This is a genomic window from Paenibacillus sp. 276b (assembly GCF_900107875.1).
GTDB classification, from domain to species: domain Bacteria; phylum Bacillota; class Bacilli; order Paenibacillales; family Paenibacillaceae; genus Paenibacillus; species Paenibacillus marchantiae.
Genome location: NZ_FNRR01000001.1, coordinates 115,344 through 173,014 on the forward strand (window position 1 = coordinate 115,344; position 57,671 = coordinate 173,014).

Consider the following 57,671-nt stretch of genomic DNA (forward strand, 5'->3'; position numbering starts at 1 on the left):
ACTGAAATTTACTGTCCCTACTGGAAACGGTGAACCAACGAATCCGTCGAATCCAGGTGGTCCATCCAATCCAAGTGGACCATCGACTCCAGTCGTCCAGCCTTCAGACACTTCTGTGCCTGCGCCGGCTCCTGAATCCGGAACTACAGACAAGACAACAGAAACGGAGGGTGGTCAGGATATTCCGTATAAAAAGTATATTCAAGGTTATCCGGGCGGGTTGTTCAAGCCGGATAACAAACTCACCCGTGCAGAAATGGCAACCATACTCGCAATGGTATCTGAGAAAGAAGGCACAGGATCTGCTATTGCATTCAGTGACGTTAAATCTGAATATTGGGGAGCCGACGCCATTGCTAAGGTAAGCAAGATAGGGCTGATGAGTGGTTATAAGGATGGAACGTTTAAGCCAAATCAGTCATTGACTCGTGCGGAGATGGCCACTCTCGTAGCCCTTCTCGGTCCGGATTCCGAGAATTCAGGCGATGGATTTTCTGATATCAGCAGCCACTGGGCCAAGGAAGCCATTTTGAAAGCGCAAAGCGCAGGCATTCTGAAAGGCTATAAAGATGGAACTTTTCGCCCGAATGCTTTATTGACAAGAGCGGAAGCCGTTGTAGCAATCAACAGAGCTTTGGGCAGAGCACCGCTCACGAACGTTTCGCAGCCACAGTGGAAGGATGTTCCTTCCACACACTGGGCCTTTGGCGATGTTGAAGCAGCATCCGTCGATCAGGTTGTAAAAGCCCGATCAGAGGTGGAAGAACCAAAGAAGAAATGATGTAAACTAGGATTGGGGGGCCATCTCGGCCCCTTTTTTCTGAATGATAAGGAGTTATCATCTCAAACCAAAGAACTTCGGAAATGTTAAAAAAAGCAATGATAATCGTCTTTTTATCGTTGCCTTTTATTCATTCCCGAATGAAACACGATTGAAGAATGAGATAAAACAATTGACTAACCCGGAAAATATTATTATCTTTGATAACGCTACCAATACCTCAAGGAGGGGGAGGAGGGTTACCCATTAAATATTCCAATGTTTTTCGTAAATTTTTAATTTCCTACGTGATCATTTTGGTTATACCCAGCATTGGCGGTTATATGTCTTATCTAACTTCCATCTCCGTAACACAGTCCATTTCCATTGAGAATAGTGTTACCCAACTCCAGAAAAGCCAGGAAATATTGGAGGGCCGCATGGCGGAAGTAGAGGGCTTCACCCGACAGCTTGCAGTTAATCAGGAACTGAACGTTCTGATGAATGAAAGGGACAACGAAACCAACGTATATGGAATATGGAGAACGATGGAGAATGTGTTGACCTTTGGACAGACCAATGATTTTCTGCAAAATTATTATATTTATCTTGCGAATTACAATCTAATTTTGACCCCGGGCTCTTCTTACAGACCGAATCACTATTATACTGATTTTCGTTATAACGATCTTTCGTTGGAAGAATGGATGAAGGACGTGTTGCGGAAGACCCACCGGAGTGAGATTAAACCGCTTAGTTCCTATGTTAGTAGGGGGAAGCAGACTTCGGTAATCACATATATGCAGTCATTGCCTCTGGACAGCTTCAATGATTCTTCACCGGCTGTCGCCGTTGTAATCATTGACGAGAAAATGATTCTTAGTCTGTTGTCCAGCCTGAATGACCGATACGGTGGCTGGGTTCATATCAGCGATGCGGAGGGCAATACCATTGCGCTGCAAGGGAGCTCTGAGCCCGAGATGGTGAAAATGGCCTCGGACTCTCATTTTGACCCAAGCAGAGTCAGCCAGTTCTATGGGGATGATCTCGTGATCACTACAAGATCTGATAAGAACGGATGGGTATACCAGGCGGGTATTCCCCGTCATGTCCTGATGGAGAATGCAAACAGGATCAAGGGGATGACGATGCTGATTACGGGCGGCACACTGCTCATCGGACTGATTGTTGGACTTGTGCTGGCTTATCGCAACAGCGTTCCAATCAATCGACTGTTAAGTGTAATGAAAGAGCAGTTTGGGAAGGATGAATCGGCTCCCAAAAATGAATTTGACTTTTTGAGTGGAAATATCGCTGCTATGCTCACCAAGAACAAGCTGCTTGAATCCGAATTAAATCGCCAGCTCCCACTGGTCAGGGATGCCTTCCTGAAGCGGCTGATCTCCGGCGAATTCAAATCGCGGGATGAGATTCTTTCCGCTGCCGAACAGGCAGATATTAATTTGTATCAAGGCACGGGATATGCTGGAATTGTCCAGATTAAGGGTTATGCCAGTATGGACAGCGTCGAGATCCTGAATGAACTGAATGCCTCCCGATTACTGTTGAAGCAGGCTTTGGCTGAACTGGACGTGGATGTCCTGATGACCGATATGGGTTCGGATAAAGTGGTCATCCTGTTCTTTTCCAAGGAAACCGACTCCGAATTGGATCGTGAAAAGGAAGATATCACGCATATCATGGAGAATCTGGCACAGTATGTGTTCAATGAATACAGGATCACCATCCAGTCAGGATTCGGAAATCTCTTCACATCGTTGACAGAGGTCAGCCTTTCCTTTGATCAGGCCAATCAGGCGCTGGAGTATGCAGTCTACATGAATAAAAAAGGCATGATGTGGAACAACGAAGCCCAAACCGAAAATACAACGTATTATTACCCGCTGGATTCGGAGCAGCGACTGATTGGCACGATCCGTGCAGGGGAACTTGAAGAGGCCAAACGGATTGTCGATGCAATTATTGTGCAGAACATGGAGCAGCGGGAGTTGTCCATGGAAATGAAGCATCAACTTGTTGGAGAAATGAAGGGGACTTTTCTCAAGTTGCTGGATCAAAAGGCGTTTACGGAATATGCCTCCATCGAGAATGTGAAACGGCGGGTCATTGATATTGGTTCCTCGGAGCCGCTCGAAACGATCAAAGCTGAGTTTTATGAGATCATGGAAGAGCTCTGCTCCGTTATTGCAAACAAGAAGAAGGATGCTCATATTCAAATCATCAAACAGATTAAGGAATATACTGCGAAAATGTATTCAGATACAGAACTGACTCTGTATCGGGTGGCAGAGCATGTGGAGCGGCCTGAGAAATACATCTCTCAATTGTTCAAAGAGTTTACGGGGGTTAATTTCTCCGATCACCTGATCAAAGTCCGAATGGATCAGGCTGTGATTTTGTTGAAAGAGAGCAATTATACTGTTGACGAGATTGCGTCACGGGTAGGTTACAATAGTTCTCACTCCTTTAGGAGGGCCTTCAAACGATTGAATGGCGTTTCGCCCAGTGTGTATAGACAATCGGTTGACGATTAAATGAAAGGAAGACCCATAGACTGTGTTGTCCGTGTTCCGGACAATGCGGTCTTTTTTTGCGAATACGCCTCCGTAATGGAAAAATGGCTGTCGTACTGCGGATGTGTGCCCCCAAAAGCAGGATAACTGTACGTGTAACGGCGCAGGTGTACCTGTTTATAGGACATCAAAATCGACTATGATCAGAATCAAGAAAGCGCTATCATAATTTACGCATCGCAGACAGCTAGTAAGGGGGGATTGTTCTGGAGAAGGAAATCGTATTAAATCACAAGACATCAACACAGCCGAAGGCACCTGGTTTTCTGACCAATGCCCGCAAAAGAATGATGAAGCACTGGCAGTTACACCTACTGGTGATTCCGCCCTTGCTATTTTTTCTCATCTTCAAGTATTATCCGATGATCAATGCGGTTCTTGCCTTTAAGGACTATAACGTCATCAAGGGGATATGGGGAAGTGATTGGGTTGGTTTTCAAAACTTTCGTCTGTTCTTTGAGAACCCATTATTTTGGACCCTGGTGAAGAACACCATTTTACTTAGCGGTTATTTAGTGTTGGCCGGATTTCCAATTCCGATTGTGCTCGCACTCATGATTAATGAGGTACGAGGAGCCAAGTTCAAGAAATTCGTCCAACTCGTATCCTTTGCACCCTATTTCATCTCAACAGTCGTGATGGTGTCCATGATTATGCTGTTCCTGGCACCACGGCTTGGATTTGTGAACATCGCCATGAACTTCTTTGGGCTGGATTCCGTGAATTTTCTGGGTGAGCCGGGTATGTTCCGTTCGATCTATGTCTGGTCCGACATTTGGCAGACTGCGGGCTACAGTGCGGTTATTTATTTGGCAGCACTAGCCGGAATCGATCCCACATTGTACGAAGCGGCCAAAGTCGATGGAGCCTCGCGTTTTCAAAAAATCCGTCACGTGGATCTGCCCGGGCTGGTGCCAACCATTGTCATTATTTTGATCCTGAATGTCGGAAATGTCATGGCGATTGGCTTTGAGAAAGTCTACCTGTTACAGAATCCGCTCAATCTGGCTAATTCTGAAATCATTGCAACTTATGTCTACCGAGTCGGCCTGTTGAATGCCAACTATAGCTTCGCAACTGCGGTGGGGCTGTTCAACTCACTGATCAATCTGGTCTTACTGGTTACGGTGAATGGTTTGGCGAAGAGAGTTACTAAGAATAGCATTTGGTAGGAAAGGAGTTCACCTATGGCTGCAAACGTTCAAACCAAGATTAAAGAGTCCGCTGTGGACAAAACGTTTCTGATTACAATTTACATTTTGCTCAGTATCGTGGCGTTGGTGGTCATTTACCCACTGATATTTATCGTCAGCAGCTCAATCAGCAGCCCGGCAGCAGTAACTTCCGGTCGAGTATGGCTCTGGCCCGTAGATATTTCCTTCAACGGTTACAAGGCATTATTTAATACACCTGAGATTCTCATCGGCTATGGTAACTCCATTTTCTATACGGTCGCAGGTACCCTGATCAGTGTAGCGTTAACCATCATGATTGCTTATCCGTTGTCACGCAAAACCTTTTTCGGCAGGAACACCCTGATGATGATCATTACCTTTACCATGATTTTCAGTGGTGGGCTGATTCCGACTTATATGGTTGTGAAGCAGCTTCATCTGATTGATACTCGCTGGGCGTTACTGATCCCAAATGCAATCTGGGTATGGCAGGTCATTATTGCTCGCTCGTTCTTTCAATCTTCTATTCCGGGGGAGCTTCTGGAAGCCAGTGAAATTGACGGCTGTAGTGATATGCGATTTATCTGGAGTGTTGTACTCCCGTTATCGAAGCCGATCATCGCCGTGCTGGTTCTCATGTATGCTGTGGGGCAGTGGAATGCGTACTTTGATGCCCTGATCTACCTCAAATCGGCAGACCTGTTCCCGCTGCAACTCATCTTGCGAAGTATCATCATTCAAAATAATGGTTCGGGTGCCATGGACGTCGCGAAAATGGTGGAAAGACAGCAGCTTACCGAACTGTTAAAATATTCGTTAATTGTGGTCGCCACTTTGCCTGTACTTGTCATCTATCCATTTGTACAGCGTCATTTTGTACAGGGGATGCTGGTCGGTTCTGTTAAAGGTTGATCCTTAGATTCGGTGTATGGAGCAAGAAGATATAGACAGTTCATACGCAAGGTACCATCGTCTCAACTGGTAAACTACAAAAAGGGAGTGATCAGATTTGAAGAAAAGTATGGTAACGTTATTGATGCTGGTAGTGGCATTCACAGTTGTCATGAGCGGGTGTTCCAATGGTAGCTCATCTACTGCACAACAGGGGAGCTCGGAAGAGGGCGGCAAGGTGAATATTAGCGTGTTCGCGGTTCAGGACTCTAGCATTGATATTCCGACCAATAAATTCACTGCATTTGTGGAAGACAAATTCAATATCAAATTCAATTGGGAGATCAACCCATCGGATGGAGCCAAGGAAAAGCGGCAAATCTCGCTGGCAAGCGGCGACTACCCTGATGCCTATCTGCTGACCCACTATATAGACCAATTCTCTCAGGCAGATCTGCTGAAGTATGGCAAGCAGGGTGTGCTCGTTCCTTTGAACGATCTCATTGATCAATACGCTCCCAACATCAAAGCAGCTATGGAGAAGAACCCTAATTTGAAAACGCTTAATACAGCGCCTGATGGTAATATCTATGGACTTGTTGCGTATACGGAATGTTTCCACTGCTCCTATCCGAGCAAGATGTGGATTAATACTGATTGGCTGAAAAAGCTGAATCTGGAAATGCCAAAGACGACCGAAGAATTCAAAAACGTGCTGCAAGCTTTCAAGACGCAGGACCCGAACGGAAACGGCAAAGCAGATGAGGTACCTCTGAGTGGTTCCATAGAGGAGTTCGGCGTACGAATTATTCCGTTCCTGATGAATGCATTTGTCTATGATGATGACCGAAACTACCTGCAAATGGAAAATGGAAAAGTTCAATCTGCGGCAATTACACCTGAATGGAAAGAAGGATTGACTTACATTAAGTCCCTCTTTGATGCAGGTCTGATTGACCCTGGCGCATTCACACAAAACGCAGAAGCGTTCAAGAAAATCGGTGAAAATGCTGACGCTGAAATTTTGGGTGCTGGTGCAGCTATGCATCCCGCAATTTTCGTGAACATTGACGAAGGCAATACTCGCTCGGCGCACTATAACCCGCTGGCGCCGATTTCTGGACCACAGGGTGTGTCCTATGCGACGCATGATGCGGGCGGTGTATCTCCAGGAGCGAAATTTGTAATCACAAACAAGGCAAGTGAAGAAGCGCAAATTGCCCTGATCAAAATGGTTGACTACATGTTCACACCAGAAGGTCAAACGAACGGTGCAAGCGGTATGAAGGGGATTGACTGGACTGACCCGGTGGAAGGTGATGTGGCACTGGGTAAAGACGTTAAACCTGTAGTGAAACAAATCCCTATGGCTGAGGGTGAGGCACCACGTAATGCGGGCTGGAGTGGTATGGCTCACTTCTATATGCCAAAAGAATATCGTGATACCTTCGTTCAAGGCACAGATATTTATGCATCCAATGGTTATGAGCGCAGATTATATGACGCATCGCTGTTGTACGAAGGGCATGAGCCGAAAGAGCTGTTCCCGATCTGGTCCGTCTGGATTGATCCAAACGAAATTGACGAAGCCAGTTTGCTGCAAACCAACATCAGAAACTACATTGAGCAAAATGAATTGCAATTCATCACAGGCAACAAGGACTTGAATAAGGACTGGGATGCTTATGTGAAAGGTTTACAGAACCTGAAGCTCGATCGTTATCTAGAAATTTTGCAAAAAGCATATGATACAAGCAAGTAATTAAGAGGGATATCGGAATCAGGTGCCTATGATGTACCGGCACCTGATTTTCCTTGTATTTAGGCAGAGGCGAAGTATGATGATGGAGTATATGTGATGATAGAGAAGAAGTAATGGATGTGTTACATACCAAGAAGGGTGGGATCATCATTTCTGTGACAGAACAAGAAGATATCACGAATTTCACGACGATAAGTTTGACGGATTATGGCGCTGTGCCTGACTCTGAGTTGGACACCCAGCAAGCCATGGCTCGTGCCATTCAGGCGGCGGCCGAAATTTCTGGTCCGGTGGTGCTGGACTGTGCGAGAGGCAGATATCATTTCTACCCGGAGGAGGCGATTCGGGCGCCTTATTATATCTCCAATACGACGAGTGAAGAAGAGAATCCAGACGTAACCAAGACCATTGCCATTTTGCTGAAAGGGATGAACGATGTAACACTGGAGGGCAACGGCTCCCTGTTTATTTTCCACGGCAAACAGACCCTGTTTTTGCTGGACAAATGCACCAATGTAGAGATTCGCAACCTGCGTACAGACTATCACCAGCCGACGGTGACGGAGATGACGATTATCGCAAGCGGAAAGCATTATTTCAATGCGCGGGTTCACCCCGATTCCCGTTATCAGATTCGGGACAACAAGCTAACTTGGCTCGGTGAAGGCTGGAATTTTGCGGAAGGTCCCATGCAAACCTATGATCCATTACGGAATACAACCTGGCGAATCGACAATTGGCTGGAATTGGCCCAATCTGTGGAAGAGCTTGAGCCCATGACCATCCGTTTGCATTTTGATTTTCAACCTGATGTAGTCCCTGGTCATGTTCTACAAAACCGCGATGGCATTCGTGATCAAGTTGGAGCTTTTATGACCGAATGCTCGGATATAACGTGGAGAGACGTGAGTCTGCATTTTCTGCACGGACTCGGGGTCGTCGGACAGTTCAGCACAAATCTGACCTTCTCAAGGATGAACCTGGCTCCCCGTACCGAAACGGAACGTACGGTTGCCGGCTTTGCGGATTTTCTGCACATCTCCAGCTGCAGAGGCAAGGTTGCCGTAAGGGACAGCTATTTTTCCGGTTCGCATGATGATCCTGTCAATGTCCACGGTACCTATTTACGAATTGTAGATCAGCCAGCAGTGGATTGCGTGAAGGTTCAATTTATGCATCCCCAGACGTATGGGTTTCCAGCATTTTATCCTGGTGATGAAATCGAATTTGTCCGTTCCGGTTCGTTGACGACCTACGCCTCCAACAATGTGGTTGCGGTTGAGCGTTTAAGTGCTCGTGAGCTTTTACTGACTCTTGCTCATCCGGTACCGGACGGTATTGGCAGCCATGATGTCATTGAGAATGTAACCTGGACACCTGAAGTGGAAATTACAAATAATCATTTTGCCCGAGTACCAACACGAGGCATCCTCGTAACAACTCGTCGGAAAGTGCTGATTACCGGGAATACGTTTGAACGCATGTCCATGAATGCCATTTTGATTGCGGTGGATGCCGAGTCCTGGTATGAGTCCGGAAGGGTAGAGGATGTGACGATCTCAGATAATCATTTTATTGAATGTGGCGGCAGTGAGCATCCCGTGATATTCATATCCCCGGAGAATGTGGTGGTTGATGAGAGCGCTCCCGTTCACCGACAGGTCGTTATCCTGAATAACCATTTCGAAACTTGTAGTGATGTCCCGATTCTAAGCGCCAAGTCCACTTGTGGGTTGGTTTTCAAGTCGAATAAAATATGTTCCTCCAGCGAGACAGGAAAGTTATCCTGCGTTGAAGAAGCAGTCTATACAATCGCCTGCAGCGAGATTGACATTGCGGATAATACGTTCACTAATGTTCCTGAAGGAATTGACTAACAATTGAGAAATCATGAGGGAGAGTGCACATGAAACTTCAATATGACAAACCTGCACATGTATGGACGGAAGGGCTTCCCATTGGTAATGGCCGTCTGGGCGGTATGATCTTTGGTGGAGTGGAGCAGGAGAAAATCAGCTTAAATGAGGATACTTTATGGTCCGGTTATCCGAAGAACGGCAACAATCCTGGCGCAAAGGACGCTCTGCCAAAGGTCCGCAAGCTGTTACAGGAGGAACGTTATACAGAAGCGGACACGCTGACCAGAGAAATGATGGGACCTTACACTCAATCGTACCTGCCTTTCGGGAATTTACTCCTACGTTTTGAGCACGGGAACATCTACCATTCCTATAAGCGGACGCTGGATGTAGAACATGCAGTGCACAGCCTTGAATATCAGATTGGCCATGTTATATATACCCGTGTAATGTTTGCGTCGCATCCTGATCAGGTACTTGTACTGCGGCTGGCTGCGAGTGTGGAAGGTGCGTTGAATGTACATGCGTCACTGGATAGCCCGCTTCGGCATGTGACTAGTGTGAGGGAAGGCCGCTTTGTTATGGAAGGAACGGCCCCTGAACATGTCGATCCCAGCTATGTTGCAAGCGATGAGCCGATCCGATACGGTGATCCCGGAAATAACAAGGGCATGGTCTTTGAAGGCCAGCTAGCGGTGAAGACAGAGGATGGACAGGTAACGGTAGATGGCAGTGGAATTCATGTATTGGGTGCGACAACGGCAACCTTTTATTTCAGTGCGGCTACAAGTTTTAATGGTATGGATGCCATTCCGGGAGTCGATGGAAAAGATGCTTCCTTCACTGCAAGTTCATTTCTGAATGAGGCGGTAGCCAAGCCGTATGACAGCCTGCTTGACTCCCATATTGCGGATTACCGTTTACTGTTCGATCGTGTGAAGCTTCAGCTGGGGAATTCACCTGCTCCGGAGCAGATGTCCACTGAACAGCGGATTACGACCTATGGGGCGGGGGATCCGGGGCTTGTGGAGCTTCTCTTTCATTACGGGCGCTACTTGTTGATCGCAAGCTCCCGTCCGGGAACGCAGGCTGCTAATCTTCAGGGCATATGGAATGCAGTAACTCGTCCTCCCTGGAGCAGCAATTATACGCTGAATATTAATACTGAAATGAACTATTGGCCGGCTGAAATATGCAATCTGGCTGAATGCCATGAGCCCTTGCTGGACTTGATCAGCAATTTGGCGAAGAAGGGCGCTGAGACCGCACAGGTCAACTATGGCACCCGAGGCTGGACCACGCATCATAACACGGATATCTGGGGACAGACGGCTCCGGTGGGCAATTATGGTGACGGTGATCCAAGCTGGGCCTTCTGGCCGATGGGAGGTATTTGGCTGACCCAGCATTTATGGGAGCATTATGCCTTCAGCGGAGATGAGACGTATTTGCGGAATTCCGCGTATCCAGTGATGAAGGAAGCTGCGCTGTTCGCACTGGACTGGCTCATTGACGATGGTAGCGGTCACCTTGTGACTTCACCTTCGACTTCGCCGGAGCATAAATTCCGTACAACGGAAGGTGTAGCAGCGGTCAGTCCGGGTTCAACCATGGATATCTCATTGATCTGGGAGTTGTTTACCAACTGTATTGAAGCTTCGGAGATCCTTGGAGCGGACCCGGATTTCAGAAAAGAACTGGTGAGCATCCGTGAGCGTCTGCTGCCGCTGCAAGTCGGGAAATATGGCCAATTGCAGGAGTGGTCGAAGGACTATGAGGATGAGGACATTTACCACCGACATACCTCGCATCTGGTAGGCGTGTATCCGGGTCGACAGCTTTCGGACGAAGAGACACCAGAGTTGTTTGTCGCCGCCAGAACCTCCCTTGAGCGGCGGGGAGACGAAAGCACGGGCTGGAGCCTGGGATGGCGTGTTGCGCTTTGGAGTCGTTTCAGGGAGGGAAATCGTTCCCTGCATCTGCTCTCCAACATGCTGCGCCTGGTCAGAGATGGAGCGTCAGAGCAATACAACCATGGCGGTGTATATCCGAATCTTCTGGGCGCACATCCTCCGTTTCAGATCGACGGCAACTTCGCCGCCTCTGCCGGGATTGCCGAAATGCTGCTGCAATCCCACCGTCCTTATATAGAGCTGCTTCCTGCACTGCCGGATGCTTGGCAGCAGGGCAACGTTTCCGGCCTGCGTGCCCGAGGTGGCTTTGAGGTCAGCATCCGATGGGACAACGGACAACTTGCAGAAGCGCACATCACTTCGCACCTGGGTCGGGAGTGTGCGCTTAGAGGTGATGGCCCAATTGTGGTAACGCTTGACGGCAGCGTGGTTGAGACGGAGGACACCGATTTAAATATCATAGGTTTCCCTACATCTGCAGGACGTACTTACAAGATTAAGTTGAGTTAAATCGCGTTATGGATCGGAAGATCGTTGCATGGAAAATGCTCTATTCGGTCTTTATAATGAGGGCAGACTTGGGCAGGAGAGACATAATCAGCTCCGCTCAGGGCACAGCATGCAACAATAAGGAGGCATATGATGCTAACTAGCGATACAGCCGTACAAGTGCAGCAACAGAATGTTAATCTTGTAAGCGTTACAAATGGCCACGTGAGCCTGGAGATCAATCTTGAAAATGGTGAAGTGTCCTTCATCGGCAAGCATTCTTCCCATGTGAAGGGCATTCGTAGTGCTTTTCGCTGGCAGGGCCGGGAATACAGCACGGATCATTATCAGAACCATGAGCTGACGGCACAGGAAGATATTGTTCGAGAAGGATTTGGAAAAGGCATCCGCTTGGTCGTTCTGCATAAAGCCTCGTTGCTGCCGCAACTGGAGCAGCATTTCTATATGTATGAATCCTCACCGTATGTACTGGTGCAGACCGCTATAGTCGGTGATGAAGAGCTTAAGGCGAATCGCATGGCTGTCATCCAATCCAAAACCATATCACTCGGCGGAGAATCCGGCCAGAATGAACCAAGCATTCTGCGTGTTCCGTTTGACAACGATAAATGGGTCAGATATACGGTGGTTAAGCCGCCGCTTGATATGGAGAGTTATGAGGCGACAGCCTTGTTCGCGCCCGACAGCCGCCGGGGAATTGTGATGGGTTCCCTTACGCATAAGGTATGGAAAACAGGGATTCGTATGCAAAGCGAAAAAAGCGGACAAATTGAGGGACTTGATCTGTACGGCGGTGCGGTGGGTGAACTGACTCGCGATTCCCAGCCTCATGGTTATGTGAAGGGAAAAAGAGTTGAATCTCCATTGGTATTCGTCGGGTTCTATGAAGACTACCGTGAAGGTCTTGAAGCCTACGGTCAGGCTAATAGCTGGATTGAGGCTCAATTACCTTGGGAGGGCGGTGTCCCCATCGGATGGAACAGCTGGTCTGCGGCTATGAGTGATCTGGACTATGATCTATATACAGCGACCAGCGATTTTCTGAAAAATGAAGTGCAGCCGCTTGGATTCGAGAATGAGGATACGTTATATATCAACTTTGATGCTTTCTGGGACAATTTTACGCCGGAAGAGATGAAGAGCGCACTGGACCGAGTACGGCAAAACGGACATAGAGCGGGAACGTACTGGACCCCATTTGCCTTCTGGGGAGGGCCTGATCAGTTCGGTCAAGCGGTCGAAGGAACGAACGGCAAATACACCTATGCAGATATCCTGCTGCGTGACAGTGAGGGCGAAATTCTGCCAGATGTAGACGGTGGTCTGGCAATAGACCCGACACATCCTGGCAACCTGCAAAGAATCGACTGGTTCACGGATAAATTCATCGCGGAAGGTTTCGAATATATCAAACTGGATTTCTTGGCACATGGCTCGTTGGAGGGACAGCACCACAATTCGGATATTACAACAGGGATCGCGGCTTATCACTATGGCATGTCTTATTTGCAGCATAAGCTCTCGCCAGAAGTAATCGGACGGCCATTTTTCATAAACTTGTCCATCGCTCCATTATTTCCATATGCATTTGCCCACAGCCGCCGTATTTCCTGTGATGTCTTCGGTACACTTGCGGATACGGAATATATGCTGAACTCGCTGACACACGGTTGGTGGATGAGCAATACGCTCTATCGCTACAATGATCCGGATCATTCGGTGTTATACAAGAGCTTCAACCAGGAAGCTACCGGCTGGCATGAAGGACGTAGCCGCCTGACTGCTTCAGTCATTGCCGGTACGGTGCTTCTACTCGGGGATGACTTCCGCAAAGAGGATGCTGCCGAACGAGCAAAAGAATGGCTTGGTAACAAGGAGATTTTGAACGTTGCTCGTATGGGCAAAACCTTCCGACCAGTTGAAGGTGATTTTGGGAAGCTGTCTTCTGACGTGTTTGTCCTTGAATCGTCGGAAGAGAAAAGTTTCTATCTCGCCGTCTTCAACTTTGATGCTGCACAGGCCGCGGTGAAATCCATCTCGCTGGAGCGGGCCGGACTAAACACCAATGCCGTTTACAGTTTGCAAGATCTGTGGGAAGGCTCACAAGGGGAAACGTCTGGAGAGCTTACGGTCTCACTGGAACCGGCGGAATCCAAAATCTTCAGATTGACCGTGAAGGGAAACTGACCTGGGAGAAATGATAACCCAGAGAAGTAAACGGTTTTAGAATATAAAAACAAAGTCAAACGCGCGCTTTTGTATCTCACAGATCGCGCGTTTGTCTGTTTTGGGTCATGAGTCTATCTGTATAGATAATCATTATTGGACTGGAGGACATGATATGAACGATTTTACTTTGTGGTATTCAACCCCTGCAGCGGATTGGTCTCAAGGCCTGCCGCTGGGCAATGGAAGAATAGGGGCGGTTGTTATGGCGTCTTCGCATCGAGAAGTATGGAGTATGAGCGAGGTCACCTACTGGTCGGGTCGAATTGATCCGGAGCACCCTTCCGAAGGAGGCAAGGCTGCACTTCAAGAGATGCGAGATCATTTTTTCTCTGGGGATTATGATGGAGGAGACCGTCTTGCCAAGCAGCATTTACAGCCAAAGAAACGTAATTTCGGCACCCATCTTGGATTATGTGATATTGTTATTGATTTTGGGAAGAAGAATTCGGGTTCTGATGAAGCTGGAAGCTTCCAACGCGAGCTGGATCTGACTCATGCGCTGGCCGGGGCGTTCTGGAAGGATGACAACATCACGATTCTTCGTGAAGTTTTCGCTTCTCACGCCGATGATATAGTGGCCTCAAGAATTTGGAGCAATGTTCAGGGTTGCGTATCCTTTACACTTGGCTTGCAGGCAGGCACGGACTCATTCAAGGTAGTAGCCTTAGATGACAACACGCTTGAATTCCAAGGGCAGGCAACGGAAAATGTACATAGTGATGGGACTTGCGGCGTATGGGCCAAGGGTTTGGTCAAGTTGGTTGTATCCGGGGGTACCATCGTAAGTAGAGATGGTCGATTGAACGTGACCGGAGCGGATGAGGCATGGATTTATTTTAGTGTAAGCACGGATTATCGCCGTACAGATCAGGATTGGAAAACAGAGAACGAGTATACGCTGATGAAGGCTTTAAACAAGGGGTATGCCTTGCTTAGGGAGGATCATCTCCGCGATTACGGCAAGCAATATGACAAGGTTGATATTCAGTTGGGGCTCAAGGGGAAATCCGGTCTGGCTACAGATCAACGTATTCGTTTGTTGGAACAGGGTAATGGGGATGAAGATCCGCAGCTGTACGCATTGTTTTTTCAATATGGACGGTATCTGACCATTGCGGGGTCTCGCGAGAACTCTCCGCTGCCACTCCATCTCCAAGGAATCTGGAATGATGGTGAAGCGTGCCGAATGGGCTGGAGCTGTGATTATCACCTTGATATGAATACCCAGATGAATTATTACCCCACAGAGATTACGAATCTAGGAGAGAGCCATCTTCCGTTATTTAGGTATGTTGAGGATCTGGCACAGGCGGGCAGGGAAACGGCTCGTAATGTATATGGATGCGATGGGTGGGTCGCTCATGTCTTCTCCAATGTATGGGGCTTTACGTTGCCTGGATGGGAGACCTCATGGGGGCTGAACGTTACAGGCGGATTATGGCTGGCTACACACCTGATTGAGCATTATGAGTACAGTCAGGATCGTGTTTTCCTAGAGAATGTGGCCTATCCTGTACTTAAGGAATCCGCGGCTTTCTATCTGGACTACATGTGTGAGCATCCTCGGAACGGTTGGCTGGTGACGGGTCCTTCCAATTCGCCGGAAAATCATTTCTATTCTGATAATTCGAGAGAGGGGGCACAGCAGCTGTCCATGGGAACGACAATGGACCAGATGCTGGTGCGCAGGCTCTTCGAATTTTGTCTTAATTCAGTTGAACTTTTGAACAAAGACGAGGAACTTGGACGCAAGCTGGAAGAAGCAATCAGCAAGCTACCACCTCTACAGATCGGGAAGAAAGGTCAGTTACAGGAGTGGCTGGAGGATTATGAGGAGGTGCAGCCGGAGCATCGGCATTTGTCTCATATGTATGCGCTGTATCCGGACAATCAGATTACACCTGACCATACACCGGAACTCAGTACTGCAGCACGAGTAACGCTGGAGAACCGCATGGTCCAGGAAGAGCTGGAGGATGTTGAATTTACAGCTGCTTTGTTTGGACTGGGTTTTGCGAGATTGCACGATGGGGAGACGGCATATAAACACCTCTCACATTTGATCGGCGGCCTGTGCTTCGATAATCTGTTCACCTATTCCAAATCCGGAATTGCTGGAGCAGAGAGCAATATTTTCGTCGTTGATGGAAATTTCGGCGGTACAGCTGTCGTAGCGGAGATGCTGCTGCAAAGTTATGCGGGCGAGATCCACCTTCTCCCAGCGCTTCCACAGGCATGGAGCACCGGCTCGATAACTGGGCTGAGAGCAAAAGGAAATGCCGAGGTTGACATCGTCTGGGAGAATGGAAAGCTGACCTCTACGAACATTCACACTTTCTCGCCGGGAACGTTCACCATTTGTTGGGGCAACCATAGAACGATCCTTCATGCCGAAGCAGGCGAAAGTTACTATTTCAATAGCGAGCTGGAGTTGGTAAAATAACACGATCTATACTTGAAAATAACTTTCATTTATATGGACCATGGTCCAACGGGGGGAAAAACATATAATAGAGACAGAAAGAGACAAAGGGAGGGGACGTTGATGTACAGTATTTTTTTGGTAGACGATGAAGAACTGGGACTTGAGATGATGAGGGATTACATTCGTTGGGAAGAGATGGGTATCTATATCATGGGAACGGCGAGTAACGGCAGGGAGGCCTTGGAGAAGATTGAGGCCACCCAGCCTGATATCGTTCTTACCGATGTTCAGATGCCGATAATGAACGGTATTGATCTGGCGAGAAAGATACATGAGAGCTACGACTCGATCCAGGTGATGTTTCTGACCGGGCACGATGAATTTCAATATGTAAAATCGGCTATCAACGTAGGGGCCGTGGGATATATGCTAAAACCTTTGGATTTAAACGAAATTGAAAGCGTTATCAGTAAAGTTAAACAGCGTTGTGAAGAAGTTGCAATGAAGAACCGTTCCATGGAGGCAGCCAAAGCCAATATCCTGAAGGAGTTATCTTACGAAAAAAATGAGGATCGTGCTCTTGATCTCGCTTTTAGTTTCAGCCGTCTAACCCGACAACCGGAGACCACCCGATATGCAATGGCCTTGTTCAGTATCGATCCCAAGGAGGCTGAAGAGGAACAGCAAAGTCTGGAGGAATGTACAGGACGGCTGGTGTCTTTTCTCGACCATTTCTTCAAGGCGAAGAACCTGAAAGCGATCTTTGTGGATTACAAGGAAGGAGAGACGGGTGTATTTATGGAAGCGGCCCAGCAGCCGGGACATTATGCGTGGGAAGACTTGGCTGAGGCTATTCGTAGTGCCCTCGATTTTACGGTGACGGCAGCTGTAGGAGGACAAGAGACAGAGTTATCCCATATTCACTGTCTGTACGAACAGACACGCATCGTTTTGAATGAGCGTTTCTATGAAGGTACAGGCACCATTATTCATGCGGAGTCGCTTTCAAACCAGTTTTATACGGAGCATATGCCCCCTTTTGAACAAAAGGAATGGTTTGAGGCCATTAACCGACTGGATTTTGAATGGGCGGCACAGAAGCTGCACGGGTATATTGAGGGATTGGCAACACTGCGAGTTAAGAAGAAATTCATCTGCGACTGGTCGATAGATCTCGTTAATGAGCTGCTGGAGCAGCTTCATAAACCTGTTCCGAAGCGGGCTGAGCTGTATCATTCCATCTATAATGCACTGACTCTGCATGAGATCGAGGATCTGATTCTCGGTACTGCGGAAGATGCCGTGAGTATGCTGGGTGAGCGGTTTATGGACAAAAATGCAAAATTGATTCACAAGGTCCGTACTCTCATCGATCAGAATTACAATCAGCCGATTACCATCAACAGCCTGTCTGATCAGGTCTATTTGTCACCAAACTATTTGAGATCCATTTTTAAGGACAAAACAGGGATGACAATTCACGATTATCTGACACGCATCAGACTGGATAAAGCCAGGGAACTGCTGGCAGATGGCTCGCTCAAGATTCACGATATCGCGCAGAACGTGGGCTATGAAAGTTCATCTTATTTTATATCTCTTTTCCTGAAGACAGAGGGCGTAACACCCAACGAATACAGGAAAAGTATATGAAGATACAGGCTGTCTGGTAACGATCACGATCCTCCCGTTTTCCTTGAACATGATTTGGATAGGCTCCCTCTTACTAACCCATGATATGGCGAATGAAAGAGGCTTTCCTGTATGAATAGTAACATTGTGGTATGGAACATCCCCCTCCTCCTTTTTACAATTAGGCATATAGGAAAGGAAGGAGGAGAGAGGGGATTTAACAGCTCTTTATGAAAGCGATTACAGATGATGGCTGTGAACCGCCGCAGGATAGGCATATGGAGACCTAACTCAATCATAAGAAAATGGAGGCATGTTATGTTGGGACGGATTATGAAAAAAGGATTTGTGTTCTTTATCATTTTTTGCTTGGTAGTTGGCGGGGGCCAGTTCGTCCGAACAGCTCACGCCGATGATATGAATACCTATGAAGCCGAGGCCGAGGGAAATATTTTGCTTGGTAACGCGAAAATCTCTGATAGCCCGACGGCTTCAGGCGGCAAAAAGGTCGGAGGCATGTACCAAGGCAGTTCCTTGCAATTTAACAATGTTACTGTAAGTGAGACAGGAAATTATAAGATTTCCGTTGACTACATTTCAGGTGATTCGCGGCCGTTCAATATTAGTGCGAATGGCGGGGAGAAGCAATTTGAAGAACCGCCCAAGACAGTCGACTGGGATACGGTGGGAACGTATGATGTGACTCTTCCGTTGAACGCGGGTACCAACACAATCCTGATTGATGACAACAACTGGTATTCTCCCGACATCGACAAGATTGTGATCCGCGGTTTGGACAGTGACCACCCGGGAGAAGGTGGCGGAGACGACTGGAAGAAAAATCTGCATGGTGCAATCATTGAGGCAGAAGCAGCCGACAATATTTTGAAAGGCAATGCCAAGGTGGTGGACAGCAGTATCAGTTCAGGCGGAAAAAAAGTAACGGATCTGAACAAAAACAGTTCACTGCAATTTACGAATGTTACTGTACCGGCAGATGGTACATATTTGATCCGAATATCTTATATTTCTGGTGACCAGCGACCTGTCTATATGCAGGTGAACAATGAGACGGATGAGATGATTGATCTGCCCAAAACGGCAAGCTGGAATACGGTAGGCACGTATGATGCAGAAGCTTCCCTCGATAAGGGAGTTAATACCATTACGTTCTCGGATCATGATGGGTACTCCCCCGATTTTGACCGAATCGAAGTAATCCCGTATACGCTTAGCTATGAAGCCGAAGATTCGGGCAATACACTGACTGGTGAAGCGCGTGTAACAGAGAGTCCGAATGCTTCCGGAGGCAAAAAGGTCGGCTACCTGAATGGCGGGAGCTCCTTGACGTTCAATAAAATTATAGCCCCAATGACAGGTGATTACCGCGTTAAGGTAGATTATTTTTCCGGTGATCCGCGGAGTTTCTATGTCCATGCGAATGATGGGGAAGAGCAGTTCCACGACCTGCCTAAAACCCCGGATTGGGATACGGTAGGTACGTATGATCTTACCCTCCCATTAACTGAGGGCGAGAATACGATTACCTTTTCAGATAACAATGGCTATTCTCCCGATCTGGACCGGATTATCGTAGAGCCTGCGATAGAGACAGAACCCGAAAATCCAGGTGAAGGAGATGACGATCTGGGAACACCGGGTGACTCGCAACAATACGGGGATATCACGGTGACTGATTACACGTATGGCCTTCTGGTATCTAACGGACAATACGAAGTGTCTTATAATACCCAGACTGGATTCGTCGGCTATAGCTGGGCAGAAGGGCAGAAGATGCGGGGGATTTTCAGCAGCATTAAACTTGGTGACGGCCTTGTGGAAACCAAAGGTTATGAGAGTCATAAGAGCGGTGGAACACCTGTGGAGATTCAGGATGGATTCGGCAAAGGCATTGAGTTGAACTTTGTTCATACGTCAATTGGCAATCCAACCCTGAAGCAGGTCTATCGGTTTTATGAAGATAAATCGTATTTCCTCAACCGTCTGGATGCCTTCAGTGCTACAGAGATCCAAAGTAATTACATGTCACCAATTACCGTAAAAAATTCGGGTGGTGTGGATATCGGCGTAAGCTCGGATAATCGTGTGCTTACAGTACCTTTTGACAATGACGCCTGGATTCGCTATAAATCTCAAACGATGAACCGGGCGGATACCAGTTACGAAATGACAACGGTATTCAATAACTCAACACGTAACGGTCTTGTGATTGGTTCAGTAACCCATGACACCTGGAAGACCGGTATTGACTGGAAAGGCTCAGCTAATCGTCTGAATGAATTTGCTGTGTATGGTGGTGCAGCGAGTGACGTTACTCGCGACACCCAACCACATGGCAGCCTGACCGGTACTGAGCTGTCCTCACCATTGATTATGGTAGGTGGTTTCAGTGATTACCGCACAGGACTTGAAGAATACGGAAAAGCCAATGCGATTATTACACCTCCGCTGGCGTTGAATCCGGAGCTGCCACAAGGTGTTCCAGTAGGTTGGAATAGCTGGGGAGCTTATGATAGCGGGCTTTCGTATCAGAACGTAGTGGATGTGTCCAATTATTTCAAGAATAACCTTAAGAAATTCAACAATAACGGAAATGTATTCATTAATATGGATTCCTACTGGGATAATCTAAGTGATGCAGAGCTTGCCCAAGCCGTATCTGTAATTAAGGACAATGGTCAGCATGCAGGCATCTATTGGGGACCATTTGTGTATTGGGGCAACGATATGAGCCAAAAAGTAGATGGTACCAACGGGCAATATACGTATGGTGATATTGTGCTCAAGGATGCTCAGGGGAAACCTCTGCCTACGCTGGATGGAGCATATGCACTGGATGTGACACATCCGGGGAGTCAAATGCGTATGAATTATTTTCTGGATAAGTTTAAATCACTTGGATTAACATTCATCAAACTGGATTTCCTGACCCATGGATCACTGGAAGGCCAACACTATGACACTACCGTGACGACAGGAATCCAGGCATACAATGAAGGGATGCGTTATGTCGAAGAGCGATTGGATGGGAAAATGTTTATTAGTGCGTCCATTGCACCGATTTTTCCAAGTCAATACGCGCATAGCAGACGGATCTCTTGTGACACCTATGGCAAAATCAATGAGACGGAGTACATGCTCAATTCATTGACATATGGTTTCTGGCAAAATGGAACGATCTATTCTTATACAGACCCAGATCATTTGGCATTAAGCAGTGCTTCAAGCCTGGAGGAAGCCCGTAGTCGGGTAAATTCCGGTGTGATTGCCGGCACGGTGATGATGGATTCCGATGATGTGAACGATCCCAAGGCACAGGAATACATGACAGCATTGTACAATAACACGGATGTTCTTCAGGTGGCGCTGAAAGGAAAAGCATTCAAGCCGCTTGAAGGGAATACGAATGCAAATGCTGCGGATACGTTTGTTCTGAAAGACGGCAATAATTATTACCTTGCCGTATTTAATTACAGCGCCAATAGTTCAGCGAACAAAACGATTAATTTGGGTCGTGCCGGATTGAATGAATCCAAATCCTACACGTTACAAGATTTGTGGACAGGTGAATCTTCGTCAGCCACGGGTTCATGGTCCATCTCGCTTGGACCGGCTGAATCGAAGTTGGTTAAATTGACCGAAAAACCAGTCAACCCGGAAAATCCAGGCAACCCAGGCAACCCAAGCAACCCAGGGAATCCTGGCAACAATGGAAATAACAACAATACTAGTGGAAACTCCGGCAATAGCACTGTTCAGGAGAAGGATACAGCAAAACTGGTCATCACAGCCGATATGCTGAAAGTGGACAGTGGGGCAGGGAAAGCCGTTGTGGACATCAAGGCTGGTACTCAGGAGCTACAATTGTCATCTGCTGTTTTACACCAGCTCGGCGACCGTGCACTGGAAGTGAAATCAGGCAAATTAACCCTGCAAGTACCTGCGAGTTTGTTCCAGCAGCTGTTGAGCAAGCTACCAGCGGGGCAACAGGAAGATAGTACCATTTCCTTGAAAATGGTTCCGCTTGGCAGCAAGGCCAAGGAGGTCATTGCTGCAGTGGAATCATCTTCCCGGGCAACGGTTTCCCTTAAGGGAGAAATCTATGAATTCAGCCTTTCGGTAACAACTAAATCTGGTACAACCGAAACACTCTCTGCGTTCGATCATCCGGTTACGCTGAGTCTGGAAGCGGCTGAAGGCTTCGACCCTTCACAGGGGGGGATTTATTATATTAACGAAAATGGGAAATTGGAATTTCTCAAATCGGATTACGTGAATGGCGTATTAACGACTAAAGTGAGACACTTCAGCAACTATGCCGTTCTGGAACTGGATCGGACGTTTGCTGATGTTCCGGCCAATCATTGGGCCAGCTCTGTAATCAAGGAGTTAGCAGTGAAGGGGTATGTTGAAGGCACAAACGAAGATCGATTTGAGCCAGGTCGGGCAGTCACTCGCGCTGAATTCACCGCCATGCTCGTTCATTCTCTGGGACTGACCGTAGCAGGGGAATTACAATTTACAGATGTAGCGACAGATGCCTGGTACGCGGAACCCATCGCGATTGCGACCCAAGCTGGTATTGTCAACGGCCGAAGCGCAACCAGTTTCCAGCCGGACGCACGGATTACCCGAGAGGAAATCACGGTGATGCTGATGAAAGCATACGAACTGAATGATGGGAAAGTGCCTGTTGGTTCTACAGACATCTTGTTTACAGATATGGCTCAGGTTTCTTCATGGGCAACTGCTTCGGTAAAGGATGCAGCCCAACTAGGACTAGTTCAAGGCCAAAGACAGGGGCAGTTTGTGCCTAAAAGGATAGCTTCCCGTGCAGAGGCGGCTCAGGTCATCTATAACCTGATTTTGAAGTAAGATTTAAGGCTGCGAATTGCATCGCAGCCTTATTTTCATAATTTGAAATGAGAGATGATTTCCCCTATGGATTGTAAGAATGCGATATGGCTAATTTAACTCCTGCTTCCTACAATAATAGGTATGTTCACAACACACAGCACGAGGGAAACAGGAACTCGAAAGGATGATAAACTTGACGATTCAATATAATGAACAACTACGTATATTTGCAATACAGACGCAAAATTCGTCCTACATTTTCGGAATTAATGAGAGGGAACACCTCCAGCATCTGTATTGGGGTAACCCTGTGGACATCGAGGACAGCGCTCCGTTGCTCCATCTACAATCCCATAGCTCTTTTGACGCGGAAGTGGAAGGAGAGGTGGAGGAGTACAGCTTCTGGGGAGGAGCATCTTATACAGAGCCATCTCTGAAGCTGCGTATGTCTGATGGTGTCCGCGATCTTCAGGTAAAGTATGACCGTCACGAAATCATTGAACAAGATGGCAGACAGACGTTGATTATCACGTTGAAGGATCAGGTCTATACACTTGAAACGCAGCTGATATATCGGGTCATCCCGGAATTGGACCTGGTGGAGCGTTACGCCAATATCGTAAATACGGGACAGGAGGATATCGTGCTGGAAAGTATGCATTCCGCAGCCTGGACATTGCCATATCTCCAGGATTACCGCCTGACGCATGTTACAGGGAAATGGTCGGGTGAATTCCAACTGCGCAATACCGTTTTGACAGAGGGAAAAAAGATACTTGAATCGCGGAGAGGTTTCACGGACGGTCATGCCAACCCATGGTTTGCGATTGATGATGGTCTTTCGACAGAAAGCGGCGGCGGGGTATGGTTTGGTGCTCTGGCCTGGAGCGGCAACTGGAAGATTGTTGCGGAGAAGACCCCATTCACGCATGTGCGGGTAACAGGTGGCATCAATGATTTTGACAATGAATGGTTGCTGGGTGCGGGCGAAACGTTTGAGACGCCTGTCTTTGTCGGCGGATTCAGCCCAGAAGGCTTTGGCGGAATGAGCCACCGCTTGCATCAATATCAATACAATTACATACTGCCTCGCAGTGAAATCGGGAAAGTGCTGTACAACTCCTGGGAAGCTACCTACTTCGATGTTAACGCACAGGACCAAATGGCGCTTGCCGAGCGGGCAGCCAAGATGGGCGTGGAGCTGTTCGTCGTGGATGACGGCTGGTTTGGACAGCGGCATTCCGACCGAGCGGGGTTGGGCGACTGGAACGTGAATATGGAGAAGTTCCCGAACGGACTTGTTGAGCTGATTGACCGGGTTCACGGACTTGGGATGGAGTTCGGCATATGGGTAGAGCCGGAGTCGGTCAACCCAGATAGTGATCTCTATAGAGCACATCCAGACTGGGTATATCATTTTGAGACCCGGGGACGTACGGAGCTTCGCAATCAGCTGCTGCTGAATATTTCCAAGCCGGAGGTTAAGCAATACATTATCGATTTTATGACCGAACTGCTTGGCAACCATGAGATTAAGTTCATTAAATGGGACATGAACCGGACCATCACAGAACCTGGCATGAAGGGGCACCCTATTAACCGCCAGAAAGAAGTATGGGTAAGGCATGTTCAGAGTCTCTATGATATCTGGGCACAGCTGAGAGCCAAGTTCCCGGATGTGGAGTTTGAGACTTGCGCAGGAGGTGGCTCGCGAATTGATTTGGGTATCTTCCGTTATGCCGACCAGTCCTGGCCGAGTGACAATACGGATGCGTTCGACCGTCTGAGCATTCAGGAAGGCTTCTCCTATACGTACGCACCACGTATGATGACCTGTTGGGTAACTGAGTCACCTACAGGAATGAACGGTCGAAACGTCTCCCTGAAGTATCGTTTCCACAGCGCAATGATGGGCACGCTTGGTATTGGCTCCAATCTGAACGAGTGGAGTGATGAATGGATTGAGCAGTCCGGGGAATTCATCGGTCAGTACAAAGGCATTCGCCATCTCGTGCAATTCGGCAGACAATTCCGTCTGACTGAGCTTCGCCATAAGGGGGTTACGGCTGTCCAGTACAGCGATGCTGCCGCAAGTGAACATGTGCTGTTCGCTTTTCTTCACTCGCAGAAGCTGGGTGAACCGTTGCCTAGACTGCGTTTGGCAGGTCTTCAGGCTGACAAGACCTATCTCATTGAAGGACTGGGATTATCGGTCAGTGGCCGTGCGCTGATGAACATTGGGGTGGAATTGCCTCTACGTGGCGATTTCGACAGCCTGGTGTATCGTATCCGTGAGCAGGTATAAAAGGATGCTGTAGAATGGTTTAATAGGAGTGCTTTGCAAGCCACTAGTGGCTGCACTGCACTCCTTTTTTATTGGATCTCTTTTTGTGGCAGACGGATTTGGACCGTGGTTCCCATGCCTAGTTTGCTATACACTTTTACACCGTAATATTCACCAAATTTCAGCTTAATTCTCCGATCCACATTTGAAATGCCATAGCCGCGTCCTTCTTTCTCTTCAAACAAAGACTGAAGCGTCTCACGCCGCATGCCCATTCCATCGTCTATAACAGATAAGATGATACTATTGTTCTCGATGACGCCCTTGATATGGATATTTAGGGGCCGATCCTGGTTCCAAAGTGCATGAATCACTGCATTCTCCACAAAAGGCTGTAACGCAAGCTTTACGGTCGAGTAGGGCAAGATCGATTGATCTATCGTGTAGGTGATATTCAGCTTGCCTTTAAATCGAATAAGCTGAATGGCATTATAGCTCTGCGTCAATTTCAATTCCTCATTGATGGTCAGGATGCTCTTTCCTTTATTCAGGGATATCCGATAAAACTTGGCTAGATGAAGGACCATATCCTGGATCTGCGGATCCTGATGCTTTACGGCCAGAGAGGAGATCGAGCCGAGTGTGTTATACAGAAAGTGAGGATTGATCTGAGCTTGAAGCAGGTCAAGCTCGGCTTCCTTACTCTGTAGCTCCTTCTGGTAGACCTCCGTAACCAGACTTTTCAGCCGGGTTGTCATCTGTTCGAATGCAAAGTGAAGCTGTCCTATCTCATCATTGCCCATTTGTTCCTCATGGGTAGGATTGAAATCCCCCCGTTCAATGCGCCGAATCATGCGAATTAACGTCCTGATACGTTTGCTGAACAGCGATGCAGTAATATAAATGAGCAACAGCGCCACGCCGATGAAGCCCAGTGAAATTTTGATAATAAGCTGAGAGAGAGATTTGGCATCTTTGATAATACTGTCGTAAGGGAAGATGGACACCGTTTTCCAGCCATTTTTAAGCGTGTTATAGACCGCTAGAGCCTTCACGTCTTGATAAGTTGTATCAAATCTGCCTGAAGGCGTCTCGTCAAAATTTTGATGAAGCAATTCGGGCAAGCTTGTATTGATTAACTGTTTGTCCGCTGAAGAAAGAATAATGCCCTTGTCATTTATAATAAAGATATCTTTGCCGCCTGCTTCTTTTTCCATGAGAGAGTAGATGACAGACTCGGAAATTTGAAAGACCAGCATTCCGTAGGGATACTGATTACTGTTGTTGTTCAGCAGCCGGGCAAGCGTAAACATGGCGGGACTATTCTCTGTCTGCGGCGATGAGAGATGAATAATGTTCCCATAGGATTGTTTCAATTTGTGGAACAGTTCCGTGTTCTGAACTTCGGGTGTAATCGGCCGGATATAATAATTGTCTTTGGGCAGAGATGGATTGTCTGAATAAATGAATGCGCTATCAAAATCGGGGTAGGCAGCCATCACGGTGTCGATTCGATTGCCAATATAATTATAGACATCCAAATAAGACGGATCATCCTGATACTCGTTCGTAAGGTAATTGGCAAGGCGGTTATCCAAATAAATGGAGGCGGAAATATGTTCGTAGCTATCCAGTTTATTCTCCAGATTTTTAGTGATCTGAGCTGTGGAGTTCGTCATGTTGATGTAGATCTGCTCGGTAAGTTTCGTTTTGGTAAGTTCATAGGAAAAATAAACCAATAACATCATTGGAATGATGGTGACGAGTACAAATACCATAAATAGTTTGGAACGAAAGCTCAGGTTAACAAAAGGCATGTATATGTATTTTCGATAGAATTGGCGCATTTGGAAGCCCTCTCTTGACTGATTATTCGTTGCACAATTCATCATAGCAGAGTGAATATGGAAAACCAATCCTCTCTTTTTACAAAAACATCTTTAAAAAGCGGTATCTTTCGGAGAATTCGACTATGGCAAGCGATCTGCGTCAAATTTATGATAAATAGGAGAGAAGTTGAATCAAGATATGGCCGGCCATGCTGCTGTATAGAAAAAGGGAGGGTACTTAATGCATAAGGTAAGCGCTATCAAAACAGTCAGGAGCAATAATCTGATAAGCAGACTAAAAGAGCAAAAATGGTTATTCGTGCTTATGCTTCCTGCCTTCATTGCGACATTGCTATTTTCCTATGGTCCGATGTTCGGACTGTATATGGCGTTTACGAATTATCAGCCGGGTGGGGGATCTTTTTTATACCAGTTCTTCCATGCCGAATTTGTAGGTTTCCAGTGGTTTGAGTATTTCTTTACAACAGGGGATTTCTATCGGGTTATGCGTAATACGCTTGCGACAAGCTTGCTGACGCTGTTCTTCGGATTTCCTGCGCCAATCATTCTCGCGCTTGTACTTAATGAAGCGAGACAGGGATTTTTCAAACGTTTTGTACAGACGGTTTCTTATCTGCCGCATTTTATCTCATGGGTTATTGCAGCCAACATTGTAATTACGCTGCTTGCTTCGGATGGAATGCTTAACAATATTCTGGTTCTGCTGGGCATTGTCAAAGAACCAGTCGCATTTTTGCAGAACGGGCCTCTATTCTGGTGGATTATCGCATTGTCGAACATGTGGAAAGAGATGGGGTTCAGCGCCATTATGTATCTCGCCGCAATCGCATCCATTAATCCGGAGCTCTACGAAGCGGCCAGGGTGGACGGAGCCAGCCGATTTAAGCAAATGTGGCATATAACGCTGCCATCCATGCGCCCTACTATTGTCATATTGGCTATTCTCGCGGTTGGAGGCATTTTGAATGCAGGATTTGAACAGCAATACCTGCTGCAAAATAATACCGTGCTTGAATACTCCGAAGTAATTGATATTTATGCTTACAAATACGGACTACAGAACAGCATGTTCTCTTACGGTGCTGCCGTGGGGATGTTCAAATCCGTTGTTGCCTTTATTCTTGTCCTCATCGTGAACCGGATTTCCAGAAAAGTGAACGACCAGGCGTTGTTCTAACTACAAAAGACAGAGGGGAGCGCTTGTGATGATTCTGAACAGATTCGGGGATCGTATTTTCAAAATTATTGTGTATTTCATTCTTATTCTCGTATTACTGGTTACATTTCTTCCGTTTTGGAATATACTCGTTCTTTCATTGAACAGCGCGGAGGATACGGTACGGGGCGGCGTTTACTTGTGGCCCAGGGACTTGACCTTGGACAGCTATCAGCAGATTTTGAAAGATAGTGAGATTTTAAACGGGCTGTGGGTAACCGTCAAACGGACGCTGATTGGCGCACCGCTATCGGTTCTCGTCATTACGATGCTTGCGTATCCGCTAAGTCGGCGGAATCTGGTTGGTCGCAAAGGCTGGAACCTGTACTTTATCTTTACCATGTATTTCAGTGGTGGACTCATTCCTTTCTACATGGTGCTTAAGGCACTGAACATGATCGATACATTTTCGGTGTTCATTTTGCCAAGTTTGATGAATGTCTTCTATATGATTATTGTCCGTACCTTTATGGAGCAGCTGCCCCATGAGATTGAAGAATCGGCCAGGGTAGATGGGGCTAACGATCTGACGATTTTCTTCCGGATTGTGATGCCGCTGACAACACCTGTACTTGCCACAATAGGACTTTTTCAAGCGATTGGGCATTGGAATGCCTGGTTTGATTCCTATGCGTTCACCTACAGCTCGGACCTGAAGACCCTGCAGGCCGTGCTCGTTAAAATCTTGAATCAATTTCAGACTGGCGGCATGATTTCACAATCGCAGATGCTGGCCAACTCTGCTAAACGAAATGCTGTTTCGAGTGATACCATTCGAATGGCTGCTACCATGGTGGCCACCTTACCAATCGTTATGGTGTACCCGTTCCTGCAAAAATACTTTGTTAAAGGCATGACTTTGGGAGCTGTTAAGAGTTAATCTATTCCGTGATCCGGTTGCAGGGAAGGCTTGTCCGGTGGCTTCTCCCTGAAAGGGGGTGGGCAAAGATCGTTTTGGAAATGCTCAATCTAGCACTACAGGAATTTATTCATTGGGAGGAATTAGGGTGTCAATGATAAAGACAAAAAAATGGATGAACATGGGAATTACGGCTGCATTAGTCTTTGGTTTACTTGCGGGCTGCTCCTCCAATGATGGGGAGAATAATACAGCGGGTAAAGATGGGGAACAAGGGCCGATTACGCTGACGTGGTTTGATGGCAATACCAAAGGAGAACCATTTACCGATGCAATTGCCCAGGAAATTACCAAAAAGACGGGCATAGAGATCTCCATCCAACAACCAACAGGTAATCCAACGGAAAAACTAAGCTTGATGCTCGCCAGTGGTGACTATCCGGATGTGGTGGTCATGAGTCGGGGAGACGCTTCACTTGATAAGTACATTTCAAGCGGTGCATTCATTCCACTGGATGAGTTAATTGAAAAGTATGGTTCTGACTTGAAAGAGATGTATGGCGAAACCTTGACCAAAACACGTTATACAGACGGCAAGAACTACTATCTGGCAAACTGGTATGGACTCGACAGTGATCCGGTCTTCGGTATGCTGATGAGACAAAACCTGCTGGAAGAGTTTCTTCCAGACAAAGCAGATGGTTCAAAGCCACTTACAACGGATGAGTTTGAAGCACTCCTGAAAAACTTTAAAGAAAAATACAACACGATTGATGGCAAAGAGTCCATTCCCATGACGATGAACGGTGAGAACATGGGCGCGAATTTGGGAACATTCAAAGGCATGTGGGGCTTAAAAGCCTACTATGACAACAATGGACGTCTGCAATATGATGTTAAAGACCCCAAATATCGCGAGATGCTGTTATATATCAATCGCTTATATAGAGAAGGTCTGATTGAGAAGGAATTTGCGATCAGCAAAACACAGACTTGGATTCAAAAGCTGACGACTGGCGCAGTATTCTCTACACCAGGTGCCTATTGGGACCCAGGTAACGGCAATGGCGCCTTGAAGAAAGATGGCGGGGAAAAAAATCAGTTGTTCGCATACAAGGTTGTTGCTCCAGGTGTAGACCCGGCTCAAACAACATTTGGCCCAAGAAGCTCGCTTGGATGGGATGCCATTGCGATTACCAAAAACAACAAACACCCGGAAGAAACCATAAAGCTGTTTAATTATCTGGCGAGTGATGAAGGACAGCATTTGCTGCTGTGGGGCAAGGAAGGCGAGCAATACACTATGGTGGATGGCAAGCGACAACCGGACCCTGCATTCCTGAAAAGCTTCAAGGATAACTGGGATGATACGGTGAAGAAAAGTGGCGTTCGTAAATGGTTATGGTTTGTCAAAAATGGCCTGGATCCAAATGGACAGCCGTACGACATGGCCGTTAAATTCCAACGCAGTGAAGTGGATGAACTGGCCCTCAAGAGTCTTGGTGATTCCGTATGGGATACAGCACAGTATGATAACCTGAATCCGGATGGGGGAACACCTCAAGCACTGACGGCCCAGAAGGTGAAGGATATTATGGATCAGAGCATTACGAGAGCCATTATTGCTCCAAGTGAAGCTGAAGCCAACTCCGTATTTGACAAGATGCTGGAGGATATGAAGAAGGCTGGCGATGAGAAAGTGGAAGATATCATTAACGAGAAATATGCTCAGCGTATGGAACTGTGGTCTTCCAAGTAATTGAAGAGTAAATTTGGTACTAAGAAGCGTCTCGGGATGGTCAGGGACGCTTCTTATTTATGGTCACATTTTACAAGATACGCTAAAACGTCGCTTTAACAATGGAGATGATATCTCCTGCTACGGTTGAGATCTTGCCAACCTGACCAGAAAACATATATTGTTCACCAGAAGAAACTGTGCACAATGCCCCTTCTGCCCATGGGATATAGAAGGTTAGGGAAGTACCAGCTTCGCTCTCAATCTCGATCCAATCCGTCTCCCCATCCACAAAAGCCGCGCTGACAAGGAAGCCTCCCACAGCACGGAGAGTATGGAACTCTGCTTTTTGTCCATTCGGCCAATTGGGAAAGAAGCGCAGGGTGCCATTATAACTTTGAAGAAGGCATTCATTGATAACGGCAGGCAGGGAGAAATTTTCGAACCAGATGCCCATGCGTGACATGAAATCGAAGTTCTCCGTGTCAGCATAGCGACCACCGCTCATGAGGACCCGATCTGTGCAAGTGCCGTTTGGTAGCAGACAATACTGGATTTGACGCTTGAAGCGTTCCAGATCCAATACGCCAAGCCGGGCTCCGGCAAGATGAAAGAATACCAGTTCATTCCCGCCTTCGTTGCGGTGGTTAAGGTAGGAGTTTACTGCGGTCTGATATTCCTCCTCTGACGAATGAAGCCCGTGATCTTCACCTGGAAATACAGTCGTAATAGGAATCGGGACGTTATACACCACGTCAGGATCTTCCCCCTCCACCGACACAAAGACTGGACCGTTGCGTGATTCGGCTGTGGGATAAGAAGGGAACTGGTTTAAAATCTCCTCTACATTCTCTAGCAGTTCCTGCTCGGATTTTATCCTTTCAAGAACACCGCAGGCCTGGGTGAACGCATTGAACAGAAATCGCGTCAGTGTCAGGTCGATCAGGCAGTCTTTGTTTTTGGCAAAGCCGGGTGAAATCTCATATAGCTCCGGCACCACCGTCGGAAAAATGTGATAATTACCATCTCCCCAGCGTTCACCCTGTGCTTCCGGACGATTCATGTAATCGACCATGAACAGCACGGCTTCCTTCATGGGTTGAAATGCACGATCACGCAGGAACGTCTCGTCCATGGAATATCGATAGTGCCACCATAGACTTTGTACGGTCCAAGGCGTCTCACAGATTTCCCATCCCCAGTGCGGGACAGGGTAGGGCATCATGGACATCTCAACAGGATAGGCTGAGTGGGGGAAATAAGCTCCGCTTAGTCCGTAATAATCACGTGCCCATGCTCGGCTGATGGGAAGTACATGATCAACCATATCCACGTAGGGCAGATGTTTGTCGAGATGATTGCTGGAGAATGCGAGCCAAAATGGCTGCTGTGTGTTGTAATTCATGTGGTAATCCCCATGCCAGTCTGCACCGATGGTACGGTAGCTCCAGTTGGCGAATAGGCCTGGACAGGTAACGCCCTCTCTCACGGCACAATTAAAAAAGTAAAGATTGTGGTACCAGATACGCTCCAGAAATTCATCTTCCAGAGAGACGGAGGAGCGGCTCCAATAATCACGCCACATTACATTCGATTCTTCCTTAGCTTGACTAAAGGAAGACAGTTTTGGCGGGTCGGCCTCAATATTGAGTTCACTGTAAAGGCCTTCCCAGAGCTCTGCACAGGCCAAAAAGCCGAGTTCAGGTTCTCCCAGAGGACAGCCGTTGGATGCGAGCGTCTGATGATGCAAAGCATGTTTCTTCATTGCTGTTAATCCAGACGAGCGAACAGCGAGCCGGAAAGCTCTATCTTTTTCATGTGTGATATAGGGCGTAGCGGGATGCTCAACATGCGGCAAAATTTGCGTAAATGACTGTCTACCCGTAATTTCACTGGTTACGATTGCTGCTTGAGGAAATTCAGGCGGTGTTTCGGGATCAGGAATCAGCTTGATCTCCTCGAATAAGGGAACCAGAGCACCCGTCGCGGCATCGCTTACTTTCATCCAGACCCGGTCGTGCGCTCCTTCCACAAAGAGTTCGAATACAGCAGGTTTGCCATCGATCAGGAAATCAATCGTGCAAAGGCCGTTGGCAATATCCATGGTGTGGCCGATGACTTCGGCCTTTCGCCGATCATACCGCAGCAGTAGTGACCCGCAGGGCATGGGCTTGGGATATGCCTTACTGTAATTTTGGCCAGCCATCTCACAATATTGTTTGTACCACGGATGATCCGTTAATCGCGGTAAATCAGCTGGCAGAGCAGCAAATCTGTCATATACCTCTTGGAAAGTCAAGAGCTCTTCACGGTGTTCTTCGGCGAGACGAATATCCCATACATTGTTGTGCCCAAAATGGAGCATCACAGCGTCTGGACGGGTTGTTACGACAACACCTAGTCCTCCATTGCCCAGTAGTGCGCCTTCAAAAAAATCCGGAGCAGGACCAGTGAAGGAAATGGGATGCTGCTTGGCCCGTTCATAGCCTCTGTTCTTTTTTATCTCGTTTCTTCTCTTCGTTAGACTATCCTTCTTCTGCACAATTCGTCCTCCTCATGAAGTCATGCGATGTACAGTTATTACTGTATCTGAACAGCAGTTAGCTGTATTTAGCAAGACGTCCATGATTTGCACGATCGTCAGATCAATTGGTGCTCTGCTGATATGTACCTCTAGTCCCCAATTGTACCTTTCGATGATGGAGATGAAAGGTTAACATCGAGAAAAACGGAGTCGGAAAGGAAACTTCCAATGAATTTTGCTTCCTTGCATCCCTATGTATATTTGGCGACCCGATACCCTTTTGCGAAGGGACAGTCGAGTTCTCCGCGCATTTGTTATACCAGTTCCATTTACTTGATCAGCGAAGGGTATGGGATATTAAGTATAAATGGTCTGAGCAGCAGGCTCGGTCCTGGTTCGCTGGTCTATATTCCAGCAGGGCAATTACATGAATGGGTGGCTGATTCGGATAACCCTATGGTACATCTGTGTTGTTATTTTGATTGGTACTATGTGGAGCGAAAAGCGGTATTTGATACGGCCTGTCCGATCTGTTATCCGCCGCAGGTGTTGCAACAAGCTTTTGTTGGCCCAGCCTTTCCATATGAACTTAGGGAGATTTCAAAGGTGGAGTCGTTGCGAATCTGGCAGGATCTGTTCCAAGACTTTTATAAAAGTGGTTCATACACCAATGAGCAGACTTTTATGAGGAGCTTGACGATTCAGCGTCATTTTCAAACGTTTATCGATTACTTTCTGAACTGCTGCATGGAGAAGGGGCATTTAATCCCTGATCGCCGGATAGCCCATATTCTTAAAATTTTGGAGAAAGACTTACTTCACGGAGCACCCAAGCCGCTGGATATCTATCACAAAAGTCTCAAAATGAGCCGTGGTCATTTTTTCGAGCTGTTCAGGAAATCTACCGGATACTCCCCCATCCAGTATATGAATCACTTTCGTATTGGACGGGCGAAGTATGATTTGCTTCACACGACATTAAATATCACTCAAATTGCTGAAAAATATCATTTTAGCTCGGTTCATTACTTCTCTCGCCTTTTTCATCAACTGACAGGTCAGGCTCCTCGCCAATATCGCTTACATCATTCCAACACAGCGGCCTTCAGCGCTCCATTGGAATGAACAGGCTTTTTTTGTCTACATATTCCCCCTTCATTGTTCAAATAATGATGGGACAGAACAAAGGAGGGAACGATGGATGAATAAGGCCGGACGAAAAGGGTGGTCCTGCACCTGGAAATTTAAAATGTCAGTGGTACTCACAGGTACGATATTCATGGTTTATGGTTTTGGCTTTTCTGCCAGCAGTGCGGAATCACAAATTCGTTCAGGGCAGCCAGAGCAAATGTTAACGGAGCAAACCATAATACAAGCACCTGGTTCAACTTCAGGTCAGATATCACCAACTCCGGCAGACAAATCGCAGCGTAAACGAATGGCGATCATCATTGATGATGCGGGGAATGACATGAAAGGTACTTCTGAAATTTTGGCGACCCCGGTTAAGTTAACGTTGGCCGTGATGCCATTCTTGCCAACGACGAAGAAAGATGCGATTGCCGCACATGAAAAAGGAATGGATGTGATTGTTCACATGCCAATGGAGCCCAAAAAGGGAAGACCAGAATGGCTTGGGCCAGGTGCGATCACAACCAATCTGACGGATGAGGAAGTGCGTGATCGAGTCGAGAAAGCCATAGATGAAGTTCCTTATGCCGTCGGCATGAACAACCATATGGGTTCCAAAATTACGTCTGATAAACGGATCATGTCCATTGTATTGGATGTATGTCAAGAGCGCGGGCTATTTTTTGTGGATAGTCGTACCAATTTTCGATCTGTGGTGGGGGAATTGGCCATCACCAAAAATATGCCACCCGTCGGCAACGATATTTTTCTAGATGACCACAATTCCAAACAACAAATACGCAAGCAAATGGATTTGGCGGCCCAACGTGCTCTCGACAAAGATGTGTGTGTAGTGATCGGTCACGTTGGTCATACCGGATTAAATACCTCTGCTGTTGTCCATGAATCCGTATCTCGGCTCAAAGGTCAGATTGAGTTCGTCGGTATTAGCGATCTGGTCCGAGATGTGTGGCATTGGCAAGCTGAGCCTAAACTGCCGACAGATAATAAATAATGCCATTAGCAATGGACTGTGCAATCCGTTTCTGTTCGCCCGGGTCGCTGATCATTGCGCGATCGTGTGCATTGCTCAGAAATCCGGTTTCAACAATTACAGCGGGTTGCTTCACATGATTTAACAGGTAAAAGGGCTTGCCCCATACCACATCGCGCTCCGTCTTGTACAATTGATTTAGCTGATTCTGAATGGAACTTGCGAGCATGTAGCTTCTTCCTTCGTTCTGATGTAAAACAACTGGGCCACGAGCAGCTGATCTTGGACTCCAGTTGGCATGGATACTGACGACGATGTCGGTGCTGACCTCTTCGCTAAGGCTTTTGCGTTGAGCCAAATCTCTGCGATGGCGTGAGCGACTGTTTAACCAGCGATTCTCGTCACTCAGCGCATAGTCTCCAAGTCGGTTGATGATGACTGCATAACCCTTGCTGCGAAGCAGAAGATACACTTTTTGGCTAATGGCTAGGTTGATGTCTTTTTCCAGTACGCCATGGTCTGTTGTTCCACCGTCAATGCCGCCATGACCAACGTCTAGAAGGATGACAGGTGCTGCAAACGCATGATGAGTGGAGTGATAGGCATCCCCATCGGTTACCGGCAGCATGGATGGGCTTATGGGTGATTGTTGTGAATGCAATGTAGGCAGATCGGTTAAGGCAAATTTTGCCGCGCTGGCATGGGAGGTCAGAGGGATGGAACTGATGCTGATTAGCAATGCCATCGATGCGGCCAGCAGCTTATACATGAGAATACACGCTCCTTCTTGAAATAGGCATCTTATGCCATAAGTGAGTGAATGGATACCTTTGGCATTAGACTGTGCATTCTTCTGTTTTTCATACTCTTACAGCAAAAAAAATGTTTATTGGTGATCGCTTCTGCACACAATAGAGATAACATAAGCCCCGGCTTTGCCGGAGCTAAGGAGGTAGAGGTTATGGCCAAAAGTGATGAGCTGGTGAAATACATTACAGAGCGAGTCGTTTATTATATCGACACTCCGAAGGATGAGCGTAAAGGACGAACCAAAGCCAAAGAGCCATGGACTATGAAGTGGTTTGGAATGATTCCTTTTGCTGTATCTCTATGGGTTGGAAAAAAGGAAAAAGCAATGAATTCGCAGGGGAAAATGCAGAAACGAAGCTCTTCAGGTAAAGGGTGAATCAAGAACCAACATAGGTAGTAGCTTCTTCCAAAGAAAAAGACGCATTCCTATGAAGAACCAGAGGAAGGCGTCTTATTTGTTGTATAGATCGGTCAAGGTTTCACAGCATAGAAATGCCCGTCCCGCAGCAAAGTCTGAAGAGGTACAAATCGTCTTACCGAAGTATTCCCGCCAATAGCTACATATTGTTTTTGAACGGTTCCACGGTCGTCACGCCAGATTTGATAACCACTGACAGGCAAAGCCCCGCCATACAAGACATTTTTCTCATCTGCAGAGAAAATGATCTTTTTATGCTCTTTCCATTGCTGATTCAATGTCTTTACGCCATTGATCGAAAGTGCTTTTGAAGTGATCCATAACAGATTGTCCGCGGGATCAAAGAGAGGTTGCAGATCCATGGAGTCAACGGACAACGACAACGAGGAGACTTGTGGCGAATCCTCGGGGGTCATCACGACAGCTTGTACAGATATTGACCTTATGAACTTCATTCGACTCGTAGCCTGCCGTGAGTCCGTATCCAGTGCATCCAAAATACCCGTTGGTAAGGTGTCGCCGTTGGTTGCGTCAATATAGATTGCATCATCGTTAGGTCTCTCCACTTTCCAATAAGCGAGCAGGGGAGGCGCATAACGTAATTGAAGCCCTCCTCCGTCATTAATCATCTTCTTCAAGTCCAGTTGCTGTCGATCCAGAGCTTGATCCAACAAAGAAATGTTGTACGGTCGTTGTTCTCCCTGACCGTACTCGGTAAGTTGAAATTGTCCTTGGTCATTAGCGGAAATGATCATATAACCAACGGGTGACTCTCCAACATTAGCGTATACCAACCAGCTGCGTGTGCCTGGACCGAGGGGATAAAAGTCCAATTGAGCATGATTCCAATGGTTCCCCTCATGTTCAGTACTTAGAATGATGGCTTGCTCGCGAGCAAATTGTTGTACTGCATCAGGAGCCAGTGTGTCGGAATGAAGTTCCGCCGTACTTGTGGCCAATGTAGTGGGTAGTACGGACCTAGTTGCATTTTGGATTCCAGCACCTTCAGCTTGCAGTAAGGGGAGCAGGGTGATTATACATAGAAAACACATTACAATGTCGGTTATACGGCGAATCACGTTCCATCCCTTGTGGAAGGGTCGTTTCATGCTAACACCTACTTTTCTGGGGTACATATCCTGACAAAACGGACTCCATTTTCGCTACGTGATCGTTTCTAATTCCATTTTAGAGGACAGGTTATGCAAAGGTTGCTGCAACCTGTCGGGCTGCCACTCATGAATAAACACTACTTTTGCCGTCATTTGCGGGAAAAGTAGTGTCTTCGTCGTCTATCTCAAATGAAACATGCCGCTGCTAATTGCGGTCACCTTCACTTTGGGCTCATATTGCCAGATCATTTCGGTACGCCGTGTTTCATATTGCAGCTTCATAGCTTCCCGGTCCATGACCGCTTGGCGGGCTTTCTCCTGTTCCGGGTCCGTTTCTGGTTCTGCCTGAACAGCAGCTTCAGCAGCGAGTTCGACATCTGCTCCAATCATCACGCTAGTTGGTTCGACGGGCTGTAGATGTGCTTTCTGGATACGAGTAGGGCCGGAGCGAGAAGTCTGAATTTGGGTAGATGGCCCGGTCCCTGCATGTTCCTGATCCGTTGAACTGCCGTCTGTGCTGGAGGCAGAGATTGTATCAACGTCGACCTCAGGGGTGTCCTCTCTAAGAACTGCTTCATAGTACGTATCCACAACAGCAAGTTCCAGATCAAGCCGTTCTTTGGCTTTCTCTGCCCAGCTATAGTCGAGTTCCAGCAAGCGATTTGTCAAATGCGATTCCAGAGCTGCCCCGGCATCGGCTAGCGATACTTTGGCGGTCTGTACGTGCATATTCTCAGCCAGCCTTGGGCTAAGGTCACGCCTGTTCAGCTTCGAGCCGAACTTCTCGACAATTTCCCCTGTTCTGAGGGAGATGCCGATAAAATGAAGTTCCTCTTTTTTCAGATCACAAGCGAATTCCACTTTAAAACACACACCAAGCCATGGCTCATATACTGCTGGCGCGGTAGCTCGCAATTGCCTTTTTGCAGCCTGTTCGAACAGGTTCACGAATGCGCCGCCTTCACGCGCTGCATTGAAGATCTGTTGCAACCTGCGACTGCCATATACAACATCTTCTTTCAAAATCCGTCCGGGTCCCAGCTGAGGCAGAGAAGGGACAATACCGAAGTACCGACCTAGAATGGTATCTTTGGGAGCCTCGGGGGTACCGGTACCTGGTGAGGTTGGAGGAGCTAACTGTGCAGCTTTTGCTTCTTCAGCTTCCAACGCTTGCTGATGGGCATCCGGATCAAAGACGAATGTAAAGGACATCGTCTCCGCAGGTGCACCGGTTCGCTCCACAAATCCCCAATAATACGGACGGTTGGTTAATGCCTTGTCGGCTTCAGGTGAAAGTTTTACCGTAACATGGGCAGGAGAACGCTCCATAATCTGACAATCAAGTGTTTCCAGGTAAGTGAGCACATACGCTTGCACTTCATGGGGTGACATGGTCATGATCAGAGGCCTCCTTTACGAATATCAAGCCCGGATACGGCTGGTGCCTCATCTGCGACTTCGCGCTGAATGGAGTTCAACGATTGTCCAAGCGAGTCCATTTTACGGCGGATATCCTCTTCGTTTTGTGATTCAAGCATGATTTTGTACAAACTCTTTTCGATCGATTCCTTCTTCTCCAGCCGCTCCAGAATGACATCCAATCCACCAATAACCATCTCGAACATATTGATCTTCTCATGAAGCAGATTCAGAATATGCTCCTCGATTGTGCCTGTCGTCGAAAGGTTGTAGATGTTCACATCATGCTGTTGTCCCAATCGGTGTACGCGACCGATCCGCTGCTCGACACGCATAGGATTCCAGGGCAGGTCGAAGTTGATCATGTGATGGCAAAATTGCAGGTTGATACCCTCACCGCCCGCCTCGGTTGCAATCATTGCCTGTACGCGGCCACGGAAGAGGTCCATCATCCAGTCTTTTTTACCACGGTTCATGCCGCCCCGGTAGGGAACAGCGGTTAGGCCGTTGTTGCGAAAATAATTGAGCAAATACTCCTGCGTGGCACGGTATTCGGTGAAAATAATAACCTTCTCATTCATGTCACGAACGAGTTCCATTGTTTTTTCCGCTTTGGTATTTTCCTTGATCGCTTTAATATGGGCAACGAGTTCCCAAATCTTATCCCGCAGTGGGGAGTCCAGTGGAAGCTTCTTCGACAGATTGACCAACGTCACAAACACGGCATCCCGACTGCTGCATACTTCGCGTTGCAACGTCACTAGCGAAAGCATGCTGCTCAGATTGCCGCCGGCTTCCTGGTACTGATCCTTCACAAAGGAAGTCACCCCATCGTAAAGGGCTTGTTCTTCAGGCGAAAGCTGTAAATTCACATTGGACACGTTTCGTTTGGTAAATTGAACAGGTCCTTCACCGCGACGGTTACGGATCATGACTTTGGACAACTCATCCTTAAGCTGCTCCTGATTTTTCGGAATGCGTTTGTCGACGACAAAGTTGGCTGCAAAATCACCCTGACGGCCAAGCTGTCCCGGCTTGAGCAGATTAATGAGGTTGAACAGCTCGCTCATGTCATTCTGTACGGGTGTAGCCGTAAGCAGCAGGCAGTACTTTTTCCGCAATTTCAGCATGAATTGATAGTTCGTTGTTTTTTTATTTTTGAGCTTATGAGCCTCGTCGATAATAATCATGTCGTAATCTGTATTCAGCAGCATATCTTTATGCGGGTCACGCTTTGCTGTATCCATAGAGGCAACCACGATTTCATTTTGCCAGGAATAGGCTTTTTTCTGTGCAATCGCTGGGATGCCAAATTTGGAATTCAGCTCCCGGACCCATTGTAGTACAAGGGACGCAGGCACGAGAATGAGCACTTTGGATACAAGTCCACGGACCATATATTCTTTCAAAATCAGACCAGCTTCAATCGTTTTGCCAAGTCCAACTTCATCGGCGAGAATGGCACGGCCTGACATTTCAAACAGTACTCTGCGTGCAGTGTCCATCTGGTGTGGAAGAGGGGTGAGTCCCTGTAAATGCTTCAGACATTGGATTTCATCAAAGTTGGGAATCAGATTCGTCTCTTCGGCTTGAATGCCAAGTTGAAAGAGTCTGTAATCGCCCCAAGGGCCGCCTTTATCGAGTCTGGACTCCAGTTGGGTGATCCAGCTGCGATCGAATTCAAGCGGAACGGGTAGTTCTGCTGCAGGTTGATTAAGTTGATGCGGGTTTTTCCGGTTCATGGTGCTTCCTCCCCTGCCATTCGTGATGACGGTTTATTCGTAGGTAATAGTATGGACGAATGAGAGGCAGTTCATAACCAACCTTGGAATAAGGGGTGATTTCAATCAGAAAGTTTGGAAGGGTTGTAAAATGATAGGTATTCACGTATGTTGATGAATAGTCACTTTACTTAAGTAGAGTGACTATTATATCTCAAACTATATCCTGAATATGAAGGAGGAGAATCTGTTGATGCTTTCATTGATTTTTGATATGGATGGTACGTTATTTCAGACAGATCGAATATTGGAAAGTTCTCTGCATGACACTTTTAATCATCTGAGATCAAAGGGATTGTGGGAGCAGAATACGCCAATAGAAAAGTACCGTGAGATTATGGGAGTTCCTCTGCCCGTCGTCTGGGAGAATTTATTGCCCGGATACTCGGACCAGATTAGACAACAAGCAAATGAATGGTTTCATGAAAAGTTAATTGCCAATATCGAGGCAGGCCATGGAGCACTATATCCGTACGTAGAAGAGTTCTTTCAATACTGCAAAGAGAAGAGTATACCGATATACATAGCGAGTAATGGACAAATCGAATACTTGAATGCCATCGTAACCTATTATCATTTGGATGAGTGGGTAACGGAAACCTTCAGCATACAGCAGATTTCATCACAAAATAAGTCTGATCTCGTACGCTCCATCGTGGAGAAATATAAGATCATTCATGGCATGGTTATCGGGGATCGCTTGTCTGACATTAAGGCGGCGAAGGATAATGATTTAATTTCCATTGGATGTAATTTTGACTTTGCTCAAGCCGATGAACTAGCTCAGGCGGATCGGGTTATTGATAGCTTCGAGGAGTTGAAGACTTTAATCGGTGTACTGTAAAATGGATGCGACAAAAAAGCGGCCCATGTGGCCGCTTTATTAATTAATTATTTAAAGAGATTAACTCCAATATTTCTTGATAATTTCATCGCGTCCGGAATAAATCCGGGATTCTTTATAATATTTCGGATCTTTGCGATGGAAATTTTGATGATATTCTTCTGCCGGATAAAATACGGAGGCTTCCTCAATGGCAGTAACGACAGGTTTATCGAATCGGCCTGTTTTGGCAAGTTCCTCTCGTGATTTCAGGGCCAATTGGCGTTGCTCTTCATTGTGATACAGGATGGCAGCCCGATATTGGCTTTTGCGATCATTACCCTGACCCGTGGCATCTGTGGGATCGATCTGCGGCCAGTACAGCTCAAGCAATTTCTCATATGGGAAAATGGCTGGATCAAACGAGATTTGCACAACTTCCAAATGCCCCGTTTCCCCGGTCAATACTTGCTCATATGTAGGGTTTTCTACGGTTCCACCCATGTATCCAGATATAATCCCGTGAATGCCGGGCTGCTCTTCAAAGGGACTTACCATACACCAGAAACATCCCCCGGCAAACGTTGCTTTTTCAATCACTGCTATTCCCCATTTCTCAGTTGTGTTTAATCAAGATTACTATGAATGCTAATTATAACGCAATCCATTTGATAGTTCACCCAGCCTCTTCTTTTCAAAAAGTGATTTGTGATAAGGAAGTAATTCTTTCTCATCCTTTACTTATATTGTATAATAATGGATGAGAAAACGGCCTGTTACAGCTTTGGGGCCAATTGAAAACGAAGAGGTGATCAGATGCGGAAACCGATAGATGAACCTATGTTTTATTCCTATCCAGGCATGGTGGCGGTAGTGACATCCCGTCATAAGGGCATGCAGAATGTGATGGCCTCAGGCTGGCATACCTATATTGGGTCGTCTCCCGGAATTTACGGGATATCGCTGAGGAAGGAAACGTACTCTTATGAATTGATTGAGCAGAGTGGAGTATTCGGGGTACACTTCCTTCCGGGTCATCATTCGGAGTGGATTCAGGCTGCGGGAACCTTCAGTGGAAGAGACACAGACAAATTCTCGAAATTCGGGATTACATACGAAGAAGGAATTAAAGTGAATGTACCCATTCTGACTGAATCTTATTTTGCTTACGAGTGCAAGGTAATCGATATCACAACATATGGGGATCATGAATGGATTGCAGGTGAAGTATTACAGCGGTATCAAGACCCGGAATACTTCTTGGAAAATGGAATGGTTAATCTGGACAAATTGCAGATTCCAATGTACGTAGGACGATCCTCTTATCGGATTCTTGATGGGAGTGCGGAGGAGAAGGTTCATCCGTTTTACCTCTAGGGTCCTAGGCACCAAGATGCAATTATGAGCAAAACTTTCAATCCGGCAAGAGATAGGTTTATAATGGTTATTGGCTGCTGAGCAAGTCGGCAGCCTTTTCCTATTGGCATAAGTGTACACTCCAGACCCTCAGAAGGATCTGCTCATATATGAAATAAAAGGTAAGGTAATATTAGCCATTCTATGAAAAATGCTGTATTTAACAATAAAATTAGAGTATGATTTTACAGCTATATATGCTTGGCAGGAAAGGTTACATCGTTTCACTGGATTGTAACTATTACTGTAATTTGTGAATAATCTTTCGGGCGTATAATGCTAAACGGGACATAACGACAAAGATATAAAGAAATCGTAATCATAAAACATCATGGTTAAGTAACACGTCTTCTTTATGTTGTAAATGAATGATGGAAGGTGCAATACGTATGTTAATGACAACCAGAACCACAAGGAGTTCACGAACGCCCCAGACATGGATGATGTCGACTCACATTGTCAAGGAGGGGCTCGCATGTCACAATCGTTGAAAAGCAAGCGGCATATGAACGGACTGGATGGTTTGCGAGCCATCGCTGTGCTTGCAGTAATAGGGTATCATCTGAATTTAGGTTTTATTCCGGGCGGTTTGCTCGGTGTAGGCATTTTCTTTGTTCTATCAGGGTATTTGATTACAGATATTCTTTTGACACAATGGCAGGAGCGTGGCCGGATTTCGCTCGGTGATTTCTGGGTGCGAAGAGTAAGGCGCTTGTTACCTGGCATGATCACGATGACTGCAGTGGTGATGATTTGGCTGCTTTGCACAGATCCATCTCGACTGGCTGCGTTGCGTGGTGACATTGTCTCGGGAGTATTATACATAAGCAATTGGTGGTATATCTTTCATAACGTTTCCTATTTCGAAAGTTTCGGCCCTCCATCACCCTTTGGACATTTCTGGTCGCTGGCTGTGGAAGAACAGTTTTACATTGTTTGGCCCCTTCTACTGGTCGCAGCAATCGTCTTGTTCAAAAGAAAGGGATGGCTGGTCGTCTTTATTGTCGTAGCAGCTGAATTGTCTGCTGGTGCGATGGCCATCATGTATAATCCGGATCTAGACCCGAGCCGTGTTTATTATGGAACAGATACAAGAGCATTCGCCTTATTGGCTGGTGCTGCACTGGCCGTGGTATGGCCGAGTCGCAAACTATCGTCATCCCTTGCCCGCATCAATCGCCTTGTCCTGGACGTGTTAGGTTTAGCTGCGCTGGCTTGGTTAATCTACATGATGCTGAATAGCAGCGAGTACGACCCTTCATTGTATCGAGGAGGAATGGTACTTCAGGCTATAGCGACGACTTTGCTCGTAGCTGTACTGGCTCATCCATCATCCTTCCTGGCAAGGCTTATTGGCGCCAAGCCATTGCGCTGGATCGGGGAACGATCCTATGGTTTATATTTGTGGCACTATCCTGTCATTATTCTGACGAGTCCAACGGTAGACACGGGTGGAGCACATCCTGTGCGAATGGTTTTGCAGGTTGCAGCGACGGTTGCACTGGCCTCCTTGTCACTTAAATATATTGAAAATCCAATTCGTCATAACGGATTTCGTGATTCCTGGTCCCGGTTATGGGGAAGAGGGCGCAATGCAACAGGTATTCGCAACGTATGGTGGAAGCGCGCTGGATTGCTGATGAGTATTCTGTTGATGTGCTTTACGGTGTCACAGATGATGATTACGTCAGCAGCGAATTCTGATTCCCATTCGGTATCGATGTCGGCCACGCTGAATGGAGATCATTCCGTAACGGAGGAAAAGGGGCAGGACGTTCTTCCAGCAACAGTGAGCACCTCCGGGGCCAACAACCAACCTGCGCCACAGAAAAACGATAAACCAGCGGCGAACGCTGGAGATCCACCAGGCAAAGGAGAACAGCAAACGACGAAGCCAGGTAATGCTCCGAAATCTGAGGAACCAACTTCAGGTGAGCAGAAAGGATCAACTCCTGGCGACTCGAACCATGCTGTTGGTAAACCCAAAGGAAGCACCGACAATCCTGGAAATCCAGAAGACAACGGTAATGAACAACCCGAGGATCCTGTCAATACATCAGATTCGTCCAAAGAGCAAGAGGAAACAGCCCCTCCAGCCAAAGATGGCAAGATTCATTATACGGTCATTGGAGATTCAGTTATTTTGGACGCCAAGCCTTATCTTGAACAAACCATTTCGGGCGTGCACGTGGACGGTCATATCGGCCGTCAGATGTGGGAGGCTGCCGATGTACTGGATGGCCTGAAGAGAAATAACCAAATGGGCAGTCAGGTCGTGCTGGAGCTTGGAACAAACGGTTCCTTCAATTCCAAAAGTCTGAATTCCGTTTTGGATTATTTGAAAGATGAAGAACATGTTTATCTGGTTACTGTGCGAGTCCCTCGCCCATGGGAACGAACCGTGAATAAAGCACTGAACGAAGCGGCGTCCGATTATAGCAATGTATCTCTCATTGACTGGCACACTGCAAGTGAAGGACATGACGAATATTTCGAAAAAGATGGCGTACATCTGACGAAGGAAGGTTCGGAAGCTTTTGCAGCACTTGTGAAAGACAGTATGAAATAAATCAGAACTTATCTATTCATTTATTTATAAATTCAAGAATGGTTCCCGAATCCACATACAGAAAGAGCTCTCATGATGAGGGCTCTTTCTGTATGTAGCAAAGATTGCAGGATCAACGGGGAATCCGATATTTTTCACCCCTGCATCCGTGCATCGTCACCTTACAGAATGATAGCGTTACCATTTACAATAAGTGTATTCAAATCGCCAAGGGGGACTATAGAGATGTTGAAAAAATGGCTTTCGGGAATATTGGCAATGACGCTATTTTCCATCGTTCTGGCTGGTTGCGGCGGCGGGGACAGCTCAGAAGGCAGCGACAGCAAGGATAAAGTAACCGTCACTATATGGCACAACTGGACTGGACAGGACGCTAAAGCGGTGGCGATGCGCAAAATCATTGAAGACTTCCGTGGGTCGCATCCGGATATTGAAGTCGTGGATGAAGGTCTGCCGACAGATGGCCTCAAAACAAGGCTCCGGACCGTGGCAGCGGCCAATGAAATGCCGGATCTGTTCGTCATGTGGCCGGATGCGATGACCAAGGAGTTTGTGAAAGGGGATCTGTTGCAGCCGATCAATGCCGAGCTGGACGCGAAGCCGGAATGGAAAGACAACTTTATTCCGAACGCTCTGGATGGATATACGGTGGACGGGGATATCTACTCGGTACCGATGAATCTCGCACCCACTTCCTTTATTTATTACAATGAAGCACTGTTTAAGCAGTACAACGTGAAAGTACCTGAAACGTGGGCTGAGCTGGAGCAGGCCATCGCTACATTTAATGAGAACAAAGTAATACCGATCGCACTGGGGAACAAGGCCAATTGGGTGGCTCAATCCACGATCTTCAGTACACTGGCTGACCGGGTAACCGGCACAGACTGGTTCTTAAAAGCAACAGCGCAGGATGGGGCCAGCTTTACAGACCCACAATTCATCCAGGCGCTGGACAAAATGCAGGAACTCGGTAACAGCAAAGCATTTCAGGATGGTTTCAACAGTATTGACGAAACACAGATGATGCAGCTGTACTTCCAGGGAAAAGCAGCGATGGTGATGAACGGCGGATGGGCATTGGCCAACCTCGTCAACAACGCACCGGAAGACATTTTGAACAATACACACATAACGATTTTACCAGCAGTAGATGGAGGCCAGGGTGAGGACAGGACGACATCGGGAGTTGTGGGGACAGGCTTGGGTGTAAGCAAAAAGTTAAGCGGTGCCCAGAAGGATGCGGCCATGGAGCTATTCTACGCTTTGGCAGGCCCTGACGGTCAGAAAGCAACTCTGGATAGCAGCACACTCGTCAGCTACAAGATTGATCTGGACAAATCAAAAGCCCATCCATTGTTTGTGGAGCTCTATGACTTAATGCAGGAAGTAAAGATTACTCCGGTGTATGATTCCAAACTAGGATCTGCAACCGTCGAGGTTATCAACAATGGATTGCAGGAGCTATTGATGGGTGGTAAAGCCGCAGATATCGCGAATAAAATCCAGGCATCGCAAGCCAGTGCAGTGGGAAATTAAGGTCATAGGTCATTCCGATCCAGATCTGGATGAGCTGAAAGATGCTTTGCGGTAAGATTCAGACCCCTTCCCGGTAGGGGAGGGGTTTTGCATTGATATCAAGGGTTGTAATTACCAAAGGTTTGATGAAAGGAAGTGAGCAAGATGAACGCATTGCGCAGTCGACGTTTTATTATGCTGGGGCTCGCTCCGGCAGTTCTAATTTACGCTTTGTTTGTATTTGTGCCGGTTGTATGGTCAGCGTACTATGGATTCTTCAACTGGTCGGGAATCGGAGAGTCAAAATATATCGGACTGGATAACTATGTGGAAATATGGCATGATTCCGTATTTTGGCGGGCACTGAAAAACAACGTCATTTTTGTTCTAGCTTCAGTATTTGGACAAATTCCGTTAGCGTTGATGCTGGCGGTCATTTTGCACAAAAGCAATCCGTTACAGCGTTTTCTGCGTTCAGCCGTATTTCTGCCGATGGTATTATCCACAGTAGTTATCGGTATGATCTGGCAATATATCTATCACCCGCAGATCGGGATACTGAACTTTCTACTGGATGCATTAGGGCTGGAAAGCTGGAAGCTGCAGTGGCTTTCAGATGAGAAAATCGCCATTTTCTCCTTGGTGCCACCGCTGCTCTGGAGTTTTGTCGGTTTGTACTTGATTATCTTCATCTCGGCGCTGCAGAATATTCCCGGCGAAATTCATGACGCTGCCAAGATTGACGGTGCTTCCGGAATTCGCAAGCTGGTTTCCATTTCTTTGCCCATGATCTGGGGAACGGTTCAGGTAGCGATCATTCTATGTATCTCGGGCAGCCTAAAATCATTCGATCTGGTGTACATCATGACCAAAGGCGGCCCGGCGCATGCGACAGAGCTGCTGGCAACGTATATGTATAATTCAACCTTCAACACGTATCGCTATGGCTTCGGGAGTGCTATCTCGACCACCATTGTGCTAATCTCCCTGCTGCTGATCGGAACAAGCCAGTGGGCGACAAGCCGTAAGAGAAAAGAGAATTAGGAGAGAGGGGGGAATGTAATGAGTGTTACACCGTTATCGATGCCAACACCAGGGAATACTTCAGGCCATCCGGTTCGCCAATTCCGTAGTGGAATTGTTTGGACGCTGTTGACGGTCTATGGTATTTTAACATTGTATCCGTTCTATTGGCTTGTGATCAGTGCATTCAAAACGAATGAAGATTTCTATAGCAGGCCCTTCGGGCTTCCGGAGAAATGGAACGTGGAGAATTTCAGTAATGCTTGGGAAAGCTCAAAGCTGGGAACCGCTTTTGGCAATTCCCTGATTGTGTCCGTAGGTTCGCTTATCATAACGCTGTTTATAGCAGCGCTGGCCTCATTTATACTTGCACGTTTCCAGTTTCGTTGGAAAGGGTTGATCATGACCTTCTTCGTTGTAGGTATGCTGATTCCCATTCATAGCACATTGGTTCCGTTATTTATTTTGATGAAACAGATGTCTCTGCTGAATACGTATTGGGCACTGATATTGCCGTATACCGCATTTGCGTTGCCAACCGCGATATTTGTGCTAACAGCTTATTTGACTAGCATTCCACGTGACATTGAAGAGGCCGCTTTTATTGATGGAACAGGTCTATGGGGGCTGTTCACCCGGATCATGCTTCCCATGTCTGTGCCTGCCTTGTCAACGGTCACTATTCTAAGTTTTCTACACGCATGGAATGACTTTTCATTCGCACTCGTGTTTATTAACAAAACAGGGTTGAAAACGTTACCGCTCGCGATCGCCAACTTTGCCGACGGATATCAGACCGATTACGGCCTGACTCTTGCTGCCATGACCTTGTCCGTAATCCCGACCATCATTCTATACCTGGTATTTCAGGAACAAGTCATGAAAGGCATGACGGCCGGAGCAGTCAAAGGTTAAATGAGAGCGCATCCAGAGGAGGAAAAGGTGTGGGACGCTGGCTAACATCTTCACTGCAGCGGAAGCTGTCTGTCGTGGTTACGGCTTCCATGATTGTGCCGCTGCTGGCACTGGGACTGTTCGCCTTTCTGATCTCTTCCCGCATCACAGAGCAAAAAACAAAGCTTTCCGGCATGGACACACTGAAGCAGGTAGAAGCGAATTTACGCTATATGCTGCAGGATGCCGAGACATTATCGATTTTTTTGATTGGAGAAAGGGACATTCAGCAGTATTTGAGTAGCGATGAGGACGATGTGCAGGAGCGGGTGGATATTCTGGGCAGGATGACCAATTTGGCCGCTTCCAAAAAATATATTGCCAACATTGCCATCTATCCGGAACGTTTCGATGCGGCTCTGTCCACGGCTACATGGTATGAATCATCCAATGTAACTTATCCTCCTGCTCCGCGTGGTGATGCGGTTAAAGCATGGACTGGCGTATATCCGGTTCAGAATTATGCGGGTATCCAAAATGTAATAACATTGGTTCGACCCATTCGCAGCATTCATGATTATCGGCCCATCGGATGGCTGGCGATCAGTCTAGATGAGAAGGCAATCTCGAAAGGATGGGCAGCGCTGGGATTGGGTATGGGCGAAGGTCGACTGGAACTGATCGGTCCCACTGGAGAGATTTTGTCTTCCATGGACAAATCCCGTCTTGGAAAGTCACTGGAGAAGATCGAGCCTGAAGTACATACGCTGATCCAACAAGAGGGAAGCGGAACAGCCACGTATGGCAGCGGCAATGAGAAACGTACTTTGCTCTATTATCCGGAACTGTTGACAGATTGGACGCTGACCGGAACGGTTCCCTACGATCAGTATAAGTCCGAAAACGGTTATATTCTGATCCTCACTGCCGTTGCAGTGACGCTGTCTGCTGCCATCAGTGCAGGACTGGTCTGGTTTACGGTGCGACGAGTCACAAAGCCGCTTCGAGTTCTTACGAAGCATTTGTCCCGAATGGACCCGGATCGACCACTGCCCTTATTCCGATCGGAAAGTGATGATGAAATCGGCAAGCTGGGAGAGAGTTATAATTTGCTCGGTGCCCATATTGAGAGACTGAAGGAAGAGGTTATCCGCGGTGAAGTCCGCAAGAAGGAAGCTGATCTCAGGGCACTTCAGGCACAGATCAATCCTCATTTTCTGTATAACACCCTTTCATCCATTCACTGGATAGCCTTGATGTCTGAGGAAAAGCGGATCGCAGAGATGGTCGAAGGATTGAGTGATTTTTTGCGCATCAGCTTGAATCAGGGTAGGGATTATTGTCCAGTTGGGCAGGAGATTGCCCACATTCGCCATTATGTTCGTGTACAATCCATCCGATTTCCCGACAAGTTCGCCGTGCATTATATTGTGGATCCGGCACTTGAACAGCGAATGATGCTGAAATTGCTGCTCCAACCACTTGTCGAAAATGCCATGATTCACGGAATTCAGCCGAAAGCGGGTACGGGCACAATCACAATCATGATTCGGCAAGAACAGGAACGAATGAATGTGCTGGTTCTGGATGATGGAGTTGGCATGGAGCTGGGCAGACTGGAGCATGTCAGAAGCAATCTTGTGTCATTGGATGAGGAAGAGCAACATGATTCAACCCACTACTGGACGGAGAAAGAGCCAATGAAGCAAACATCCCAAGGGGGTTACGGACTCCGCAATGTGAACGAGAGACTACTGCTTCATTACGGAGCGGAGGCGCAGCTCGAAGTGGACAGCCGGGTCGGAGGTGGAACCCGGATTTCATTTTCCATTCCAATCCTGGAGGAATCACGATGAGATTACTGATTGTTGATGATGAAGTAATTATCCGAACAGGGCTCGCCAGTGTAATCGCTTGGCATGAACTGGGGATTGAGCTGCTTTCGCCAGCAGCCTCGGCAGAAGAGGCGTTAACACGCATGGCCGAGGAGAGGCCGCATATTCTGATGACTGATATTCGGATGACGGGAAGGTCGGGGCTTGAACTGGCTGAGGAAGGGCGGCATATGCTGCCGGAACTCGAGGTCATTATTTTATCGGGATACGATGACTTCTCTTACGCTCAGCAAGCGATTCGTCAAGGTGTCACGGATTATCTGCTTAAGACGAGTAAACCGGAAGATATTATCAAGACGGTGCTTCAGGCCAAACAACGGATTACCGAACGATGGGCTGAGAAATCAAGAGAAGGGCAGCTACTGCGAGAGAACAAACAGCGCCTGTTCGCTGGATGGATCATTGATGGAGACGTTGAATCAAGCCCTTGTCCTGTATTTCTCCAGTCGGGAATGAATGTGCAATCGGAATATTCCTCAGACAAGGAGCAAGTGCAGAGACAGATTCTTATTTTAAAAGCTGAGGGGTGGAATCATTCTTCGGTTACTTTACTGAACTTTGCCGTGCAAAATATGCTGGAGGATGTTCTGTCAGGCGCAATTGCACACATTCAAAAAGACCGGATTATCTGTGTTGTACAGCTGCCGCCGAATGAGCAGGATTTCCAATTTACTTTGGGGATTGCGTTAACCCGGATGGAGCAACTGTTGAAATGTACATTGCGTGCAGCAGTAGGTCGACCCTGTATGGAGGTTCAACTTCTGCATGAGAGCTACCGAACAGCGTCGATTGCATACCGTTACCATGGGTTACTTGAAGACAGGATATGGCAATATGAAGACGTTTTGCACCGCATAGGAGGCAAAGCCGTCCTTCAGCATGAGGAAGAAACTACCCTGGGGACATTGTTAATGGATAACGACTCGATTATGCTGACCACATGGACGCGAGAACTGGTGAATGAACTCCTGTTGGACCCCGAAGTAACGCCAGAGTCTTTTGATGCCTGTCTGCATGCTGCGGTGAATGCCGGACAGCGCTGGTTGATTCGCACGATGCGGGCCATTGGAAGAGACGATCTGGAACGATTCGAACCATGGAGGCCAAACCCGGATGCCGATGCTGGTGAACTTCGTGATCTGCTGTTTCATCATTTATATGGGCTGATGCATACCTATCACAGCCAGATGGGACAAGGGCGGACCACCCATGTACAGAAGGCTATTGCTTATATGGAATCTGGATTGGCACAGGATATTAGCCTGCAATATGTCGCAGGTCAGGTTCATCTGCATCCGGGCCATCTCAGTGAACTGTTTAAGAAGGAAACGGGCGTCACTTTTGGTGATTTTGTAACTGGCATGCGAATTCGACGCGCGATGGACATGCTGGTGGTTTCTCCCGCAAAAGTAAGTGAAGTGGCGGCTATCAGCGGATATGAGGACGTTAAGTATTTTAGCAGGCTGTTCAAAAAACATACAGGCAAGACTCCGAGTGAGTTTCGCGAGGAGGCTGTGTCGTACAAGACTTCCGGACATTAAAGGTTAGCAGGCTAAAGAACGAACGAAGTCATGTTTATATTGCAAACGTTTTCGATATTTTATTACCAAGGAAACTGGGGAGCGAGGCAAGGATGAAGATGATTAATTCAAGTCAGGATTTGTCAGGACAATGGAAAATACAGCATTTCGAGGTTGGGGAGAAGCGGCCCATGGATGTTGCAGCGGCAGCGCTGGATGATCGATTTTGGATCGGAGCGGAGGTGCCAGGGGATGTGCACACCGCTCTGGTGGAACGCAGCATCATTGATCCGCCCTACTATGGGCATAACGATGCCAAGAGTCGATGGATCGAGCAGAAGGAATGGTGGTATCGTACTAGCTTCAACCTGTCGAAGGATGGGGAAGCAGAGGAGTACTTTGAGTTAGTATTCGACGGGTTGGATACGTTCGCCACCGTATATGTGAACGGACATGAAGTGGGGCAAACGGCTAATATGCTCATGTCCCATAATTTCGATGTGACTACACTAGTTCGTAATGGCTGGAACGCCCTAGCGGTCAAGTTCGATCCCCTTTATCTGCATCACAGAGACAAGGAAACGTTTGACTGGTCTTCGTATACGAAGGAACGGCCATGGTTGCGCAAAGCTGCGATGAATTTTGGCTGGGACTGGGGTCCACGGATGGTCACCGTAGGAATTTGGGGAGGGGTACGTCTTGAAAGACGAACGATCGCAAAGCTGGAGAACGTATTTGCACGTACCGAATCAGCCAGCAAGCAGCAAGCAGTTGTCCATGTCACTGCGGATGTGAAGTCCGTATTGTCTTTCCGTAGCAGACAGAAACGTGAAAAAGCGGTGGCCCTGTCTTGTGATATCCGTTTACTGGACGCGAGTGGACATGAAGTGGCACGGTCAGCCGAAGCAGTTGTGGAAAATGGTCTCGCCGATACAATACTAAAATTAGATTCACCACAATTATGGTGGACGCATGATTTGGGTGAACCTTACTTGTACAGGCTGGAAGTTACGCTATTTGCCGATGGGGTGGAAGTAGATCGTTACAACGAGCCTTATGGTGTACGAACCATTGAACTGGCGCTTCATAATGAGCAGGGTGAGGATGCTTTTACGTTTATCCTGAACGGAGTGCGTGTGTACGCGAAGGGAGCCAACTGGATTCCGGCCGACCATCTGATTGGTGCCATCCCGGCCTCCCGGTATCGTGAGCTGATCGAGTTGACCGTGGAAGGGCATATGAATATGTTGCGTGTCTGGGCAGGCGGTATATATGAAAAGGATGTCTTCTATGATGAATGTGATCGGCAAGGCGTACTGGTGTGGCAGGATTTTGCTTTTGCCAACGCCTTATTCCCTGATTTCAATCGGGACTTCATGAACAATGTACGGGATGAGGTTGAAAATAATGTCCTGCGCCTGCGCAATCGTGCCTCGCTTGCACTCTGGTGTGGCAATAACGAAATTGACTGGCTATATGACATGAAGTCCGCCAGTGGAGATATTACCAGCCCCTTCTATGGAGAGCTGATCTACCATGAGCTGATATCGGAAGTGCTGGAGCGGTTGGATTCGTCTCGTCCATACTGGCCTTCTTCACCGTATGGGGACAGTCACGGCAATGATGCCAACGATCCGGCTGTGGGGGATCGTCATAACTGGCAAGTATGGCATGGTTCCGTTTATCCCCGAAAACACGGCGAGCCGCCACTGCTGAATTACAGTATTGAGGGCGTGACTTTCAAAAACTATAAAAAAGATAATGCCCTGTTCAGCAGTGAATTCGGCATGCACGCCTCGGCCAACCGCTACACACTGGAGAAAAACATGCCTGCAGGGCAATTTTACTGGGGCAGCCCCGAAATGGCCTATCGGAATAAGGATACCAATCATCAGAAAGGCATTCTTCTAATGGAAGGATATACGGGCATTCCGCAAAATATTGAAGAGTACATGAACTACTCGATGCTGACACAGGCGGAAGGATTACGGTATGGCATTGAACATTTCCGGCGGATCAATCATCGCAATAGTGGAGCCCTTGTGTGGCAGATGAATGACAGCTGGCCAGGCACAAGCTGGTCCATGATTGACTACGAGCTACTGCCGAAGGCCTCCTTTTATTACGGAAAAGTATTCTTTCACCCGATACTGCTGTCTCTGGAACATGAACCGGGTGAGCCGCTTACGTTATGGGTTGTGAATGATACACGTGACACTCTGAAGGGACAGCTTCGACTTAATGTCTATGGATTGAATGGGGAAAAAGTATACTCCAGCTCGCATCATGTGGAGACAGGTTCGCAATCCGCTAATCGCATTGCAGAGCTTAGCGAAGCGGAAGTATTGGGAGGCAAATTGGCAGATGAAGTGATGGTTGAATTGGTAGCCGAAGGTTTCACTGCACCACTCAATCGATATTTCTTACGTGATCCGAAGGATGTTAACCTGCCTCAATCTCAGCTCAGTGTGCATGTGAACGAAGAGGAGCAATCCGTGTCGGTTACAGCCATTGGTGCAATTGCACGGTTGGTGAAGCTCGAGCTGCCCCTCGGACGCGTTCGTTTCAGTGATAACTATTTTGATCTTCTCCCTGGTGAGAGCCGTACGGTGAGATTACGTCATCCCGATAAGTTGTCTCTGCCGATGACTGAGCTACGGGTAAGCGCCATGAATGGCAGTGAAGCCTGATCCCTAATTGTTTTTCCACAAAGAACAAAACAGCCGATGCTTCCCCAACAGGGAGTCATCGGCTGTTTGTTGATTTACGCGGTGCGTGAATAACACGCCCCATTATTGAAAAGATTCGTACCGCTGCTGGAACGAAGACTCCATCTCCAGTTGCCTAGCCAACTGCTGCTTCACTTTTTCTCCACGTCGGGCCTGCAGCTCTTGCAGCCGTTCTGTAGAAGTGAATTGATCGGCTGCCATATCAATGAGCAGCTCAGCAAGCACGTCCGCATCTTCCAATGCGGCATTCAATCCAAAAGCGCCCGTTGGAGTCATTGTGTGAGCAGCATCACCAAGCAAGACCACATTGTCCTGCGCCCACGAATCGGCGAAACTGCTCTCAACGGATAACAAAACAAAATCACTCCATGTCTGGATATGTTGAGCTACCGAATCAGCGAGACAGGGGAAGGCCGCCACGAGTTTCTGTACAAAGGGAGCAAAAGGCTGTTCACGCAGCTTGGAGAAGGACCCTTGCGGGATGTTCCATCCGATCTGTACGTATCCTCCAAATTGTGAGAATAGCGCCAACTGCTGACCATCCATACTGGCCATTCGAACAGCAGGTTCCCAGCCTGCTGGAGCAGGAATGCGAGCCCATAACAGATCGTATCCATGTTTGCGGATATCCGGGGTCAGACCAGCGTGTCTGCGTACAGCTGAATATCTGCCATCTGCACCAACAATAACCGCTGCTTCAATGGAAGCAGGCCGTCCTTCTTGCCGAATGTTGATGCCAACCGTGTGGTCAGCCTTATTCCGTAATAATCCAGTCATAACCGTATTATAAAGGACTTGTTCGTTTTCCTGGTTCTGTGATTGTGACACGATGACTTCCAGCAGATGATCCTGAGGCACATGAATGCCCACATGGGATTCTTGCTCTCCAGGGAAAATGGTGTGGATGATCTGACCGTTCTCCCAATATTGAATTTGCTCCAGAGGCAGCACGCCACGCTGGGTGACAGAAGGGTATAACCCATGTTTATTCAATACATGTTCACCATCTGCATTAAGAACTTCGCCGCGAAACGACTTAAGAAGGTGCGGCTGGCGCTCGATCAGAATGGTGGATATTCCCTGCCGTTTCAGCAGGAATGAGAGTAGCGCCCCTCCAGGGCCAGCTCCCACAATACAAACGTCAGTTTTTAAATACGTATTTTGATTCATGTGTAAAATTCCCTTGCAATATAATGGATGAATAACCTATTACTTTATAATAACAGATTTATAAAAATCATTAAGTAACTAAAAGTAACTTTAAAGATATACGTTATTATAAACAAATTCAATCCAATAATGCAACAGAATCATTCTATTTCTCTACAAGAAGGAGGATTCAAGCCTGCGGTACTGCTTTTCAGCTTATGAGCGCAGGCTTGATAAGAACAGCAAATTCTTTTAAGGGAAATACTCTGATATCTATGTGATCAGTCGGTTGGTTATGCGAGCCACGCGTTCTCCCAGAGCTTTACCCAATGCTATGCCCTGTTCGCTGAGCAGATCATCACTGTCCACGGGACAAGTCACCCCCACACCATAATAGGAGCCATATAATGCATTATCTGCAAAGTTGCCAGGTAGCCCAGTAATAATCATGCCCTGATGGAGCATGGGTGTCAGCAGATGAATCAACGTTGACTCCAGTCCACCATGCTCGGTTGCGATGGTACAGAACACCGCACCTACTTTGTCTACAAGCTTACCCTCTGCCCAGAGGTAGCCCAGCTTGTCGATCCAATTTTTCAACCCGGAGCTGATGGAGCCAAAATGTCCGGGGCAGCCCCAGATAATGGCGTCCATTTCCACCAGCTTGTAAATGTCGGCTTCTTCTGTGGAATGCAAATGAACGGTTGCACCATGCACGCTGGCTGCGCCAGTAGCAATCGACTCGGCAAGCGCTCGTGTATGCCCGCCTTCACTATCGAAAACAATATAAATGTTCATTGCTTGATTCCTCCTTGTGTGGTTATCTGTTCATGCTATAAGGTAGCTTGTCACATGAAACGGCAAAATAAGCATGAACTTTACAGACAAGTAAAGGGTTTTGGGAAACAAGCGCATTTTTCACAAACAAAATAGTACAAATATGTTACAATATAAGGTAGGTTATGATCAAAGGTAGGAGGAACGTTTATGAGCCCGGATACGGAGCGAAACTCTCAATTGGCAAATGTCGATCAATTGTTGGAGGCCTTCTTCAGATATAAAAATAAAGTATTGGATCAGCAGCAAAGAAATGAAACAAACTGCAAATTGAATCCGACGAAAAGTCATATATTGGGCATGATTTTGCGTGAAGAACGCTGTATGGCTGTGGATGTGGCCAGACAACTTAGTCTATCTTCTGGAGCAACCACAATTGTGCTGAATCAACTGGAGAGCGAAGGTCTGATCCAGCGGGTGCGCAGTGAAGAGGACCGAAGAATTGTATGGTTGTCTTTAACTGAAGATGGGAAGCAGCTTGCAAGAACGTTGATTAATAATCGCGGTCGGATGACGTGGGAACTTTTGCAGGCG

The 57,671-nt window shown here is 47.3% G+C and carries 37 protein-coding genes and 1 pseudogene (2 of these 38 cut by a window edge); 28 read left to right on the top strand and 10 right to left on the bottom strand.

Translation table 11 applies throughout. From position 1 onward, the window contains the following. Together BLV50_RS00575 and BLV50_RS00580 are read left to right on the top strand one after the other, a co-directional pair. Positions 1 to 781: the end of a X2-like carbohydrate binding domain-containing protein gene (locus tag BLV50_RS00575; protein ID WP_256337819.1), read on the top strand. The gene continues 3,110 nt to the left of window position 1, outside the view; only the last 781 of its 3,891 coding nucleotides appear in the window; the start codon falls outside the window, past its left edge; it ends in the stop codon at positions 779 to 781. Positions 782 to 1,200: 419 nt separating this feature from the next. Beyond that, positions 1,201 to 3,315, top strand: a complete 2,115-nt coding sequence (locus BLV50_RS00580; RefSeq protein ID WP_256337820.1) for a helix-turn-helix domain-containing protein — start codon at positions 1,201 to 1,203, stop codon at positions 3,313 to 3,315. Here the strand turns inward: BLV50_RS00580 and BLV50_RS33040 are convergent. Beyond that, a complete protein-coding gene (locus BLV50_RS33040) occupies positions 3,312 to 3,482 on the bottom strand; it encodes a hypothetical protein (protein WP_218135355.1) in 171 nt (56 codons plus the stop codon). The genes BLV50_RS00580 and BLV50_RS33040 overlap by 4 nt on opposite strands. 159 nt (positions 3,483 to 3,641) lie before the next feature. On the opposite strand from BLV50_RS33040, the gene BLV50_RS00585 reads away from it, so the two are divergent. The 10 genes from BLV50_RS00585 (at position 3,642) to BLV50_RS00630 (ending at position 24,933) form a co-directional block, all read left to right on the top strand. After that, a complete protein-coding gene (locus BLV50_RS00585; RefSeq protein WP_143805411.1) occupies positions 3,642 to 4,526 on the top strand; it encodes an ABC transporter permease in 885 nt (294 codons plus the stop codon). 15 nt (positions 4,527 to 4,541) lie between these two features. Beyond that, on the top strand, positions 4,542 to 5,441 hold the full coding sequence (locus BLV50_RS00590; protein ID WP_063564773.1) for a carbohydrate ABC transporter permease: 900 nt from the start codon (positions 4,542 to 4,544) through the stop codon (positions 5,439 to 5,441). A gap of 97 nt (positions 5,442 to 5,538) precedes the next feature. Continuing rightward, positions 5,539 to 7,182: an extracellular solute-binding protein gene (locus tag BLV50_RS00595; RefSeq protein WP_090805183.1), complete on the top strand. Its 1,644-nt coding sequence runs from the start codon at positions 5,539 to 5,541 to the stop codon at positions 7,180 to 7,182. A gap of 113 nt (positions 7,183 to 7,295) precedes the next feature. Beyond that, the gene (locus tag BLV50_RS00600) at positions 7,296 to 9,059 is read left to right on the top strand and encodes a right-handed parallel beta-helix repeat-containing protein (protein WP_090805188.1); all 1,764 of its coding nucleotides are present in this window, start codon (positions 7,296 to 7,298) and stop codon (positions 9,057 to 9,059) included. 29 nt (positions 9,060 to 9,088) lie between these two features. Next, positions 9,089 to 11,464: a glycoside hydrolase family 95 protein gene (locus BLV50_RS00605; RefSeq protein ID WP_090805191.1), complete on the top strand. Its 2,376-nt coding sequence runs from the start codon at positions 9,089 to 9,091 to the stop codon at positions 11,462 to 11,464. A gap of 132 nt (positions 11,465 to 11,596) precedes the next feature. Next, positions 11,597 to 13,651 (top strand): alpha-galactosidase, encoded by a 2,055-nt coding sequence (locus tag BLV50_RS00610; protein WP_371129212.1) that lies wholly within the window; start codon positions 11,597 to 11,599, stop codon positions 13,649 to 13,651. Between the two features lie 154 nt (positions 13,652 to 13,805). Further along, positions 13,806 to 16,136 carry a glycoside hydrolase family 95 protein gene (locus BLV50_RS00615; RefSeq protein WP_090805200.1) on the top strand — a complete coding sequence of 777 codons (2,331 nt, stop codon included), beginning with the start codon at positions 13,806 to 13,808 and terminating at the stop codon, positions 16,134 to 16,136. A gap of 102 nt (positions 16,137 to 16,238) precedes the next feature. Next, entirely contained in the window at positions 16,239 to 17,771 is a 1,533-nt protein-coding gene (locus BLV50_RS00620) for a response regulator (RefSeq protein ID WP_090805203.1), read from the top strand. A 297-nt stretch (positions 17,772 to 18,068) separates the two neighbouring features. After that, positions 18,069 to 22,646 (top strand): S-layer homology domain-containing protein, encoded by a 4,578-nt coding sequence (locus BLV50_RS00625; RefSeq protein WP_177031092.1) that lies wholly within the window; start codon positions 18,069 to 18,071, stop codon positions 22,644 to 22,646. Between the two features lie 166 nt (positions 22,647 to 22,812). Beyond that, on the top strand, positions 22,813 to 24,933 hold the full coding sequence (locus BLV50_RS00630; protein ID WP_090805211.1) for an alpha-galactosidase: 2,121 nt from the start codon (positions 22,813 to 22,815) through the stop codon (positions 24,931 to 24,933). A 68-nt stretch (positions 24,934 to 25,001) separates the two neighbouring features. On the opposite strand, the gene BLV50_RS00635 is transcribed toward BLV50_RS00630, so the two are convergent. Further along, positions 25,002 to 26,729, bottom strand: coding sequence for a cache domain-containing sensor histidine kinase (locus BLV50_RS00635; RefSeq protein WP_170867765.1), 1,728 nt, complete (start codon positions 26,727 to 26,729; stop codon positions 25,002 to 25,004). Positions 26,730 to 26,982: 253 nt separating this feature from the next. On the opposite strand from BLV50_RS00635, the gene BLV50_RS00640 reads away from it, so the two are divergent. The 3 genes from BLV50_RS00640 to BLV50_RS00650 all read left to right on the top strand — a co-directional run bounded on the left by BLV50_RS00640 (position 26,983) and on the right by BLV50_RS00650 (position 30,596). Next, positions 26,983 to 27,939: an ABC transporter permease gene (locus BLV50_RS00640; protein WP_063564765.1), complete on the top strand. Its 957-nt coding sequence runs from the start codon at positions 26,983 to 26,985 to the stop codon at positions 27,937 to 27,939. Positions 27,940 to 27,967: 28 nt separating this feature from the next. Then, a complete protein-coding gene (locus BLV50_RS00645) occupies positions 27,968 to 28,858 on the top strand; it encodes a carbohydrate ABC transporter permease (protein ID WP_063564764.1) in 891 nt (296 codons plus the stop codon). 133 nt (positions 28,859 to 28,991) lie between these two features. After that, on the top strand, positions 28,992 to 30,596 hold the full coding sequence (locus BLV50_RS00650) for an extracellular solute-binding protein (protein ID WP_256337821.1): 1,605 nt from the start codon (positions 28,992 to 28,994) through the stop codon (positions 30,594 to 30,596). An 82-nt stretch (positions 30,597 to 30,678) separates the two neighbouring features. On the opposite strand, the gene BLV50_RS00655 is transcribed toward BLV50_RS00650, so the two are convergent. After that, a complete protein-coding gene (locus BLV50_RS00655) occupies positions 30,679 to 33,117 on the bottom strand; it encodes a glycosyl hydrolase family 95 catalytic domain-containing protein (RefSeq protein ID WP_090805216.1) in 2,439 nt (812 codons plus the stop codon). Positions 33,118 to 33,327: 210 nt separating this feature from the next. On the opposite strand from BLV50_RS00655, the gene BLV50_RS00660 reads away from it, so the two are divergent. Next, a complete protein-coding gene (locus BLV50_RS00660; protein WP_090805220.1) occupies positions 33,328 to 34,224 on the top strand; it encodes an AraC family transcriptional regulator in 897 nt (298 codons plus the stop codon). Between the two features lie 76 nt (positions 34,225 to 34,300). Beyond that, the gene (locus BLV50_RS00665; RefSeq protein ID WP_240321373.1) at positions 34,301 to 35,245 is read left to right on the top strand and encodes a divergent polysaccharide deacetylase family protein; all 945 of its coding nucleotides are present in this window, start codon (positions 34,301 to 34,303) and stop codon (positions 35,243 to 35,245) included. Here the strand turns inward: BLV50_RS00665 and BLV50_RS00670 are convergent. Further along, positions 35,220 to 35,993 carry an N-acetylmuramoyl-L-alanine amidase family protein gene (locus tag BLV50_RS00670; RefSeq protein ID WP_072732322.1) on the bottom strand — a complete coding sequence of 258 codons (774 nt, stop codon included), beginning with the start codon at positions 35,991 to 35,993 and terminating at the stop codon, positions 35,220 to 35,222. The two genes, BLV50_RS00665 and BLV50_RS00670, sit on opposite strands and share 26 nt — an antisense overlap. A 192-nt stretch (positions 35,994 to 36,185) precedes the next feature. On the opposite strand from BLV50_RS00670, the gene BLV50_RS00675 reads away from it, so the two are divergent. After that, positions 36,186 to 36,410 (top strand): YqzE family protein, encoded by a 225-nt coding sequence (locus BLV50_RS00675; RefSeq protein ID WP_090805223.1) that lies wholly within the window; start codon positions 36,186 to 36,188, stop codon positions 36,408 to 36,410. Positions 36,411 to 36,505: 95 nt separating this feature from the next. On the opposite strand, the gene BLV50_RS00680 is transcribed toward BLV50_RS00675, so the two are convergent. The 3 genes from BLV50_RS00680 to BLV50_RS00690 all read right to left on the bottom strand — a co-directional run bounded on the left by BLV50_RS00680 (position 36,506) and on the right by BLV50_RS00690 (position 40,725). After that, positions 36,506 to 37,411 carry a hypothetical protein gene (locus BLV50_RS00680; RefSeq protein WP_090805225.1) on the bottom strand — a complete coding sequence of 302 codons (906 nt, stop codon included), beginning with the start codon at positions 37,409 to 37,411 and terminating at the stop codon, positions 36,506 to 36,508. Positions 37,412 to 37,744: 333 nt separating this feature from the next. Then, the gene (locus BLV50_RS00685; RefSeq protein WP_090805228.1) at positions 37,745 to 38,962 is read right to left on the bottom strand and encodes a YqhG family protein; all 1,218 of its coding nucleotides are present in this window, start codon (positions 38,960 to 38,962) and stop codon (positions 37,745 to 37,747) included. Between the two features lie 2 nt (positions 38,963 to 38,964). Then, positions 38,965 to 40,725: a DEAD/DEAH box helicase gene (locus BLV50_RS00690; RefSeq protein WP_090805231.1), complete on the bottom strand. Its 1,761-nt coding sequence runs from the start codon at positions 40,723 to 40,725 to the stop codon at positions 38,965 to 38,967. 190 nt (positions 40,726 to 40,915) lie between these two features. Here BLV50_RS00690 and BLV50_RS00695 point away from each other — a divergent pair. Next, a pseudogene (locus BLV50_RS00695) lies at positions 40,916 to 41,608 on the top strand (HAD family hydrolase); the annotation flags it as partial. A 60-nt stretch (positions 41,609 to 41,668) separates the two neighbouring features. Here BLV50_RS00695 and msrA read toward each other — a convergent pair. Continuing rightward, the gene (msrA, locus tag BLV50_RS00700) at positions 41,669 to 42,184 is read right to left on the bottom strand and encodes a peptide-methionine (S)-S-oxide reductase MsrA (RefSeq protein WP_076289735.1); all 516 of its coding nucleotides are present in this window, start codon (positions 42,182 to 42,184) and stop codon (positions 41,669 to 41,671) included. 219 nt (positions 42,185 to 42,403) lie between these two features. On the opposite strand from msrA, the gene BLV50_RS00705 reads away from it, so the two are divergent. The 8 genes from BLV50_RS00705 (at position 42,404) to BLV50_RS00740 (ending at position 55,112) form a co-directional block, all read left to right on the top strand. Next, positions 42,404 to 42,964 (top strand): flavin reductase family protein, encoded by a 561-nt coding sequence (locus tag BLV50_RS00705; RefSeq protein ID WP_090805236.1) that lies wholly within the window; start codon positions 42,404 to 42,406, stop codon positions 42,962 to 42,964. A 514-nt stretch (positions 42,965 to 43,478) separates the two neighbouring features. Next, a complete protein-coding gene (locus BLV50_RS00710) occupies positions 43,479 to 45,572 on the top strand; it encodes an acyltransferase family protein (protein ID WP_090805239.1) in 2,094 nt (697 codons plus the stop codon). Between the two features lie 225 nt (positions 45,573 to 45,797). Further along, entirely contained in the window at positions 45,798 to 47,111 is a 1,314-nt protein-coding gene (locus BLV50_RS00715) for an extracellular solute-binding protein (RefSeq protein WP_090805242.1), read from the top strand. Positions 47,112 to 47,255: 144 nt separating this feature from the next. Continuing rightward, a complete protein-coding gene (locus BLV50_RS00720; protein ID WP_063564751.1) occupies positions 47,256 to 48,134 on the top strand; it encodes a carbohydrate ABC transporter permease in 879 nt (292 codons plus the stop codon). Positions 48,135 to 48,173: 39 nt separating this feature from the next. Then, positions 48,174 to 49,028: a carbohydrate ABC transporter permease gene (locus tag BLV50_RS00725; RefSeq protein ID WP_371121405.1), complete on the top strand. Its 855-nt coding sequence runs from the start codon at positions 48,174 to 48,176 to the stop codon at positions 49,026 to 49,028. A gap of 29 nt (positions 49,029 to 49,057) precedes the next feature. Continuing rightward, a complete protein-coding gene (locus BLV50_RS00730) occupies positions 49,058 to 50,863 on the top strand; it encodes a cache domain-containing sensor histidine kinase (RefSeq protein WP_090805244.1) in 1,806 nt (601 codons plus the stop codon). Then, positions 50,860 to 52,443, top strand: coding sequence for a helix-turn-helix domain-containing protein (locus tag BLV50_RS00735; RefSeq protein ID WP_090805247.1), 1,584 nt, complete (start codon positions 50,860 to 50,862; stop codon positions 52,441 to 52,443). The genes BLV50_RS00730 and BLV50_RS00735 overlap by 4 nt, the downstream gene beginning before the upstream one ends. A gap of 92 nt (positions 52,444 to 52,535) precedes the next feature. Then, entirely contained in the window at positions 52,536 to 55,112 is a 2,577-nt protein-coding gene (locus BLV50_RS00740) for a beta-mannosidase (protein WP_090805250.1), read from the top strand. Between the two features lie 102 nt (positions 55,113 to 55,214). On the opposite strand, the gene BLV50_RS00745 is transcribed toward BLV50_RS00740, so the two are convergent. Beyond that, positions 55,215 to 56,321, bottom strand: coding sequence for an FAD-dependent monooxygenase (locus BLV50_RS00745; protein WP_090805253.1), 1,107 nt, complete (start codon positions 56,319 to 56,321; stop codon positions 55,215 to 55,217). 252 nt (positions 56,322 to 56,573) lie between these two features. Beyond that, on the bottom strand, positions 56,574 to 57,098 hold the full coding sequence (locus BLV50_RS00750) for an NAD(P)H-dependent oxidoreductase (protein ID WP_090805255.1): 525 nt from the start codon (positions 57,096 to 57,098) through the stop codon (positions 56,574 to 56,576). A 189-nt stretch (positions 57,099 to 57,287) separates the two neighbouring features. Here BLV50_RS00750 and BLV50_RS00755 point away from each other — a divergent pair, with 189 nt between their 5' ends. Next, positions 57,288 to 57,671 carry the 5' portion of a MarR family winged helix-turn-helix transcriptional regulator gene (locus tag BLV50_RS00755; protein ID WP_063564745.1) on the top strand. The gene runs 99 nt beyond the window's last position, so 384 of the gene's 483 nt are visible here — the first part of the coding sequence; it begins with the start codon at positions 57,288 to 57,290; its stop codon lies off the right edge, out of view.

Coding starts and splice junctions, on each gene's coding strand:
- BLV50_RS00600 (WP_090805188.1), top strand. CDS start 7,296: ATGGATGTGTTACATACCAAGAAGGGTGGGATCATCATTTCTGTGACA.
- BLV50_RS00685 (WP_090805228.1), bottom strand. CDS start 38,962: ATGACCATGTCACCCCATGAAGTGCAAGCGTATGTGCTCACTTACCTG.
- BLV50_RS00640 (WP_063564765.1), top strand. CDS start 26,983: ATGCATAAGGTAAGCGCTATCAAAACAGTCAGGAGCAATAATCTGATA.
- BLV50_RS00670 (WP_072732322.1), bottom strand. CDS start 35,993: ATGTATAAGCTGCTGGCCGCATCGATGGCATTGCTAATCAGCATCAGT.
- BLV50_RS00690 (WP_090805231.1), bottom strand. CDS start 40,725: ATGAACCGGAAAAACCCGCATCAACTTAATCAACCTGCAGCAGAACTA.
- BLV50_RS00705 (WP_090805236.1), top strand. CDS start 42,404: ATGCGGAAACCGATAGATGAACCTATGTTTTATTCCTATCCAGGCATG.
- BLV50_RS00630 (WP_090805211.1), top strand. CDS start 22,813: ATGATAAACTTGACGATTCAATATAATGAACAACTACGTATATTTGCA.
- BLV50_RS00610 (WP_371129212.1), top strand. CDS start 11,597: ATGCTAACTAGCGATACAGCCGTACAAGTGCAGCAACAGAATGTTAAT.
- BLV50_RS00715 (WP_090805242.1), top strand. CDS start 45,798: ATGTTGAAAAAATGGCTTTCGGGAATATTGGCAATGACGCTATTTTCC.
- BLV50_RS33040 (WP_218135355.1), bottom strand. CDS start 3,482: ATGTCCTATAAACAGGTACACCTGCGCCGTTACACGTACAGTTATCCT.
- BLV50_RS00660 (WP_090805220.1), top strand. CDS start 33,328: ATGAATTTTGCTTCCTTGCATCCCTATGTATATTTGGCGACCCGATAC.
- BLV50_RS00710 (WP_090805239.1), top strand. CDS start 43,479: ATGTCACAATCGTTGAAAAGCAAGCGGCATATGAACGGACTGGATGGT.
- BLV50_RS00750 (WP_090805255.1), bottom strand. CDS start 57,098: ATGAACATTTATATTGTTTTCGATAGTGAAGGCGGGCATACACGAGCG.
- BLV50_RS00745 (WP_090805253.1), bottom strand. CDS start 56,321: ATGAATCAAAATACGTATTTAAAAACTGACGTTTGTATTGTGGGAGCT.
- BLV50_RS00740 (WP_090805250.1), top strand. CDS start 52,536: ATGAAGATGATTAATTCAAGTCAGGATTTGTCAGGACAATGGAAAATA.
- BLV50_RS00620 (WP_090805203.1), top strand. CDS start 16,239: ATGTACAGTATTTTTTTGGTAGACGATGAAGAACTGGGACTTGAGATG.
- BLV50_RS00720 (WP_063564751.1), top strand. CDS start 47,256: ATGAACGCATTGCGCAGTCGACGTTTTATTATGCTGGGGCTCGCTCCG.
- BLV50_RS00585 (WP_143805411.1), top strand. CDS start 3,642: ATGATGAAGCACTGGCAGTTACACCTACTGGTGATTCCGCCCTTGCTA.
- BLV50_RS00605 (WP_090805191.1), top strand. CDS start 9,089: ATGAAACTTCAATATGACAAACCTGCACATGTATGGACGGAAGGGCTT.
- BLV50_RS00650 (WP_256337821.1), top strand. CDS start 28,992: ATGATAAAGACAAAAAAATGGATGAACATGGGAATTACGGCTGCATTA.
- BLV50_RS00615 (WP_090805200.1), top strand. CDS start 13,806: ATGAACGATTTTACTTTGTGGTATTCAACCCCTGCAGCGGATTGGTCT.
- BLV50_RS00625 (WP_177031092.1), top strand. CDS start 18,069: ATGTTGGGACGGATTATGAAAAAAGGATTTGTGTTCTTTATCATTTTT.
- BLV50_RS00735 (WP_090805247.1), top strand. CDS start 50,860: ATGAGATTACTGATTGTTGATGATGAAGTAATTATCCGAACAGGGCTC.
- BLV50_RS00675 (WP_090805223.1), top strand. CDS start 36,186: ATGGCCAAAAGTGATGAGCTGGTGAAATACATTACAGAGCGAGTCGTT.
- BLV50_RS00635 (WP_170867765.1), bottom strand. CDS start 26,729: ATGCCTTTTGTTAACCTGAGCTTTCGTTCCAAACTATTTATGGTATTT.
- BLV50_RS00645 (WP_063564764.1), top strand. CDS start 27,968: ATGATTCTGAACAGATTCGGGGATCGTATTTTCAAAATTATTGTGTAT.
- BLV50_RS00590 (WP_063564773.1), top strand. CDS start 4,542: ATGGCTGCAAACGTTCAAACCAAGATTAAAGAGTCCGCTGTGGACAAA.
- BLV50_RS00665 (WP_240321373.1), top strand. CDS start 34,301: ATGAATAAGGCCGGACGAAAAGGGTGGTCCTGCACCTGGAAATTTAAA.
- BLV50_RS00725 (WP_371121405.1), top strand. CDS start 48,174: ATGCCAACACCAGGGAATACTTCAGGCCATCCGGTTCGCCAATTCCGT.
- BLV50_RS00580 (WP_256337820.1), top strand. CDS start 1,201: ATGGCGGAAGTAGAGGGCTTCACCCGACAGCTTGCAGTTAATCAGGAA.